The organism is Amycolatopsis sp. La24, from assembly GCF_029087445.1.
Taxonomy (GTDB): Bacteria; Actinomycetota; Actinomycetes; order Mycobacteriales; family Pseudonocardiaceae; genus Amycolatopsis; species Amycolatopsis nivea.
Window position 1 is genome coordinate 1 of the sequence record NZ_JARACH010000056.1, and the last position, 56,844, is coordinate 56,844.

Genomic DNA, 56,844 nt, shown 5'->3' on the forward strand with positions numbered 1-56,844 from the left:
CGGGGCGGGGCGGGGCGGGGCGGGGCGGGGACGAGCATCTGCCAACCAGCCCGGCTGCCAGCCTCGCGCGAAGCGGCATGCGCGCCTGGGCCACCGCGCACTCGCCGCGCGGCAATGCCTGCACTACCCCACGAGCCCGTGCAGCTTCCGCCATCGCACGACCCTCTGCGCCCTCACCATCGCATGATCTCGTGCAGCAAAGGCACTCCCGCGTCACACACCGCAGTGGGACAAGCACCAACTGCCATCCTTCCCCGAGATCTACCGATCTCCGGGCATTTCTGGCAAAGTCCCGTTCCGCCCGTGCGGACGTGTGGAGGTTGCCCGATGGCCGGTTCGACGACCGAAGGCATTGCCCGGCATCGGTTGCCGGTGCGGAAGTTGTTCGCTGCCAGTGCGGGCAATGCGCTCGAGTGGTTCGACTGGACGATCTACGCGACCTTCAGCATCTACTTCGCCGGCGCGTTCTTCCCTCCTGGCAACGAAACGCTCGCGCTGATCAACACGTTCGCCACTTACGCGCTCGCGTTCTTCTTCCGGCCGCTCGGCGGTGTGCTGCTCGGGCGGTTCGCCGACGTGCACGGGCGCAAGCCCGCCATGATTCTCACTATTTCGCTGATGGCGGGCGGGTCGGTCGCGATCGGGCTGCTGCCCACGTTCGCGCAGGTCGGGTGGCTGGCTCCGATTCTCCTCCTGCTCGCGCGGATCGCTCAGGGGCTTTCGCTCGGCGGCGAGGTTTCCAACGCTTCCGCGTACCTCGGCGAGGTCGCGCCCAAGGAACGCCGGGGGCGCTACTCCTCGTTCTTTTACATCTCCACCGGGTCCGCGGTCCTCATCGCCACCGTGCTCGGGTTCGTGCTCGCCCGCACGATGGACAAGGCGCACCTCAGCTCGTTCGGCTGGCGGATTCCGTTCCTGCTCGGCGGGGTGCTCGGGCTGGTCGGGCTGTGGTTGCGCCGCAGTCTCGCGGAAACCGAGCTGTACCACGAGAAAAAGGAGACCGCGCGACGCGTTGAGCGGCCGTTGCTCACCACGATCACTCAGCATCCGAAGGCGGTCGGGCAGCTCATCGGGTTCTCGATGCTCTCGACGCTGTGCTACTACACCTTCTTCAGCGCCCTCACGTCCTTCGCCGTCAAGGGGCGCGGCGCGAACGCCGTCGACACCTTCCTCGCGCTTTCCATCGCGACCGCGCTCTTCGTCGTCCTCCAGTATCCGATGGGAGCCCTCGCGGACCGGTACGGGCGGCGGCCTCAGCTGCTGGTCTGGTCCGGCGCGACGGCGCTCGTGATCGTCCCGCTCTCCTACCTCGTGCGGCCCGGGTTCGGGAATCTGCTCATCGTGTTCTGCGTCGGCCTCGGGCTCTACACCGCGATGACCTCGCTCGCCCCGGCGATCATGAGCGAGCTCTTCCCCACCGAACTCCGCGGGCTCGGCATCGGCGCCTGGTACAACCTGACCGTCGCCGTGTTCGGCGGGACCGCGCCGCTCGTGCTCAGCGCGCTGTCCGCGGCTGGTGCTGCCACTGCCTTCTTCTGGTACGTCGCTGTCGGGGCGGCGATCGCGTTCTTCGTGATCCTCCGGATGCCGGAAACGAAGGGCAGTGAACTGCGGTAAAACCCGCTCGCGCGCGGTCGGTAGGCTTCAACGATCGACTACGCGAAGGAGGGACACCGTGCGCAAGCCCGAGGTTAGTGAGGAACTGGCCCGACGCGTGGTGGCAGCGCTCCGCCGCGCGTTCGACGTCGACCTCGACCCGTCCGCGGCGCTCATCGCGGTGTCCACTCGCGACGGTGTCGACTACCAGTGCAACCTGGCGATGAGCCTCGGCAAACGGCTCGGCAAACCCCCGCGCGAGGTCGCGGCCGGGATCGTCGAGAACCTGGAGCTGGACGGGGTCGCCGACCGGCCGGAGATCGCCGGGCCGGGATTCCTGAACTTCGTGCTGCGCCGGGAATGGCTTGAGCAGCGCGTCGCCGAGCAGGCTCGCGACGACCGGCTCGGGGTGGCCGAAGCCGAGCAGCCGCGCCGGGTCGCGCTCGACTACAGCAGTCCCAACGTCGCCAAGGAAATGCACGTCGGGCATCTGCGTTCCACGGTGCTCGGCGACGCGATCAGCAGGCTGCTGCGCTTCGTCGGGCACGAGGTGCTGCCGCACAACCATCTCGGCGACTGGGGCACGCCGTTCGGCATGCTCATCGAGCATCATCTGGACGAACCGTCCGGCGACCGCAGCGACCTCAACGCGTTCTACCAGGCCGCGCGCCGGAAGTTCGACGCCGACGAGGCGTTCGCGACCCGCTCCCGCGAGCGGGTGGTGAAACTCCAGGGCGGCGACCCGGACACGCTCGCTTTCTGGCAGGAACTCGTCGACGAATCGACACGGCACTTCAACGCGGCCTACCGCAAGCTCGGCATCACGCTCACCGACGACGACATCTACGGCGAGAGCTTCTACAACCCGTACCTGGGCGAAGTCGTCGACGAACTCGAGGCCGACGGCCTCACCGAGATCAGCGACGGCGCGGTCTGCGTGTTCCCGGAAGGCTTCACCAACCGCGAGGGCGACCGTCTCCCGCTAATCGTCCGCAAGCGCGACGGCGGCTACGGCTACGCGGCCACCGACCTCGCCACCATCCGGTATTGGACCGCCGAACGCGGCGCGACCGACCTGCTGTACGTCGTCGGCACCCCGCAGGCGCAGCACTTCGCGATGATCTTCGCGGTGGCCCGTGCGGCCGGCTGGCTCGACGGCGTGCACGCCGAGCACATCGGGTTCGGCTCGATCCTCGGCGCGGACGGCAAGGTGATGCGCACCCGCGCCGGCGAGACGATCAAGCTCTCCAGCCTGCTCGACGAAGCGGTGGCGCAGGCCGCGGAAGTCGTTGCCGAGCGCAGTGAGCTCAGCAAGGAAGAGCAGCAGGAAGTCGCGCGCGCAGTCGGGATCGGCGCGGTGAAGTACGCCGACCTTTCCAGCGACCGCGAACGCGACTACGTGTTCGACTGGGACCGCATGCTCGCCAAGGACGGCAACACGTCCGTCTACCTGCAGTACGCGCACGCGCGGATCGAGTCGATCCTCGCGAAAGCCGGAGAGCCTGCCGAGGACGCGCCGATCCTGCTTCAGGAGCCTGCGGAACGCGCGCTCGCGCTGACGCTGCTGCGGTTCAGCGAAGCGATCAGCGCGGCGACGTCCGCGTACGCGCCGCACAAGCTGTGTACGTACCTGTACGACACGGCGGTCACCTTCTCGCGCTTCTACGAACAGTGCCCGGTGCTGATCGCGGAAACGCCAGAGCTGCGCGCTTCGCGGGTACAGCTGGCCACGCTCACGTCGCGCACACTCGTGCAGGGCTTGGCGTTGCTCGGCATCGAGGCCCCGCGCCGCCTCTAGCACACCGTCCGAGCTAGCCGGACTGTCCGATGTGGACGAGCGCCAGCAACGTATCGGCGACCTCGTCCACGGCTTTCCCCCGCGCGGCGGACGGCAGTTCACCGCACCACGTCGGCGCCTGGCTCATCGCGGCGTGCATGCACTGCAGCACGGTGTCGACGCTGGTGACGGTGAACTCGCCGCTCGCCACGCCCTCCTCGATCAGCGCGCGGAAAAGCGCGTCGTGGCGGAGGCGGAGTTCCTTGATGCGCTCGCGTTGCGCGCTCGGCCACTCGCGCGGCATCAAGAACAGCCGCAGCGCCGCCGGATAGTCGTTGACCGCGATCGTGACGTGTTCGTGGATCAGCGCGCGCAGCCGGGCTTCCGGCGTGCCCTCGGTGCGGTCGAGCAACTGCTCCAGCCGGGCCGTCCACTCGTCGCCGAGCGTCTCGATCGCCGCTGTGCCCAGCTCGTCCTTGCTGGAGAAGTAGTAGTACAGCGAGCCCTTCGTGACGTCCAGGCGCTCGGCGACGTGCTCCAGGCTCACCGCGTCGTAGCCGCGTTCGCCGAACAGTTCGGCCGCCGCCGTCAGGATCTCCTGGATCCGCTTGCCCCGCTTGCGCCGCACGCGCTCGGACGGCGGTTTCACCGCGCCCATCCTGCTCCTCCCGGTTTTCCGCTGTCCCGGAAGCCTACCGGTTGACTGTAAGTTCAACTCTTGACTCGACAGTCAAATTTTGTCACCGTGGTCAGACGACAGACGGGAGCGAACGATGGAGTTCGAGGACATCCGGTACGAGATCGACGGTCCGGCCGCGGTCGTCACGATCGACCGGCCGGAGCGCTACAACGCCTTCCGCGGGCGGACGGTCGACGAGCTGATCAAGGCGTTCCGCTTGGCGTGGGCGGACAAGCACGTGCAGGCGGTGATCCTCACCGGCGCCGGCGAGAAAGCGTTCTGCACCGGCGGCGACGTCAAACAGCGCGCGGAGACCGGCGACTACGGCCCGACCGAGAGCGGCATGTTCGAGATCGGCAACCTGCACAAGCTCATCCGCGACATCCCGAAGCCGGTGATCGCCGCGGTCAACGGCGTCGCGGTCGGCGGCGGGCACGTGCTGCACGTCCTGTGCGACGTCACGATCGCCAGCGAGACCGCGCGGTTCGGCCAGGCCGGTCCGCGGGTCGGGTCGTTCGACGCCGGGTTCGGCTCGGCTTATCTCGCTCGGGTCGTCGGCGAGAAGAAGGCGCGCGAGATCTGGTTCTTCTGCCGCCAGTACGACGCGGCCGAGGCGGAGCGGATGGGTCTGGTCAACGCCGTCGTCCCGCCGGGCGAACTGCTCAAGACCGCCAAGGCGTGGGCCGGCGAAGCCGCCGAGAAAAGCCCGACCGCACTGCGCTTTCTCAAGCAGTCCTTCAACGCGGACACCGACCACCAGGCCGGACTGTCCAATTTGGCCATGTCCGCGCTCGACCTGTTCACTGCCTCGCCGGAAGGCTTGGAGGGTGCGCAAGCGTTTGCGGAGAAGCGCAAGCCGGACTTCGTCTCGCACGTGAACTGGCACTGACCATGGACTTCACCTTCACCGGCGACGAGGACGCTTACCGGCACGAGCTGCGCCGGTTCGCAACGAAAGTCCTTGCACCGCATTACCAATCCGACGACAAGGCGGCGAAGCTGCGACCCCAGCTCGTCGCGGACCTGGCCTCGATGGGCCTGACTGGCTTGCGCATCCCGGAACGGCACGGCGGCCAGGAGGCCAGCGCGATTGTCGCCGGGATGGCGGCCGAAGAGGTCGCGCGCGGCGACTTCAACGCGGCTTACCTGATCATCGTCAGCGCGCTGGTCAGCGACATCCTCACCCGCAACGCGACCGAGGAGCAGCAGGCCGCGTGGCTGCCGCCGATCGCGTCCGGCGAGGTCGTGCCTGCGTTCTGCATCACCGAACCCGGACACGGCACCGACGCCGCGAAGCTGGAGATGAAGGCCGAACCGGACGGCGACGGCTGGCGGCTCACCGGCGAGAAAACGTCGATCACCTTGGGCATGTCCGCCGACGTCGCGCTCGTGCTCGCCCGCACCGGCGGCCCGGGCGCTCGCGGCGTCAGTGCGTTCTGGGTCGAACTGGACGACGCGTACGTCTCGCGGGCAGCGTTCGACGACCTCGGCAGCCGGGCGATCGGCCGCGCTTCCCTGCACTTCGACGGGCTGCCCGTCCCGAAGGAAGCGTTGGTCGGCGGAGAAGGCCAGGGGTTCGTCTCCGTGATGCAAGGTTTCGACTACTCGCGCGCGATCATCGGGCTCGCCTGCCTTGGCGCAGCGCAGGTTTCGCTCGACGAGGCGTTGCAGTGGTCTCGCGACCGCGAAGCGTTCGGCAGTCCGATCGGCACCTTTCAGGGCGTCGCGTTCCCGCTCGCTGAGCAGGCGACGTACCTGCGCGGCGCCCGGCACGTCTGTTACGAGGCGTTGTGGCGCAAGGACAACGACGCCGAGCACAGCACCGAGGCCGCGATGGCGAAGTTCTGGGCGCCGAAGCTCGCCGCCGAGACCATCCACCAGTGCCTGCTGACGTTCGGGCACCTCGGGTACTCCAGCGAAAGCCCGGTCGGTCAACGGCTTCGCGACGTGATCGGCCTCGAAATCGGCGACGGCACCGCGCAGGTGTCGAAGCTCGTCATCGCGCGCAACCTGCTCGGCCGCGCCTACGCACCCTAAGGAGAGCACCATGCTCAAGGACAAAGTCGTCATCGTGACCGGCGCGGGCCAGGGCATCGGCCGAGGTATCGCCGAGAAGCTGGCCGCCGAGGGCGCGACCGTCGTGGTCAGCGACATCAACGAGACCACCGCGAAGGAAACCGCGGCCGCGATCGGCGGGATCGGCGTGAAGACCGACGTCACCTCCCCCGAATCCGTCGCCGGCGCGGTCGAGCAGGTTCGCGCGCAGTTCGGCCGGATCGACGTGCTGGTCAACAACGCCGGCTGGGACAAGGCGGGTCCGTTCGTCGAGTCCGACCGCGCCGATTGGGACCGCGTCGTGCAGATCAATCTCTACGGCGTGCTCAACACCTGCCGGGAAGTGCTGCCGGTGATGGTCGAGCAGGGTTTCGGGTCCGTGGTCAACATCGCCTCGGACGCCGGTCGCGTCGGCTCGTCGGGCGAGGCGGTGTACTCGGCGGCGAAGGGCGGCATCATCGCGTTCACGAAGTCGATCGCCCGGGAACTGGCGCGCAGCACGGTCAACGCCAACGTCGTCTGCCCTGGTCCCGCGGACACCGAACTGTTCGCCTCGCTCGGCGGCGACAACCCGAAGCTGCGCGAAGCACTGACGAAAGCCATCCCGTTCCGGCGGCTCGCGCAGCCGTCCGACATCGCGAACGTGGTCGCCTTCCTGGCCTCCGACGAGGCCGCCTACGTCACCGGCCAGACCGTCAGCGTCAGCGGCGGCCTCACCATGAGCTGACCCGGAGCCCGCCATGTTCGCGACGATCCTCGACGACGAGACGATCGAAGCCCACACCCGCGCCGGGTACTGGGCGAACCGCACCATCACCGACTATCTCGACGACGCCGCGGCGGCCGCGCCGGACAAGACCGCGTTCGTCGATTCGCAGCGCAGCGTCACGTTCGGCCAGCTCAAACAGGAGGTCGACCGGTGCGCGCTCGGGCTGCTGGAACTGGGCGTCCGGCCTGGCGACGTCGTGTCCTTCCAGCTGCCGAACCGGATCGAGTGGATCGTCGTGCACTACGCGGCGAGCCGGATCGGCGCGGTCAGCAATCCGCTCATCCCGATCTACCGGGACCGCGAGGTCGGCTTCATGGTGGCGCTCGCGAAGTCGAAAATCCTGGTGGTGCCGCGGGAATTCCGCGGTTTCGACTATCCGGCGATGGCGGAGCGGCTCCGTCCGCGGTGGCCGGACCTGGAGCACGTGCTGGTGGTCGGGTCGTCCTGGGACGAGTTCGCCGCGACCCCTTGGGAAGAGCGGCACGAGCTGCCGTCGTGGCGGCCTGATCCCAACGACGTCACCCTGCTGATCTTCACCTCCGGCACCACCGGCGAGCCCAAGGGCGTGATGCACACGCACAACACGGCCGTCGCCGCGAACAACCCGCTCCCCGACCGGCTCGGCATCACCTCCGACAGCGTCCTGCACATGGCGTCGACGCTCGCGCATCTCACCGGTTTCCTTTACGGCGCGAGGCTCGGCGTGCAGAACGGCGCGACCTGCGTGCTGCAAGACGTGTGGGATGCCGCGCGGTTCGTGGAACTGGTCGCCGAGCACGGCATCACCTACACCTCGGCCGCCACGCCGTTCCTGCACGACCTGCTGTCCGCGCCGAATCTCGCCGACCACGATCTCAGTTCCCTGCAACGGTTCTGCTGCATGGGCGCACCGATCCCCCGCGCGCTCGTACGGCAGGCGCGGCAGAAACTGCCCGGTCTCGTCGTGCTCGGCGGCTGGGGGCAGAGCGAAGACGCGCTGGTCACGCTCGGCATCCCGGGCGATCCGGACGACAAGCTGATCGACACCGACGGTTATCCGTGGCCCGGAATGCGGATCCGGACCGTCGACGCGGACGGGGCCGAACTGCCGCCGGGCGCGGAGGGCCGCCTGCAGGTCGCCGGGCCGTTCCTGTTCGTCGGCTACGCCGAACGGCTCGAACTGGCCCGCGAGAGTTTCACCGGCGAGTGGTTCGACACCGGCGACCTCGCGACCATCGACGCCGACGGCTACCTCCGCATCGCCGGCCGCACCAAGGACGTGATCATCCGCGGCGGCGAGAACATCCCGGTCGCGTATGTGGAGAACGTCCTTTACGAACATCCGGACGTCGAAGCGGTCGCGGTGGTCGCGGTCCCCGATCCGCGGCTTCAGGAACGCGCGTGCGCCTGTCTCGTGCTGAAACCCGGCGCGCACCTGGATCTGGAGAAGCTGCGCGGTTTTCTCGCCGAAAAGGGCGTCGCCAAGCAGTACTGGCCGGAGCGCGTGGAACTGTTTCCGGAACTCCCGCGGACTGCCAGCGGCAAGATCCAGAAGTTCCAGCTCCGGTCGCTGGTGGACAAGCAGAGCGGGACCGGTCCCCGGCCGGGTCAGTAGCTTCGGGCGCGAGAGAGGGGAGGATCTCGTGTCCCGCAACGATCCCGACTACGCCCGTGCCCTCGCGTTGCTGGAGGAAGCACGGTCCCGGCTGCACGGCCCGATCCGCCGCGAACGACGGCGGCTGCGGTGGGAGCGCTGGTGCAGGCGGCCGTACTACCGCTTCGAACCGGACGGCAAGAAGCCGCAGCTCGTGCATCTCGCCGGACTTCGGGTCACTCCGCTGTGGACGATCGCGGGCACCGGGGTTTCCGACGTCGACGTGCGGTATCCGGTGTCCGCCCGCCGCCGGTTCACGATCGGGTGGCGCTGGCTCGTGCGACACGACTACGACGAGTACCGGATACCGATCTCGCTGGTCGCCGACGCGAACGGCCGGGCTGTGCTGATCGCGCCGGGCGGCCGGACGTTCACCGCCGACAAAGCCGGCTGGCAAACCCTGGCTGCCCTTCTGTACACGGAGTACGCCATGCCACCGGGCGGACGCTGGTACGGCGCGGGCTGACGTCAGCCGCGCAGTTTCCGTCGCAGCGAGAGGGCCGCTCCCAGCGCGGTCATCGACGCGCGTGTCATCCCGCGGCTGAACCGGCTTTCCGTCACGAACTGCTTAGCGCTGCGGAGCGAACCACGCACTTGCGGGTACGCGCACTTCCGCATCTGCCGCTCGTAATCGGCGACCGCAGCGGTCACGTCGCCGCCATGGGAAAGGTTGCGGCACAACACTTGTGCATCGCGCAGAGCGATGTTCGCGCCGATGCCGCGGAACGGCGTCATGCTGTGCACGGCGTCACCGAGCAGGGTGACCGGGCCGGTCTCCCAGTCGCGAACCGGCACCGACGTGCGGATCAGCAGCATGCTCACCGTGCCGTCCGGCGAATCCCGCACCAGCCGGCTGAACGCCGGATGCCAGTCGCGGATCCGGTCCAGGATCAGCGAACGGAGGACGGGACCGTCCAGTTCGGCGAGATCGGCCGGGAAGCGATCGGCTTTCGCGCCGTAGGACCACATCACGTAGCTGCTGGTGTTGTCGAACAGCACCGGGTCGACGACCGCGGTCTCGTCGTTGACCGAAGCCGCTGGAAACTCGTGCGGCGCGGTGAACATCCCGCAGCCGGGCGGGGGCAACACGAGCGTCGGGGCCGTCGCGAGTTGCCGCGGAAGCTGCGTGCGAGCCGCTTCGGTCAGCGGGAATTTGCCGATGACAGTCCGGATTCCGGTATCCACGCGCTTCGCGTGCGGCAACAGCTGCGCACGGACCCGGGAGCTCGCACCGTCCGCACCGACGACCAGGTCCGCCTCGGCGGTCGTGCCATCCGCGAAGTGCAGGCCGACGCCCTTCGAATCGGTCTCGTAGCGCACGAATTCCTTGTCGTACCAGAGGATTCCGTCCAATCCGGACGACAGGACCTGGTGCATCGAAATCCGGCTGACCGAATGGTGCGCGGCGGTCGGGTCAGCGCTGGGCGGAGCGTCGAAGGCCGCCAACTCGCGCATCTTCTCGGTGACGAAGCCGAATGTGCCCTCGCTGACCCCCGTCGTGGCCAGGAACTGTTCCCACGCCGCAGGCGGGAGGCAATCATGCAGCGCGGCCGAGCCCATCGGCGCGATGTGCACGCGGTAACCCTGCAAGCGCTCGGTCCGGGTGCGGCTGCGCTCGTACACCGCCACCTCGACTCCGGCCCGCGACAGGCCGTGCGCGAGGCACAACCCGCCGGTGCCGCCGCCTACCACTGCGACCTTGATCTTTTTCACGGTCATCCCCTCTCGGTCGGTCTCCATAATCATCCTCGCGGATGATTGTGTCAACCTTCAGGATGATTAATGCGTCGGTTAGGCTGCCCAGGTGTCCGAGACCACCCCGCGCCGCGCGCCGCGCCCCGGCGAGCGCCAGCGCGATCCCGAGCGCACGAAGGCCCGCATTTTCGAGGCGGCCAAGGCCGAGTTCGGCAGCAAGGGGTACGCGGCCGCGCGGGTGAGCGACATCGCGCAGCGCGCGGGGGTGAACAAGCAGCTGATCTCGTACTACTTCGGCGGCAAGGAAGGCCTGTACGCGGAGGTGGCGAGCGAACCGTTCACCGGGTTCTCCGCGATGACGACGCCGGACCGCCCGCTCGCGGACGTGGTCGCGGATTTCGCCAGGAGCGGGCTCTCCGACCAGGACCAGGCGCGGTTGTTCCTGCGGGAGAACATGGCTGAGGGCGCCCCGAGCGAGGCGGGGGCGGAGTCGCAACGCGAGTTCCTGCAGGGGCAGCTCAAGTACATGCGGGCGCGGCAGGAGGCGGGCGACTTCCCGTCCGATGTGGACCCTCGGACGCTGCTGCTGATGCTGATGGCGGCAGCGAGCGCGCCGACGTCGCTCCCCCGGATCGCCGAGGCGCTCACCGGGGAGGATCCGTCGTCAGAGTCCTTTGTGGAGCATTACGCGGAGCAGCTCGCTCGCGTGGCTCGGCATCTCTCGGGGTCTTAGCGGCGCAACGGCACGAGGTCGTCCGCGTGCACAACCTCCCGGCGATGCTCCACCGGGACGTCCGCCGAATCCACCAGATCGACCACGTCACCGGCCTCAAAATCGCCGTCCAAACCAATGATTCCCGCCGCCAGCAGTGACCGGCGGCGCAGGATCGCTCGCACGGCGCCGCGGTCGTCCTTCGTACAGAACCAGCCCGCGCAGCTCAGTGCCTCTCGGGGTCTTAGCGGCGCAACGGCACGAGGTCGTCCGCGTGCACGACCTCCCGGCGATGCTCCACCGGAACCTCATGACTCGACCGGCCGATCAACGCAGGCAACTCCCCCGCGTCGAACCCGACCACGCCACGCGCCACCGGGACGTCCGCCGAATCCACCAGATCGACCACGTCACCGGCCTCGAAATCGCCGTCCAAACCGGTGATTCCCGCGGCCAGCAGCGACCGGCGGCGCAAGATCGCGCGCACGGCGCCGTCGTCCAGGCGGAGGCGGCCGGAGGTGTCTGCGGCGTACCCGAGCCAGAAGCGGCGGGCCGACAGGCGGGTGTCGGCGGGCGCGAACGCGGTGCCCACGTTCGCCTCGCGCAGGGCGTCTCCGGCGTCGGCGGCGGCGGCCAGCAGGACTGGGATTCCGGCGCCGGCCGCGGTGCGTGCGGCGGAAAGTTTCGAGACCATGCCGCCGGTGCCGAGGCCCGAGGATGACATGCCGACCGCGATGCCCTCCACATCGGACTCGCCGCGCACCTCGGTGATCTTGCGGGTCGCGCCGTCGCGCGGGTCGCCGTCGTACAGACCGTCCACATCGGACAGCAGGACCAGCGCGTCGGCGCCGACTAGGTGCGCCACGAGGGCAGCGAGCCGGTCGTTGTCGCCGAAGCGGATCTCTTGCGTGGCAACGGTGTCGTTCTCGTTCACGACCGGCACCGCGCCGAGCGCGAGCAGCCGGGAGAATGTGCGCTGTGCGTTGCGGTAGTGCGAGCGGCGGACGACATCGTCGGAAGTGAGCAGCACCTGGCCGACGGTCAGGGAGTAGCGGCCGAACGACTCCGCGTACGCGTGCGCCAGCGCGAGCTGTCCGACACTCGCCGCGGCCTGCTGGGTGGCCAGGTCGCGCGGGCGCTTGCCCAGCTTCAACGGCGCGAGCCCGGCGCCGATCGCGCCCGAGGACACGAGCACGATCTGCGCGTCGCGGGCCACGCGGTCCGCGATGGCGTCCACCAGGGCGTCGAGCCGGGCAACGTCAAGTCCGCTGCCCGCGGTCGTCAGTGCCGAAGAACCGACCTTGACGACCAGCCGGCGGGCTTCCGCGATCTCCTGGCGCGTGCCGCTCACCGGTCGCGCTCCGCCTGCTCCTCGTCGTCCCACACGTCGTCCAGTTCGGCATCGATGGACGGGGTGGTCTCCTCTTCGACCAGGTCCTCGCCCTCGCCGGTGCCGTCACGGCGGATCCGGCGGGCTTCCTTGCGGTCGGACGCGCTGACGCGGTCGGTGCGCTCCAGCCGGACGTCCGTGCCGCGGCCGGACAGATGCACCGCGACGCCCGGGGTGGAGGGCTGCCATTCGAACTGGATGTCGCCGATGGTGACCGGGCTGCCCGGGCGGGCGCCGTTCTTCGCCAGCGCTTCCTCGACGCCGAGCCGGTTGAGCCGGTCCGCCAGGTAGCCGACGGCCTCGTCGTTGGCGAAGTTCGTCTGCCGGATCCACCGCTCCGGGCGCGCACCGCGGACGATGAACCCGCCCTCTTCCTCCGGGTCGCGTTCGACGGTGAACCCGCTGTCGTCGATCGCGAGCGGGTGCAGCACGATCTTCTCCGGCTCCAGCACCGGCTGCGCTTCGCGATAGGTCTCGACGACCTCCGCCAGCGCGAAGGTCAGCTCCTTCAGGCCCTTGCGCGACGCGGTCGAGACCTCGAACACGCGCAGCCCGCGCGCCTCCAGGTCGGGACGCACGAACTCGGCCAGCTCGGCCGCTTCCGGGATGTCGATCTTGTTCAGCACCACCACGCGCGGGCGTTCCTCGAGCTTGCCGCCCAGCCCCGGCGTGTAGCGGGCCAGCTCCTCCTCGAGAGCGTCCACATCGGACAGCGGATCGCGGCCCGGCTCCAGCGTCGCGCAGTCGACCACGTGCACCAGCACGGCGCAGCGTTCGATGTGGCGCAGGAAGTCCAGGCCGAGCCCGCGGCCCTCGGACGCGCCCGGGATCAGGCCCGGCACGTCGGCCATCGTGAAGACCGACGACCCGGCGGTGATGACGCCGAGGTTCGGCACGAGCGTGGTGAACGGGTAGTCGGCGATCTTCGGCTTCGCCGCGGACAGCACGGAAATCAGCGACGACTTGCCCGCGGACGGGAACCCGAGCAGGCCGACGTCAGCGACCGACCGCAGCTCCAGCACGAGGTTCCGGCTCTCGCCGGGCTCGCCGAGCAGCGCGAACCCCGGCGCCTTGCGGGCCTTCGACGCGAGCGCGGCGTTGCCGAGCCCGCCGCGGCCGCCCTGCGCGGCGATGAACCGGGTGCCGGGGCTGGTGAGGTCCGCGACGAGTTCGCCGTCCTCGGTGAACACGACGGTGCCCGGCGGGACCTTCATCTCCAGGCCCTCGCCGGCGGCGCCGTTGCGGTTGCTGCCCATGCCCATTTTGCCGTTGCCGGCGCGGGCGTGCGGGCGGAAATGGAAGTCGAGGAGGGTGTGCACGTTGGCGTCGACGACGAGGGTGACGTCACCGCCGTTGCCGCCGTTGCCTCCGTCCGGGCCGCCGAGCGGCTTGAACTTTTCGCGGTGCACCGAGGCACAGCCGTTTCCCCCGTCCCCGGCGGTCAGATGGATGACCGCGCGGTCCACGAACCGGGACGCCATGGTTCTGCCTCACTTCACTCGCAAAACGACAAAAACGGTGCGGACCACGCTGGGTCTGCCAGCGGCCGCACCGTGGGGGTCCGGGGGGCTCGGCCCCCGGGTAACACAAGCGAGCGACGTGGTCCGCGTATTCCGCGGACACACGTCGCCCAAAAGCTCGCGCCGAGACCGAGAATCAGGCCTCGACTGGCACGATGTTGACCGTCTTGCGGCCGCGCTTCGAGCCGAACTCGACCGCACCGGCGGCGAGCGCGAACAGCGTGTCGTCGCCGCCACGGCCGACGTTCACGCCCGGGTGGAACTTGGTGCCCCGCTGGCGGATCAGGATCTCGCCCGCGTTCACCTCCTGGCCGCCGAAGCGCTTCACGCCCAGTCGCTGGGCGTTCGAATCACGACCGTTGCGGGAGCTGGACGCACCCTTCTTGTGAGCCATCGCTCATGCCCCTTCTTGAAAGCTTCAGTCCCGAAGATCCGAAGAACTACTTGGAGATGCCGGTGACCTCGACGCGGGTCAGCTTCTGCCGGTGACCCTGGCGCTTGTGGTAGCCGGTCTTGTTCTTGAACTTGTGGATCCGGATCTTCGGACCCTTGGTCTGCTCGACGACCTTGCCGATGACCGAGACCTTCGCCAACGCGTCGGCGTCCGTGGTGACCTCGCCACCGTCCACGAACAGCACGGCGGGGAAGGTGTGCTCGGTGCCCGGCTCGCCCTCGAGCTTCTCGACCTCGACGACGTCGCCGACGGCCACCTTGTACTGCTTGCCGCCGGTCTTGACGATCGCGTACGCCGACACGGATGTCTCCTGCATTACTCGACAATGGGTTAGGGGGCTGGCGCGGCCGGCCCGCCCGAAGACGGTCCAGGTGCTCGCGCAGCAACTCATGCTTGCGATGAGCCGTACTACAGGTTACGGGAGGCCCCGGGCACTGCTGCACCCGGGGTACCCGTGGTGGATCAACTCTGGTCCGAAGCCTTCACCGGCGGCCCTGCCGGGCGCGAAGCGGCGCGGCGCGGACGGCGCCGGGTGCTGCGCACGGCCGGGGCCGGGACGTCGACCTCGGGTTCTTCGCTGGAGTCCGCTTCCGCGGCCTCCTTCGGGGCTTCCGCCTCCGGCGCGGCCTGGCTGGCCGCGGGCTCCGGCTGCTTCGCTTCCGGCTGCTGGACGGCGGCCGGGGCCTCCGTCTTGTCCTCGGCCTTGTCCGGCGCGGCGGCCTGCTCGACCGGCTGCTTGGCCGTCTCCTGGTCCTTCGCTTCGGCCTCTGGAGCGTGGTGCTCGTGCTTCGCCTTGGACGCGTTGGCCATGGCCTGCACCGCCGACACCACGGATTCGCGCTGCACCGGAGTCGGCGCCGGGGCGGCCTGCTCCGGCTTGGGCTCGGAGTGCTGCTCCTCGCCCTTGCCGCGGCCGCGGTTGCGCCGCGAGCTCTTGGTGTCGCCGCCGCCGTGGCTGTGGCCGTTGTGCCCGTTGCCGCCGTTGTGGCCGTTCCCGTTGCCTCCGCCGCCGGTGCGCTGCGGTTCGGTGGACACGACGACGCCGCGGCCCTTGCAGTGCTCGCACGGTGTGGAGAACGCCTCGAGCAGCCCGGTGCCGATCTTCTTGCGCGTCATCTGCACCAGGCCGAGCGACGTGACCTCGGCCACCTGGTGCCGCGTGCGGTCCCGGCCGAGGCATTCGGTGAGCCTGCGCAGCACCAGCTCGCGGTTGGACTCGAGCACCATGTCGATGAAGTCGATGACGATGATGCCGCCGATGTCCCGCAGCCGCAGCTGGCGGACGATCTCCTCCGCCGACTCCAGGTTGTTGCGGGTCACCGTCTCCTCGAGGTTGCCGCCCGAGCCGGTGAACTTGCCGGTGTTGACGTCGATGACGGTCATCGCCTCGGTGCGGTCGATGACCAGGTAGCCGCCCGAGGGCAGCCAGACCTTGCGGTCGAGCGCCTTGGTGATCTGCTCGTCGATCCGGTGGTCGGCGAACGCGTCGCCGGTGCCGGTGTAGCGCTTGAGCCGGTCGGCGAGGTCGGGCGCGACGTGCTGGACGTAGTCGTTGATCGTGTCCCAGGACCGGCTGCCCTGGACCTCCAGCTTGACGAAGTCCTCGGTGAAGAGGTCCCGCACGACCTTGACCAGCAGGTCCGGCTCTTCGTAGAGCATGGTCGGCGCGCTGCCCTTCTTGCCGGAAGCGGCCGCCGCCTTGTCCTTGATGACGTCCCACTGCGCCTTGAGCCGGTCGACGTCGCGGCCCAGCTCCTCCTCGCCGATGCCCTCCGACGCGGTGCGGATGATGACGCCCGCGTCCTCCGGGACGATCCGCTTGAGGATGTCCTTGAGCCTGCGCCGCTCGTTCTCCGGCAGCTTGCGGGAGATGCCGGTGGCCCCGCCCGCGGGGACGTAGACGAGGAAGCGGCCGGGCAGCGAGATCTGCGTGGTGAGCCGGGCGCCCTTGTGCCCGACCGGGTCCTTGGTGACCTGCACCAGGACGCTGTCGCCGGTGGAGAGCGCCTGCTCGATCTTGCGCGCCTTGCCTTCCAGCCCGGCCGAGTCCCAGTCGACCTCGCCGGCGTAGAGCACGGCGTTGCGGCCGCGGCCGATGTCGATGAACGCGGCCTCCATGCTGGGCAGCACGTTCTGGACGCGGCCGAGGTAGACGTTGCCGACGATCGAGCCGGTGCCCGACGACGTCAGGAAGTGCTCGACCAGGACCCCGTCCTCGAGCACGGCGATCTGCGTGGAGTCGCCCTTCTCGGCGACGACCATGGTGCGCTCGACCGACTCGCGGCGGGCGAGGAACTCGGCCTCGGACAGGATCGGGGCGCGGCGGCGGCCCGCCTCGCGGCCGTCGCGGCGGCGCTGGCGCTTGGCCTCCAGCCGCGTGGAGCCGCGGACGCTGCGCACCTCGTCGCGCGCCGGGCGCTCGGCCTCGGCGGCCTTGGCCTGGCGGACGTGCGTGACGGTGTTCGGCGGGTCGTCGGTGCCGGTCGTCTCGGACCCGTCGTCGTCCCCGCCCTTGCGACGGCGGCGACGGCGGCGGCGCTTGCTGCCGCCGTCGGACTCGGCGTCGTCGTCGGACTCCGCCTCGGCGTCGCCCGCCTCGTCCGGCTTTTCGGTCTTGTCCTTGGTGTCCTTGGCGTCTTTGCCGCCGTCTTTGGCACCTTTGTCCTGCTGGTCTTCGGAGGTTTCGTCCTCGTTCTCGGACTGGGCCTCGTCGCCGCCCTTGCCCCGGCCGCGGCCGCGGCGTCCGCGACGGCGCCGGCGACGGCCGCTCGCGTCGTCGCCGTCCTCGTCGGAACGCTCGTCGCGGGCTTCGCCGGAGGTGTCTTCCTCAGCGGTTTCGGCGGTGCGGTCGGGGCGCTCGGCCTGCGCCGGAGCCTCGCCGACGCCGAACAGCGGCTCGGGCTTGCTCCGCGTCTGCTGCGCGGGCTCGGGCGGCAGGAAGACCGGCGAGGGCGCGGCGAAGACCGGCACGTGCACCGGGCCGCGGGCCGGGGTGGCCTGCTCGGTTTCCTGCTGGTCGGCCGGGATCGCGGGCGCGACGGCGCGGCGCGAGCGACGGGTCCGGGTGCGCTTCTCGCCCGATTCCTGAGCGGCTTCCGGCTCGGCGGATTCGGCCGAGAACGGGCGGGCCGACCAGCCGGGGGCGGCGGCGCTGGCTTCCGAGGCGGCTTCCGGAGCGGTGCTCTGCTCAGCGGCGGTTTCCGGCGCGGGGGTTTCCGAGGCGGTGCCCGCTGCCTGCGCGGCGGTCTCCGGCGCGGTGCCCGTCGCGTCCGCGGCGGTTTCCCGCGCGGTGCCAGCTGCCTGCGCGGCACCTTCCGGCGCGGTGCCCGTCGCCTGCGCGGCGGCGGCTTCCGGGGCGGCGGATTCGCTCGGAGCAGCGCCCTGGTCGGCGGCTTCGGAGGACGCGGGGGCCGGTGCGGCGGAGTCGTCCTGCGCGGCAGCACCCTGGGTGGCTTCCGGGGTCTCGTTCTCCTGCGAAACGCCGCCCTGGGCGGCGGCGTCCGAAGCAGCGGCCGTCTGGGCGGCATCGCCGCCCTGGGCGTCCGCGGTCGCCTGGTCGCTGGCCTGCTCGGCGGCGTCGCCGGTCTCGCCCGAGGCCTCCGCGTCGAGGATGACCGCGACGCGGTGCGCGACCTCCTTGGTCACGCTCGACTGGGCGCTGCGGGGGCTCTCCCCCAGCTCGGCGAGCTTGCCGAGCAGGTCGCGGCTGCTCAGGCCGAGCAGCTTCGCCAGCGCGTGCACGCGGATGCGCGGCGGCAGCTCGCCCAGCCTGCTGGTCGTGGGTGCGACGGTATTCCCGCCGGTCTGATCGGCGGGTGTGTCCGCGTTCGACATATGTCTCCTCCGCCCCCGGGCGCGTCAGCCGGTTCGCACCGGTGGTGACGCGGCCGCGCAGGGGCCCTTTCTGTTCCGTGCCCGCCGTGGTGGTGACCAGCGGCGGGAATCCTGCTGGCAGCCGTGCGGTCCGCCGGGTCGGCGGCCGCTCGGTTCCTGGTCTGCTCGGCGGGGTGCCGGCCTGCTCGCGACCCCCGGGCCACCCGCCACGACATCGACCTTGGCCCGGCCTCCCGGGGGCGACGCGCGTGGTGCCGGTCCGGCACTCCTCCGGGCCGCTCACGACGCGAGCGGGATGCCCGTCGGCGCAGCGGCCAACGCGAGTATCCCACACCCGGGGGGACACCCGGTGTAGTCGGTGTCCCGCGCCAGGCGCCCGGGCGTGCCGCGATCATGCGCCCGGGCTAACTTCCGCGCTTCGCTTGTCGCGCCGGGCCCGGGGTGGTTAGCGTGCGGGCTCGGGCGCTCGCGCGGGGCGCCCGGCACAACCCTGCGCGCGGTGGGAGGTCCGGTGTCTGTGCTGGCGCGGCCGCTGCGGGCGGCCGTGTGCTCCCTCCTGGTCCTCGCCGGCTGCGCGGCGGTCTCCCCGGCCGCCGTCGCGAGCCCCGGATGCGCCTCGGGCGGGCGGGCGGTGCGCTACGTCGTCGCGTTCGACCGCGGGACCCCGGAATCTTCCGCCCGCCAGCAGGCGAGCGCGGGCTGCGGGCAGCTCGTCGGCTACTACCCGCAGATTTCCGTGGCGGTCGTCACGTCAGCCGATCGGGCGTTCGCGGACCGTCTCGGCCCGGAGCGGGCGTTCAGCGCGCAAGCCACCCGGACAGCCGCCGAACAGCCAGGTGCCGCCGCCCAGCCCGCTCGAGCCACACTCCCGCTCAGCGACCCGGCGCGAGTGCCCGCGGCGGACCTCTCCTCGCAGCAATGGGACATGAACCTGATCGGTGCCCCGGCCGCGCACCAGGTCACCGAAGGCAGTCGCTCAGTGGTCGTCGGCGTCCTGGACTCCGGCGTCGACCCGAAACACCCCGACCTCGCCGCAGCGATCGACCCGGACGATTCGGCGGGTTGTCTCACCGGCGTCCCGGACCCGAGCCCGGCCGCGTGGCAGCCGACGACCTCCGCGCACGGCACGCACGTCGCGGGCATCATCGCCGCGGCCGACGACCGCAAGGGCATCACCGGCGTCGCGCCGGGCGTGCGGATCGCGTCGGTGAAGGTGATCGACGACCGCGGTTACGCCGATCCCGAGGCGGCGGTCTGCGGGATCATGTGGTCGGCGGCGCGGCATCTGCCGATCGCCAACAGCAGCTGGTTCGTGAACCCGTGGTCGCTGTCCTGCGTGCGCGGCAACGACCGCGGCGTGGTGCACGAGGTGCTGGCGCGAGCCGTGGAGTACGCGACTTCCCAAGGCACGCTGAACGTCGCCGCCGCGACCAACGAGGCGGTCGACCTCACTCCGTCGGGCCGCTCGGGTTCGCCGTCCGCCGCCGGGAAGTGCGAGGCGCTGCCGGCCGGGCTGCGGGACGTGGTGACGGCGTCGGCGATCAGCCCGGACCGGGTGAAGTCGGGCTACAGCTCGTACGGGCTCGGTGTGGTCGATGTCACGGCCCCGGGCGGCGACGACGACCGCTGCGTGGTTTCGACCGTTCCGGGCGGTTACGCGCCGATGTGCGGGACGTCGATGGCCGCGCCGCACGTCGCCGGGGTGCTGGCGCTGCTCAAATCGGTGCATCCCACGTGGACGGCCGCCGAGCTGCGCCGTGCGCTGGACTCCCGCGCGACGTCCATGCCGTGCCCGGACGACTACGACCTCACCGGCGACGGCGCCCAGGACGCCTACTGCTCCGGCTACGACGGATACAACGGCTTCTACGGCCATGGTCTAGTCGACGCCCGGACCGCGGTGGCGCCCGCGCAGAACGGACTGCCCAGCCCGGCCCGCTGAGCCGCGTTCAGCGTTCGGTATTCAGGTAAGCAGCAGTTTCGCGATCCTCCTTGTCGCGCCCCAGATCCCGATCGCGGCGAGCACCAGCAGGTACGCCAGATTGCCGAGCATGCTCCAGGAGAAGATGCCGGTCGCGAGCCCGCGCATCAGCTCGATCCCGTGGTAGAGCGGGAAGCAGCGGACCGCCCACTGCAGCGCCTCCGGGTAGACCGTGATCGGGAAGAACGTGGTGGAGAACAGGAACATCGGCATCAGGACGAGCTGGATGTAGTCGAATTGCGACGTCGACTTCAGGAAGCTGACCAGCGCGATGCTGATGGCCGCGAACGCGAACGACACGAGCAGCGCGGCGGGCAGGAGCAGCAGCGCCCACCACGACGTGAGCAGCCCCATGACGCCGGTGACCGCCAGGAACGCGACCGAATACAGGCCGCCGCGCATCATCGCCCACGCGATCTCGCCGAGCGCGACGTCGAGCGGGCCGACCGGGGTCGCCAGCATCGCGTCGTACGTCTTGGCGTAGCGCAGTTTGAAGAACAGGTTGTACGTGCACTCGAAGACCGCGCCGTTCATCGCCGACGACGCCAGCAGCGCGGGCGCGACGAACGCGACATAGCTCATCGGCTGCCCGTCCGGCCCCGGCACGGTGGTGACCAGTTTGCCGAAGCCGACCTGGAACGCGAGCAGGTAGAACAACGGCTCGAGCGCGCCGGACGCGAGCATCGTCCACGACCGTCCGTAGACGGTGAGCGCGCGTTCGATCAACGCGGTGGCGCGGCCGCTGTACATGCCCGCGGGCAGGACGCGGAGCAGAATTCCGCGCCGCTGCGGGAGAATCGGGGCGCTCTGCAGGTCGGTCATCACGCCACCAGCCGTCGGTAGAAGCCGCGGTGCGCGATCGTCCAGCCGATCGCCACCAGTGCTGCCAGATACGCAAGGTGCCCGAGCACCGGGAGCAGCTCCCGCCCGCCGAGCGTGGCGGCGCGGGAAAGCTCGGTGCCGTGCCACAGCGGGGAGATCCAGGCGAGCCAGCGCAGGTACAGCGGCAGCTGGGTGATCGGGAAGAACGTGCCGGAGAACAGGGTCATCGGGATGACGACGAACCGGAAGATCAGCCCGAACCGCTGTCCCTCGTCGAAGGTCCACGCCGCCAGCCCGGCGATCAGCGATCCGCACGCGAGCCCGGTGAGGACGCCGACGAGGACCACCAGCAGCGCCCCCGCGTTGTCCCAGGCGCCGAACAACCACGCGATGAGGGCGTAGACCGTGCCGGAAAGGGCGAGCCGCAGCATGGTCCAGATCTGGTGCCCGCCGAGGACCTGGCCCGGGGACACCGGCGTCGCGGTGACCGCCAGATAGTCCTTCTGCCATTTGAATCCGCTGAGGACCGGATAACTCGATTCGCTGACGCCTTGCTGCGCCGCGCCGGCGACGAGCAGCGCCGGGGCGACGTACACCAGGTACGACACCCCGCCGGTCGCCGGACCGGCTTTGACCTGCGATCCGAACCCGAGCCCCATCGCGGCGAGGAACAGCACCGGTTGCAGGCCGGTGGAGTAGAGCGTGCTGAGCCAGTGCCTGCGGTACCAGGTCCAGTAGCCCTCGACTCGCAGCCAGGCGCCGTGGAACCGGCCGACGACGCGGCCGGTGGCTGGAATGGTCATCAGTCCACCAACGTCCGGCCGGTGAGGCGGAGGAAGACGTCCTCCAGGGAACTGCGCCGGACCAGGCTCGACAACGGGCGCAGGCCGCGTTCGTGCGCGCGCTCGAGGGTGGCCTCGCCGGTCATCGTGTAGAGCAGCACGCGGTCCGGGAGGACCTCGACGCGCTCGGCCAGCCCGTCCAGCCGGTCGGCCGCGTCCTGCTGCTCCCCCGGCGCGAACCGGAGCTCGACCACTTCCCGGGTGGAATGCCGCGCGATCAGGTCGGCGGGCGAGCCTTCCGCGGCGATCCGGCCGCCGTCCATGACTACAAGCCGGTCGCAGAGCTGTTCCGCTTCGTCCATGTAATGGGTGGTGACGATGAGCGTGGTGCCGCGGGCCTTGAGCCGGAAAAGCCGGTCCCACAACAGATGCCGTGCCTGCGGATCGAGCCCGGTGGTCGGTTCGTCGAGCAGCAGCAATTCCGGATCGTTCACCAGCGACCGGGCGATGGTGAGCCGCCGCTTCATGCCGCCGGACAGGGAATCGACCGGTTTCTCGGCACGGTCGGACAGCTGCGCGAACTCCATCAGCTCGACCGCCTTCCGCCGCACGTGGGCGCGGGAAAGGCCGAAATAGCGGCCGTAGACGTGCAGGTTCTGCCGGACGGTGAGCTCCACGTCGAGGTTGTCCTCCTGCGGCACCACGCCCAGGCGCGCGCGGATCCGCGGCCCGTCCGCGTTGGGGTCCATGCCGAGGACGCGCAGATCGCCGTCGCTGCGCGGGGACACGCACGCGATCATCCGCATCGTCGACGACTTCCCCGCGCCGTTGGGCCCGAGGAAGCCGAACGCCTCCCCTCGCCGCACCTCGACGTCGATGCCGCGGACTGCCTCGAATTCTCCGAACCGTTTGACCAGCGCCTTCGCTTGCACGAGGGCTGGTTCCGATGCCGACTCTCCCACGAGGAACGACAGTAGAGGGAGGCACCGACAATTCTCGACCGGTTTCCCCGCCGCGGGTACGGAATCCGGGTGGATCTCCGGCCGGGAACAGGGAAACGACGAGCCCGCGGCCCAGCGAAAAGGCGGGGCGGCCCGAAGACCGCCCCGCCCCTCAAAAACTCAGCGCACCGTCAACGACACCGACCGGGACACCCCGTTCACCGTCACCGAGATCTCCGCCGTCCCCGGGCGCAGCCCCCGCACCGTCCCGGTGGCCGGGTCGAACGACACCACGTCCCACGGCGCGGGCGGCCAGCTGCCGATGTGCACCCCGCGACCGCCCCAAGCCGCGCTCACCGGGTACGCCACCGGAATCGACCGGCCCTCCTGCGTCACCGCGGCGATCACCTTTCCGGTGCCGCCCCACGAAAGAGTGCCCGGGCCGGTCACCGTCAGCGCGTCGACGTTCGGGCGCGTTTCGAAGCGCACCGGCTGGCCGCGGTCCGAGGGGTCCACTCGCACCAGGGTCCAGCCGACGAAGCCGCCGTCGCCGGGGGCCGCGGCGGGGGTCTTGCCCGAGTTGCCGTTCACCAGGTACGGCACGCCGTCCGTGCGCGACAGGCCGAACACTCCCGCGTGCGAAGCCAGCGAGGCGGCCGGTTTTCCGGACTTCTCCTCGAAACCGGTCAGCCACGTCTGCAGCAGCGCGGCCTCCTTCCGGTCGCCCAGCTGCGAATTTCCGGTCGGGCTCGGGTCCTTCACCGGATGGTGCATCGCGACGACCACACCCCGCACGGAACGGTCTTTCGCCGCGTTGTCGAGCGCGTCGCGCAGCATGTGCACCTGGTCGAATCCGCCCGCACGCAGCGAGCCGCGCGAGGAATCCATCAGGATCAGCCGCACGCCGTGGACGTCGACCACGCGGTGCGTTTCCCCGAACGCGTCCTGGAAGTTCTTCAGGCCGTTGCCGCCCTCGGCTTCGTGGTTGCCAGGCACGTAGTACCAGGGGACGCGGCCGTCCAGCTCTTCGGTGATGATTTTGCGGGCCAAGACGAAGTCCGGCGCGGTCCCGCGGTCCACGAAGTCGCCGTTGATCAGCACGAGATCCGGTTTCGCGGCAACCGCCTCGCGCAGTGCCCGGCGTGCTTGGGCGACGAGCGGGCCGTCCGGAGCGTCAGCGGTGAACTGGGCGTCGCTGACGACCGCGATCTTCAGGCCGCCCTTGCCGAGCATGCCGTTGGCGACCAGCGCCGGGTCCGGGACGGCCGGATCGTGCGGCACGGCCGTGGTCGGCGCGACCTCGAAGGTGAGGTCGTTGAACACCAGTCTGCCCTCGTACTGCTTGCCCGCCGCGGTTTCCACGGCATAGAACCGGGTGAGGCGCTGCCCGTCGGGCAATCCGGCGGGCACCGCGGCGGTCACGTACCGCCAGCCGGTCCAGTTCACGCTCAGCGCGAGGTCCACAATGGACGCGGTGTTGGCGCCGTCGCGGAGTTCCGCGCGGATCCAGGCGCCCTTGCCGTCTCCGTTGATCCACATGCCGATCTTCTGCGTGCCAGCTGGAACCGCGATCGGGTTGGCAGCGTTGACATACGCGGCGCGCGTGGCAGTCGTGCCGGTGAGGCGGTAGTCGAGTGCCAGGCCCTTGCCGCCGTTGCGTCCCTCTGCCGACGAAAGCGCAGCACCGACGACGGCCGGATACACCGTGGCGGACCAGCCTTCCGGACCAGCTAGCGGTGCCGCGACCTTGGCTTCGGTGCCCACCGACGCCGCCAGGTGCATGGTCTTCCCGCCCGCGTGCACGGTGATCGCGGTGGCCCCGGAAGCGGTCTTCGCGGTGACTGCGAAACCCTTGCCCGACGGCTCGATCTTCACCACGGCGGGGTCGTATTCGAGCTTCACGTCCGACGGTTCGATCCAGGTGCCGTAACCGTCCGCGTCGTAGCCGTAGACCTGGAACTCGCCGCGCGCCTCCGCGCCCGAAAGCGCGACCTGCTTCGTGCTCGCGCCGAGGCGCACCGGCTTGCCCAGCACGGTCAGCTTCGTGCGGCCGTTCACGAAGTTCTGGTGCGCGGTGACCGTCACGTCGGCTCGCGCGTCCGGGTGCAGGAAGTCGGGCTGCGCGGTGAAAACGTTCTTTGTGACCGTGCCGCGGAACGGGTTCGACGTGGTCCAGAACGGGCGCGACGCCACTGCGGCACCCGTCTCGTCGTGGCCGTTCGGCACGAGCGCGCGGCTCAGGCCGGACAGCACGCGGGTCGAGTTGTCGCCCTCCTGTGCGGGCGCGGGAGCGAAACCAGTCAGCCGTCCGCTCCCGGCCACCGTCGCGAAGCCGATGCCGTTGGGCACCAAGCGTTCCCCGCCGTCCGAAGGCGAGTTGCGCACCGACGGCGCAGCCTCTCCTTCGTTGCGCGCGAGCAGCGTCGAGGAGCCGCCACCGTCGAGGTTGATCGCGTCGTCGGCACCCAACCGCTTCAGCTGCCGGGCCATTTCCAGCTCGGTCATCCCGCGGCTGTCGGCCTGGCGGCCATCCACCGTGACGAGCCACATCCGCTTGCCGTCAGCGGAAAAGCCGACGCCGGTACGCGGCGCGAGGGTGACGTCGTCAAGCTGCTGGAGCTGTCCGTCCTTCAGCAGGGTTTTGTTCCCGCCGACCGCGACCGCGATCTTGCCCGCGTCGGTCCGCGGCGCGTACGAAACGCCCACGCGATCACCGACGTGCAACGCCGACAACGCGTCCGCACCAGCTTCGCGACCGAGCAGCAGCGTGCTTCCCGCCGGGATCGGGCCGTCCGCGGGCTTCGGACGCACCTGCGTCACCACACCATCGCGGACCTCGACCTCGATGACCTTCTGCGCGCCGGCGACCGACGTCGCGCGCGCCGAAGCGCCCCAGAGCGGCGTGTAGACGCCGAGCGCGTCCTTGCCGAGCACCGGGCTGTTGAAGTTCGTGGCGGGGACAGCTCGGCCGTCCGGCAGCGTGACCGACGCTTCGAGGAAGATGTCGGCGAGCTTCGCGCGTCCCTCCGCGGTGATCGCCGCGGTGGTGTTGTGGCCGGACGCGGGCGCGTTGTGCAGCTCGCCGTTGTCGATGCCGACGCCGAGCGGCGCGCCGGAGGCGTTGATGTCGAAGAAATCGCCGTTGACGCCCGCGACCGCACCGGCGCGAGCGACCTGCTGAGACAGCGGGGTGCGCGCGGAAACGGTGCCCGGGCTGAGGTAAGTCGGCTTCAGGACCTTGCTGGTGAGGTCGACGCTCAGCGCGTCGCCGCGGATCCAGCCCTTCGGGTCGAAGCGGTCGAACTGAGTGAGGTTCAGACCAGGAGCCACCGCGTTGGTGGAGCTGCTGGTCTCGAGGCCGTCGTCGGCGGCGGGCGCCGCGGCGATCGCCGGGGCCTCCCGGGCCGAGGAGAAGGCGGAGGCGCTCTCGACCGGCGGCGGGCCGAGCGGAGCGGAGAGCGGGTCGGCATGCGCAGGTGTGGCCAGCGTCAGCACGAGCAGGGCGCTGAGCAGCACGGATCTTGATCTTTTCACCAGGTACCCCACGATCGCGAAAATGGCTCAGGTCAGCCAAATCCATCGGCGCGACCGCCGGAAGGCCCTGCGGTGAACGGGACCTGAATGGCGCAGGATTATCCGCTCAGGGGGTCATGCGCGCGGCGAGAAACTCCTTCGCGACAGCCTCGTCGCCGTCGATCTCCGGCTGCGCATCGGTGCGCTTCCACAGCGACACCAGCAAATCCTGCGCCGGCGCCGCGACCGTGGCCAGCGCTTCGCCCTCGCCCAGCTCGGGCGGTTCGCCGGGCACAACGGTCCACGAGTGCCCGGTGTCGGTGGTGCGCAACGTGATCGGCGCGGCCAGCGGAACCTCGTGCTTCCAGCGCGCGACGCGCGGCAGCATCGTGCCCAGCACCTCGAAGACGCCGTCCGCGGCGATCAGCGGATCAAGCCGGGTCGTTGCGCCGCGTGCGCCGAACAAGTCGACCAAATGCACGGAAGTTTCGTGCACCTGACGGCGGAACCAGAACGCCTTCGTCTTCTCCGCGGCGCCGAAAACCCAGCACGCGTCGGCGGGATCGGCCGCGTCGAGCGCGTCCAGCAGCTCGGCCGCGCTCTCGGCGTACCAGGGCGCGAGGTCGCCGCTCGGCGTGACGTCGAATTCCTGCTTGCTCAGCTCTCCGGTGCGGACGATGCCGGCGGCCCACCGGTGCACGTTGCCCAGATGCGCGACGAGGTCGCGCTTGGTCCAGTCGCCGCAGTACGGGACCGGGTTGTCCAGGTCGCCCTCGGCTTCCGCGGCGAAGGCCTCGGTGAGCGAGCGCAGGTGCGGCAGGTAATCGCGCGGCGGCAGCGGCAGGGCAGTCACCGGTGGAGGTTAGCCGATGCGCCGAGTCCCCGGCAGCGGATTAAGCGGCCGGAAACACGAACGCCGGGCCGGGACCGCAGTCCCTGCCCGGCGTCCGCGAGGATCAGTGCCGGTTCAGTGCCGGTTCAGCCGGATCACAGGTCCGGGAACCACAGCTTCAGCTCGCGCTCGGCCGACTCCGGCGAGTCCGAGCCGTGCACCAGGTTGTACTGGGTCTCCAGCGCGAAGTCGCCGCGCAGGGTCCCCGGGGTGGCCTTCTCGACCGGGTCGGTGCCGCCGGCGAGCTGGCGGAACGCGGCGATCGCGCGCGGGCCCTCGACGGCCAGCGCGACGAGCGGGCCGGACGTGATGAACTCCAGCAGGTCGCCGAAGAACGGGCGCTCCTTGTGCTCCGCGTAGTGCTCCTCGGCGACGGAGCGCTCGACGGTGCGCAGTTCCAGCGCGGCCAGCTTCAGGCCCTTGCGCTCGATGCGCGAAACGACCTCGCCGACGAGGCCGCGCGCGACGCCATCGGGCTTGACGAGGACCAGCGTGCGTTCAGTCACGACGGTATTTCTCCTTGTGCGGATTCGTGTTATTCGGCGCTGAGCCTATCCGACGCGCCTGCCGGGCCGGTCAGCGCCGCTGCGGCTGCAGCGTCTTGGACCACAGCGAGGCCCCGGTCGCGTCGCGCAGGTCGACCGTCAGCGCCCCGCTCGCACCGTCCACATTCACCTCGCCGAAGTGCTGGAACCCTTGCACCGGCGAGGAATTCTGCGTCTGCGGCGCGTGCACGAAGACCGCTTCCGGGCCGAACGTCGGGTCGAGCTTGTTCGGGCCGAAGGCGCCGGCGTTGAGCGGGCCGGAGACGAATTCCCAGAACGGGTCGAAGTCCTGGAACGCGGCGCGCTCGGGCGAATAATGGTGCGCGGCGGTGTAGTGCACGTCGGCGGTCAGCCACACGACATTGCGCACGCGGTGGCGCGAGATCTGGTTCAGCACCCAGGCCAGTTCGGTCTCGCGGCCGCCGGGCGCGCCGGGCAGGCCGTTGGCGACCGCCTCGATGTCCTTGCCGTCCGGCACGACGAGGCCGATCGGCATGTCCGCCTGGACGATCTTCCAGGTCGCGGTGCTGCGCCGGAGCCCGTCGGCCAGCCAGCGGGCCTGCGCGTCGCCGAGGATGTGGCCGGCCTTGGTCTGGTCCGAGGTGTTGGCGTCGCGGTAGGTGCGCATGTCGAGCACGAACACCTCGACCCGGCTGCCGTAGCGGAAGCTCCGGTAGACCCGGCCGTCGACGGCCTGGCGGCGGTCGATCGGATGCCATTCGTGGAACGCCTGGAACGCGCGCTGGGCGAGCACATCGGCGCGTTTTTCGGTGTATTCGGGGCGGTCGTTGAGGATTTCGCCCGGATACCAGTTGTTGACGACCTCGTGGTCGTCCCACTGGACGTAGGCGGGCACCTCGGCGGCGAACCGGCGGAAATTGGCGTCGAGCCGGTTGTAGGCGTGCTGGCCGCGGTATTCGTCGAGGGTTTCGGCGACCTTCGACTTCTCCGGCGTCACGATGTTGTGCCAGGTGCCTGCGCCGCTGGGGAGCGTGACGGTTTCGGTGAGCGGGCCGTCGGCGTACACCGTGTCGCCGCTGTGCAGGAAAAGGTCCGGGCGGCGGTCGGCCATCGCGGAGAAGATCGTCATGCCGCCGAGTCCTGGGTTGATGCCGTAGTTCTGGCCGACGACGTCGCCGCTCCACAGGATCCGCGTGTTCGCGCGGCCGACCGGCGCGGTGGCGAACCGGCCGGCGACCGGCTCGCTCGCACCGCGGCCGTCGAGGTCCACGGCGGTGACGCGGTAGTGGTATTCGGTGCCCGGGGCCAGCCCGGCGACGCGCACCTTGCCGGTGCCGCCGGTGGCGGGCGTGACGAACGGGCCGGGCACCCGGCGGGCGTGCCGGAACGACGGGTCGCGCGCGACCTCGACCATCAGCCGCGCCGGCCGGTCGGCCCGCGACCACACGATGCCGGAGCCGGTGGTCACGTCCCCGGACGCGACGCCGTGGGCGAGCACCGGACGGTCGCGGCGGACGAGCGGGGCGGACGAGGCGGAGCCGGGCAGCAGCAGCCCGCCTGCCGCGGCGAGCGCGGGGACGGCGATCCCGGCTTTGAGCACCGAGCGCCGGGAAGGGGTCGTTTCGGTCATGGCGGCCGTTCTATCCGGCGACCACGGCCAAGCGGCCAACTCGGGCTGGCCGCCGGGTGAACGGCTCACCCGGCAGGAGGAAGCTCACAGCCGGCCGTCACGCTCGGTGTGCTTCCCGAACCATCTCGTGCTCGCACTCGCTCGGTCCGGACAGCGGACGCTCCACGAACCCGTGCCGTTCGTACAGCGCCATGGCGTGCTCGTTGCCGCCCGCGACGCGCAACGCCAGCTCGCCCGCCCCGCGCCCTTCGCTCCAGCGCACGACGGCCCGGACGAGCGCGTCCCCGACTCCCCTGCCGCGCGCCGGCGGGGCGACCCACATCGACAGCAGCTCGGCTTTGTCGCCGCGTTCGGAAAGGTGCCCGCTGACCATCCCGGCCGGAACGCCGTCGAGGTCGGCCAGGACGTTGAGCGACACGTCGCGCAGCCGGGCCCGCCAGCGCGGTTCGGCGTCGCCTTCGCCTTGCCAGTCCGCGAGTGCCGAGCTGAACGCCCCCGGGTCCTCGCGCAGCGCCGCCAGCCGGAGGTCGCGCCACTCCGCCCAGTTCTCCACGCTCAGCTCGCGCACCACGATCACACTTGCACCGTCGCCGTGGCGGCCCGGCCGTTACATCGGAATAGGGTGAAACCATGCGCATCGACCGGCTCGACCACCTCGTCCTCACCGTCGCCGACCTCGGTGCGACGGTCGATTTCTACACACGCGTCCTCGGCATGACCGAGGTGACGTTCGGGGCCGGCCGCAAGGCGCTGGTGTTCGGCGCCAGCAAGATCAACCTGCACGAGGCCGGGCACGAGTTCGAGCCGAAGGCGGACCGGCCGACGCCGGGCAGCGCGGACCTGTGCCTGATCACGGCCGATTCGCTGGAACAGGTCGTCGAGGACCTCGCGACGCACGGGGTGCCGGTCGAGGAGGGCCCGGTCGACCGCACGGGCGCGACCGGGCCGATCCGCAGCGTGTACTTCCGCGACCCGGACCGGAACCTGATCGAGGTCAGCGTCTACCGCTGAGCCGCACCTCGCGCGAGTGCGGCGGCACAGAGCGCGGGGCTCAAGCCTGCGGCTGCTGCTGGCTCGGCAACGTGCCCGCCGCCATCCGGCGCGCGACGTCGCGGCGCAGCCACAGGAACCACACGAACGCGGCCAGGAAGATGACGCCGATGATCGCGATCGCGGGCTGGGTGATCCCGATCCCGATGATCGCCAGTTGCAGCAGCAGGATCACCGGCACCGCCCAGACGTGCTTGAGCATCCCGCACAGCACGATCAGCACCACGGCCAGTGCGATGACCGTCCAGCCGGTGAAGCTGGTGATGCCGCCGCCGAGCTTGGCGACCACCGGCAGCGCGAGCGCGACGGTGATCGCTTCCATGATCAGCGTGCCCGCCATGACGCCGCGGAAGCCCTTCATCGGGTCCTTCGCGGGCGGCTTCACCGGCGTATCGGGCGTTTGCGGGGTTTCGCTCATGCCGGCTCCTTCCCGAACAGCGTCCGCGCGTCGCCCGCGGTGACCACGGAGCCGGTCACCAGCACGCCGCCGCCCGCGAGCGGTTCCTCCGGGTCGTCGTTCTGCTCCACGAGGCCGATCGCGGTCTCGATCGCGGTCTCCAAGTCGGGTTCGGCGAGCACGCGGTCCTCGCCGAAGATCGACGCGGCCAGTTCCGCCAGGTCCTCGACCGGCAGCGACCGCGGCGACGAACTGCGCGTGACCACGACGTCGGAGACCACCGGCTCCAGCGCGTCGAGGATGCCGCGCGCGTCCTTGTCGGACAGCACGCCGACGACCGCGACGAGCCGGCGGAAGTTGAACTCGTCGGTGATCGTCGTGGCGAGCGCCCGCGCGCCCATCGGGTTGTGCGCCGCGTCGACCAGCACCGCCGGGGCGGCCCGCACGCGTTCGAGCCTGCCCGGGTTCTCGACCTCGGCGAACGCCTCGCGCACCGCCTCGACCACGAGCTGCTTGTCTTTGCCCGCCCCGAAAAACGCCTCGACCGCGGCCAGCGCGAGGGCCGCGTTCGCCGCCTGGTGCGCGCCGTGCAGCGGCAGGAAGATCTCGTCGTAGACGCCGCCGAGGCCCTGCAGCTTCAGCATTTGCCCGCCGACCGCGACCTCGCGTTCGAGCACGCCGAACTCGCTGCCCGCGCGCGCCACCGCGGCGTCGACCTCGACCGTGCGCTTCAGCAGGACGTTCAGCACCTCGGGGTCCTGCTCGCCGATCACCGCGACCGACCCGGGCTTGATGATCCCGGCCTTCTCCGCGGCCGCGTCGACCGCCGTCGGGCCGAGGTATTCGGTGTGGTCCAGCCCGATCGGCGTGATGACGGCGACCTGGGCGTCGGCGACGTTCGTCGCGTCCCACGCGCCGCCCATGCCCGCCTCGAGCACCGCGGCCTCGACCGGCGCGTCGGAGAACGCCGCGAACGCCATCCCGGTGAGCACCTCGAACTTGCTCATCGGCACCCCGTCCTCGCTCGCGCCGTCCACCATCGCCACGTACGGCGCGATGTCCTGGTACAGCTCGGCGTAGCGGGCGGCGGAGATCGGCCGTCCGTCGAGAGCGATCCGCTCGGTGACCAGCTGCAGGTGCGGGCTCGTGTAGCGGCCCGAACGCAGACCCATCCGGGTCAGCAGCGAATCGACCATCCGCGCGACCGAGCCCTTGCCGTTCGTGCCCGCGACGTGCACCACCGGGTAGCCGTGGTTGGGCTCGCCGAGCAGCGTCATCAGCGCCTGGATCCGGGCGAGCGACGGTTCGAGCTTCGTTTCCGGCCAGCGCTGGTTCAGCTCGGCCTCGGCGGCCATCAGGTCGCGGCGGGCCTCCGGGCCGTTCTCGTCGCCGAACTCGGCGGGCGCGCCCTCGTCGTCGAGTTCGTGCAGCTCAGTGCCCTCTTCGACGGACAGGTCCGGGACCGGGCCGAGCGCCAGGTTGTCGCCGAGCTGGCCGATGCCGCCGATCCCGCCGCGCGCACCGCCGCCGACGGTGTAGGCCGCGTCCGGCGCGTCGAGGTCCGGCTCCAGCTCGTTCCCGGGATCGTCCTCGTCGTCGCTGTGCGCGAGCGCGCCCAGTTCGTCGACCCCCGCGAAACTGTCCGGATCGGCGAGATCCGGCCGCCGGGTCTCCTCGGGCTCCTCACCGCGCGGCACTCGTGCACTCCTTGAAGTCGCTGTCCCGGCGCGGTCGCGCGACCGGGAAGACCAGGCGAAAGGTTCGGCCTGGCACACCGTCGAGCGTACCCGGGGCCGCCGCGCGCCCAGCGCCCCCGGGGCTTCGGCGTGATCGCGCCCGCGGGGATCCGTGGCAAGGTCGGGCGCATGCCCTTCGACCACAACCACCACTACCACCCGGCCCTGCTCCGCCTCCTGCCGCCGGGCCCCGGCCGCGCCCTGGACGTCGGCTGCGGCGACGGCCGGTTCGCCCGCAAGCTGGCCGCCGCCGGCATGACCGTCGAAGGCATCGACACGTCGGCGGAAATGATCACCCGCGCGATGTCCGCCGGTTCGCCAGGACCAGGCACCGCGGAGTACCGCCGTGCAGACGTGACGACCGACCCCCTGGAACCCGAGGCGTACGCGTACATCTCCTGCCTGGCCTCCCTGCACCACGTCCCGTTCGAAACCGTCACGAGACTGCGCGACGCCCTCGCCCCCGGCGGCGTCCTCGCCGTCCTCGGCTGCGCCCGCCCGAGCCACCCCGGCGACTACGCCCGCGAACTCGTCGCCGTCCCCGCGAACCTCGCGGCCAGGCTGATCGTCTTCGCCGGCGACCGCCTCAACGGCGGCCCGGACCCGGTCGCCAAGGCCCCGGTGCACATGGAATTCCCGCCCTTGACCGACGTCCGCCGCGACGCCGCCCGCCTGCTTCCCGGCAGCACGGTCCGCCCGCTGGTCTTCTGGCGGTACCTGCTGACCTGGCGGAAACCCGCAGATCACCCAGCAGCCGGGTGAAAAGCCGCCCCGACCACCCGATCGGCGGAGAGCGCTCGCGCCCCGCGTGCCGAAAGGTAAAGCGGGTCGACCGCTAGGGAGGACGGGTTCCGCATGCGCACCATCCGAATCGTGCTGGCCGCGATCGCGGCCATCGCACTGCTTCTGTCGACGGCAGCGGCCGCGAGCGCCGCGCCCCGGCACTACCGTCATTACGTCGCCTTGGGCGACTCGTACACGTCGGGCCCGCTCATCCCGCTGCCCAGGCTGGATCCGTTCGGCTGCTTCCGCTCGACGTCCAACTACCCGTCGATGGTCGCGGACTCCCTGGACGTGGACCGCTTCACCGACGTCAGCTGCGGCGGCGCGAACACCTCGCACATGACCGCCCCGCAAAGCGTGCCGCTGGGCCAGAACGCCCCGCAGTTCTCCGCACTGCGCCCCGACACCGACCTGGTGACGGTCGGCATCGGCGGCAACGATTCGGGCCTGTTCGGCAAACTGGTGGACACCTGCCCGACCCTGCGCGCCTCGGACCCGACCGGAAACCCGTGCCAGAAGCACTTCACCGTCGACGGCGTGGACACGATCAAGGCGCTGCTCCCGAAGACGCAAGCAGCCATCCAGCAAGTACTGGCCGGAATCCACGCCCGCTCGCCGCACGCGAAGGTGCTGGCCATCGGCTACCCGCGCATCGCCCCCGCAGAAGGCTATTGCCCGAACGTCCTGCCCTTCGCGAACGGCGACTACGCCTGGCTCTCGAGCGTGGAAGAAGCCCTGAACGCAGCAGTGAGCAACGCAGTAGAAGCGGACGGCCAATCGTCCTATGTGGACACCTACACGCCGTCCTTCGGCCACGACGCCTGCCAAGCCCCCGGCGTCGCCTGGATCAACGGCAAAGACCTGAACCTGCTGGCCGCCGCCCCCTACCACCCGCTCTACGCGGGAATGGAAGGCGAAGCAAAGGTAATCCGCCAACAACTCCGCTAAAACCGAGTGAGGGGAACCCTGAGGGAATCTGATTCCCTCAGGGTTCCCCTCACGGCTCTAAACCGGCACCGACGCACCCAACTCGAGGTGCACCCACACCACCCCCGCACCCCGATACGAAGCCAAAATGCGGACGGCGGGTGCTTGTCAAGGCATCTTTCCCGCCTTGACAAGCACCCGCCGTCCGTCATCACAATCAGCTTCGGGGTGCCCCACGCAACCACCCGTGCGCAATGTCGCCGCCAGGCGACGAGCCACCCGAGACCTCAGGCCCCAGGCAACGCAGCCAACCGAGCCTCAATCCGCCCAATATCAGCCACCGCAGTCTCCCGCCGCACCTTGATCTTCTCGATCACATGCTCAGGCGCCTTGGCGATAAACGCCTCATTCCCCAACTTCCCCTCAGTCTGCGCCAATTCCTTCCGCGCAGCCCCAAGATCCTTCTCCAACCGCTTCCGCTCAGCCGCAACATCAATGGTCCCGGAAGTATCCAACTCCACAGTCACCACGCCACCAGCGAGCGCAACCTCCAACGAAGCACTCACCGAGAACCCGTCCTCAGGCTCAGTAAGCCGCACCAACGACCGAATCGCCCCGGAATGCCCCTCCGGGAACGCCTCCCCGGAAAGCCGAGCCGCAACCTTCTGCCCCGGCTTCAACCCCTGGTCAGCCCGGAACCGCCGAATCTCGGTGATCAGCTTCTGCACGTCAGCGACCCGCGCATCAGCAACCGGATCCGCATACCCCTCAACCGCCGAAGGCCAAGCCGCGATCACCAACGACTCGCCACCCGTCAGGGCAGTCCACAGCTTCTCCGTGACAAACGGAACGAACGGGTGCAGCAAGCGAAGCACAGTGTCCAGCACATGCCCGAGCACCTTCCGCGTAGCCTCGACCCGCGCGGAATCCCCTTGGTACAGCTGAACCTTCGCCAGCTCCAAGTACCAGTCACACAGCTCGTTCCACGTGAACTGGTACAGGGCATTGGCGACCTTGGCGAACTGGAAGTCCTCGAACAACCCGTCCACTTCGGACACCAACGCCGCCAGCCGCCCGAGAATCCACCGATCCGACTCGGTCAGCTCGGCAGCAGGCGGCAACGACCCCTCGACCGTCGCCCCGTTCATCATCGCGAACTTGCTGGCATTCCACAGCTTCGTGCAGAAGTTCCGCGACCCGGCAGCCCACTCGTCGGCCAGCGCCATGTCCGCACCCGGGTTGGCCCCGCGAGCAAGCGTGAACCGGGTGGCGTCCGCCCCGTAAGCGTCCATCCACTCCAGTGGGTCGATGACGTTCCCGCGCGACTTCGACATCTTCTTGCCGTTGGCGTCGCGGATCAGCCCGTGCAGGTAGACGTGGTCGAACGGCTGCCGCCCGTCCATCTCCTGCACGCCGAACATCATCATCCGGACGACCCAGAAGAACAGGATGTCGTACCCGGTCGACAGCACGCTGGTCGGATAGAACTTCGCCAGGTCCGCGGTCTCCTCCGGCCAGCCCATGGTCGACATCGGCCACAGCCCCGACGAGAACCACGTGTCGAGCACGTCCGGATCCTGCGTCCAGCCCTCGCCCGACGGCGGCTGCTCGTCCGGCCCCACGCACACGACCTCGCCGTCCGGCCCGTACCAGACCGGGATCCGGTGCCCCCACCACAGCTGACGGGAGATCGTCCAGTCGTGCATGTTGTCGACCCAGTCGAAGTACCGCTTCTCCAGCTCGGCCGGGTGGATCTTCGTCCGCCCGTCGCGCACCGCGTCGCCCGCGGCCTGCGCCAGCTCGGCGACCTTGACCCACCACTGCAGCGACAGCCGCGGCTCCACGACCGTGTCGCAGCGGGAGCAGTGCCCGACCGCGTGCACGTACGGCCGCTTCTCCGCGACGATCCGGCCCTGCTCGCGCAGCGCGGCGACCACCGCGGGACGCGCCTCGAACCGGTCGAGGCCCTCGAACGGACCGGGCACGGTGACCTCGGCGCGCTCGTTCATGACGGTCAGCATCGGCAGGTCGTGGCGGCGGCCGATCTCGAAGTCGTTCGGGTCGTGCGCCGGGGTCACCTTGACCGCGCCGGTGCCGAACTCCGGGTCGACGTGCCGGTCGGCGACCACCGGGATCTTCCGGCCGGTCAGCGGCAGTTCGATCTCGGTGCCGACCAGGTGCGTGTACCGCTCGTCGTCCGGGTGGACGGCCACCGCGGTGTCGCCGAGCATCGTCTCCGCGCGGGTGGTGGCCACGACGATCGAGGCGTCGCCGTCGCCGTAGCGGATCGACACGAGTTCGCCGTCGTCGTCGCTGTGGTCGACCTCGATGTCCGACAGCGCCGTCTGGCAGCGCGGGCACCAGTTGATGATCCGCTCGGCGCGGTAGATGAGGCCGGCGTCGTAGAAGTTCTTGAACACCGTCTGGACGGCCTTGGACAGGTTCTCGTCCATGGTGAAGCGCTCGCGCGACCAGTCGACGCCGTCGCCGAGCCGCTTCATCTGGCCGAGGATCTTGCCGCCGTACTCGGCCTTCCACTCCCAGACCCGCTCGACGAACTTCTCGCGGCCCAGGTCGTGGCGCGAGAGGCCCTCGCCGGCCAGCTGGCGCTCGACGACGTTCTGCGTCGCGATGCCCGCGTGGTCCATGCCCGGCAGCCAGAGCACCTCGTAGCCCTGCATCCGGCGGCGGCGGCTCATCGCGTCCATCAGGGTGTGGTTGAGCGCGTGGCCCATGTGCAGGCTGCCGGTGACGTTCGGCGGCGGCAGTACGATCGAGAACGGCGGCTTCTCCGACGAAGCGTCAGCCGTGAAGTACCCGGCCGCTACCCAGCGGTCGTACATCGGGGCTTCCTCGACGGCCGGGTCCCAGGCACCCGGAAGGTCGGTTTTCTGCTGCGGAGCGTTCTCGGTCACAATGGACAAGTCTACGAACCCGCCGCGGCGGGGTTACGCAGGGGGAAAGGCGGTGCGCCGATGACTCGGCCGGAGGATCCGGACGACCGGATGGAAACCCATCCGGACCTCATGGACCCGGAGTGGCGCAAGCACGCCCAGCGGGACGCGTGGCTCGGCGCCAAGAAGGACATGAAGAAGCGGCGCAAGCGCGAACGCCGCAACGCTCCGTCGCCCGTCTACGGCCGCGGCGGCGCGGCGCCCAGCCGGTTGCCCGGGATCGCGGCGATCGTCGGCCTGGTTCTGCTGCTCGCCGCGGCGATCGTGGTGCACCAGGTTCAGCCGATCGGGGTCAACGACGAGAAGATCGGGTACATCGTCGGACTGGGCTCCCCCGCCGCGACGAGCTCTCAGCCGCTCTAGCTCGAAGTCCGTGAAGGGCTCCTTCGGGGAATCAGATTCCCTGAAGGAGCCCTTCACGTCTTTCGGGCCGAGGATGCACAGCTTGGACTCAACAGGCTAGACTGTGCTTATGTCCGATGACCCGCCCGTCCCCCCGCGCGTCGCCGAGTCCGCGGGCTGGATCCGCGGCGTCGTCGGCCAGCTGCACCGCAGGCTGCGGCAGGTCGACAACGCCGAGATCCTCACGCCGACGCAGACCGCCGTGCTCAACCGGCTGCACCGCGAAGGTCCGGGTACCCAGGCCGAACTGGCGGCCGCGGAGCACGTCCGGCAGCAGTCCATGGCCGCGACGCTCGGCGTGCTCGACTCGCTCGGCTACCTGAACCGCACGCGCGACCCGGCCGACGGGAGGCGCGTCGTGATCTCGCTCTCCGATCTCGGCGCCAAGACCGTCATCGGCATCCGGCAGCACCGCGACGAATGGCTCGCCGCCGCGCTGACCGACGAACTGACCGAGGACGAACTCGAAACGGTCCGGCGCGCGCTGCCCTTGCTGCAGCGGATCGCCCAGCGCTGACCCCCTTAAACCCGAGGAGCACTGACGAACACCGCGACCGCCCCCGCGAAATCCCGTTTCGGCGCGCGCCTGGTGACCCCGCTGGTCGCGAGCGCCGTGCTCAATCCGATCAACTCCACGCTCATCGCCGTCGCGCTCGTCCCGATCGGACAGGCCTTCGGCGCCGGCCCGGGCCGCACGGCCTGGCTGATTTCCTCGTTGTACCTGGCCACCGCGGTCGGGCAACCGGTCGTCGGACTGCTCGTCGACCGCTACGGCGCGCGGCGCGTGCTGCTCGGCGGCGCTTCCGTCGTGATGGTGGCCGGGATCGCCGGGATGATCCCGATCTCGGTCGAATGGCTCACCGGCGTCCGTGCGGTGCTCGGCATCGGCACCTGCGCCGGGTTCCCGGCCGCGATGGCGGTCCTGCGCCGGCGCGCCGACGAAATCGGCGAAGGCGTTCCGGCGCGGGTGCTGTCCGTGCTGGCGATGTCGGCGCAGACGGTCATGGTGATCGGCCCGACGCTCGGCGGCGTGCTGATCGCGCTCTTCGGCTGGCCGGCGATCTTCGCGGTGAACCTGCCGCTCGCCGGAATTTCGCTCGTGCTGACCCTGTTGTGGGTGCCGAAGGACACTCCGGCGGAGAAGCCGGCCGAGCGGATCGACGTCGCCGGGATCGCGCTGTTTTCCGCCGCGCTGCTGGTGTTGCTGTGCTACCTGATGGAGCCGGGCATCGGCGATCTGTGGCTGCTGGCCGTGGCGATCGTGCTCGGCGGGCTCTTCGCGAGGGTCGAACTGCGCGCCCGGAAGCCGTTCATCGACCTGCGGATGCTCGCCGCGAACGGTCCGGTCCTGCGCACGTATTTGCGGCAGGCACTGAGTTTCCTGGCGATCTACACCATCATGTTCGGCTACGTGCAGTGGCTCGAGGAGGCGCGCGGGTTCGCCGAGTCCGCTGCCGGGCTGCTGCTCCTGCCGATGTCCGGGATCGCCGTGGGCGCGGCCGCGCTGTCCGGGAAGCCCACCGGCGTCCGGCTGCGGCTGCTGCTGGTCGGCGCCGCGCTCCTGGCCGGATCCGTCGCGCTGCTGTTCGTCAACGACGGCACCGCGCTGATCTGGCTGCTCGTGCTCGCCGCGCTGTTCGGCCTGGCCCAGGGGCTCACCAGCGTCGCCAACCAGACGACGCTCTACCGCGAAACCCCGGCCGAGACGATGGGCACCGCGAGCGGGCTCTTCCGGACCGCGCAATACCTCGGCGCGATAGTCGCGGCCACGGTCATCGCCCAGTGCTATGGCGGGCACGCCGACTCCGGAGGGCTGCACCGGCTGGCCGTCGTGCTGATCGTGACCAGCGGGTTGCTGCTGATCGTGACCGCGGCGGACCGCGCGCTGCTGCGGGCCGAACGCCGCGAACGGGACCGGCGGGAGGCGGTGTGACCACCCCCGTCTTGGGTTCCGCGCCGCGAAGGCGGACGATGTACCCATGACTCGCGAAGCTCCGACTGGTGACGTGGACGAAGCCCGCCTCGAAGTGGGCAAGCCGAAAGGCTGGGCGGCCGGAATCCCGGGAGTCGCGGTTTCGCTCGCGCGCGGGGTGGAGCAGATGGGCCCGGTCCGCACCGCGCGCACGCTGCGGCTGCTGAACCAGCGGGACGGCTTCGACTGCCCGGGCTGCGCGTGGCCCGAGCCGCGGCAGGTCGACGGCGAGAAGCGCAAGATGGCGGAGTTCTGCGAAAACGGCGCGAAGGCGGTCGCCGAGGAGGCGACGAAACGCCGCGTCGGCCGGGAGTTCTTCGCCGCGCATCCGGTGTCCGAACTGAACGAGCGCACCGACTACTGGCTCGGGCAGCAGGGCCGGCTCACCGAGCCGATGGTGTTGCGGGAGGGCGGTTCGCACTACGAGCCGATCTCCTGGGACGACGCGTTCGGCCTGATCGCCGACGAGCTGCGCGGTCTGTCGAGCCCGGACGAGGCGATCTTTTACACGTCCGGCCGCACCAGCAACGAGGCCGCGTTCGTGTACCAGCTGCTGGTCCGCGCGTACGGCACGAACAACCTGCCGGACTGCTCGAACATGTGCCACGAATCGTCCGGCGCGGCGCTGTCGGCGACCACCGGCATCGGCAAGGGTTCGGTGTCGCTGGCTGACATCCACCAGGCCGACCTGATCGTGGTCGTCGGGCAGAACCCGGGCACGAACCACCCGCGGATGCTGTCCGCGCTGGAGCAGGCGAAGGGGCACGGCGCGAAGGTCATCGCGGTCAACCCGCTGCCCGAGGCCGGGCTGATGCGCTTCAAGAACCCGCAGAACGTGCGCGGCGTGGTCGGCAAGGGCACGCCGCTGGCCGACGAGTTCGCGCAGATCCGGCTCGGCGGCGACCTCGCGCTGTTCCAGGCGGTCGGGCATCTGCTGCTGCAGTGGGAGGACGCCGCGCCCGGGTCCATTGTGGACCGCGAGTTCGTCGAGAAGTCCACGCACGGCTTCGAGGACTGGGCCAAGCAGCTGCGCGAGATCGACTGGCCGGAAACCGAGAAGGCGACCGGCCTCGAACGCGCGCAGATCGAGCACATCGCGCGGATGATCGCGACGTCCGAGCGCACGATCTACTGCTGGGCGATGGGATTGACCCAGCACAAGCACGCGGTGCCGACGATCGCCGAGGTCGTGAACCTGGCGCTGGTGCGCGGGATGATCGGCAAGCCGGGCGCGGGGCTGTGCCCAGTGCGCGGCCACTCGAACGTGCAAGGCGACCGCACCATGGGCGTGTGGGAGAAGATGCCCGAGCCGTTCATGGACGCCCTCGACCGCGAGTTCGGCATCACCGTGCCGCGCAATCACGGCTGGGACACCGTCGACTCGATCCGCGCGATGCTCGACGGACGCGGCAAGGTGTTCTTCGCGATGGGCGGCAACTTCGCTTCCGCCACCCCGGATTCGGACCGGACCGCGGAGGCGCTGCGGGCGTGCTCGCTGACCGTGCACGTGTCGACGAAGCTCAACCGCTCGCACGTCGTGCCCGGCCGCACCGCGCTGATCCTGCCGACGCTCGGCCGCACCGAACGCGACGAGCAGGAATCCGGCCGCCAGTTCGTGACGGTCGAGGACTCGATGTCGCAGGTCCACGCCTCGCGCGGCCGCCTGGCTCCGGCGAGCGACGAACTGCTGTCCGAGGTCGCCATCGTCTGCCGCCTTGCGGAGAAGCTGCTCGGTGCCGACCACTCGGTGCCGTGGCGGTCGTTCGAGAAGAACTACGACCTGATCCGCGACCGTATCGCCGCGGTGGTGCCGGGCTGTCACGACTACAACCGCCGCGTCCGCGAACCGGACGGTTTCGTGCTGCCGCACGCGCCGCGCGACTCGCGGGAGTTCACTGGCACGGCGACCGGCAAGGGCACGTTCACCGTGTCGGAGCTGGAGTATCCCGAGGTTCCCGAGGGCCGGTTGCTGCTGCAGACGCTGCGCAGCCACGACCAGTACAACACGACGATTTACGGCCTGTCCGACCGCTACCGCGGCATCGAGGACGGCCGCCGGGTCGTGTTCGTGCACCCGGACGACCTGGCCGCGCTGGGGGTCGCGGACGGGGAGATCGTGGATCTGGTCTCGGAATGGCGAGACGGGGATCGGCGGGCGCCCAGCTTCCGAGCGGTGGCTTACCCGACGGCGCGGGGGTGTGCGGCGGCGTACTTCCCGGAGGCGAATGCGTTGGTGCCGCTGGATTCTGTGGCGGAGAAGTCGAATACGCCGGTTTCGAAGGCCGTGGTGATTCGGCTGGAGCCGCACCACCACGCGTGACCTGCTCGTGAGCGGCGATCCCGGTCAGCACCGCGATCGCCGCTCACGACGCACGGCGCGCCCCGCTTCCGCGCGGTCGCGGATCCGACGGATCGCCGGTGTGCAGCGGCGGGCTTCCCGAGGCGAATGCGTTGCTGCCGCTCGATTCCGTGATGGAAAGCCTGGCCTCGAAGGCCGTGGCGATCCGGCTGGAACCGCACCACCACGCGCGACCTCCGCCGACGCGACCGTCGGTGTCTCCCCGAAGCGAGCGCGGTGGCACCACCTGACTCCGCGATCTCGTGCGTGGCGATGCCGATTAGAACCGGCATCACCACGCACGAGGCGTCAGTCGATGCAGTTGTCACCGTCTGACGTGACGGGCGGCGGCTGGTCGCTTTTCACCGGCACACCAGCCGCGGATCCGCCGTCCGACACCCCCGGTCCTGAGTAGACCTTCCCGAGCACCACCTGGATGTGCCCTGCCGGAACGTCCGCTGATTCCTTTGTGGACAGTCCGCCCAGCTCTTTCGCCACCTCCGCGCCCTCGGCGGCGAGCGCGGCCGGGTAGCGCACGATCGACGTCCGCTGCGACGGGGCGTTGCCCGCGGCGGTCGCGGCGAATCCCTTGCCCTTCAACACATCCGCGACGCGTGCGGCCAGGCCGGAGGATCCGCCGGCGTTGGAGATCTCCACCGCTGCCTTCGGTGCGGCGGGCGGCGCGGACGACGACGGGGCGGCGCCGACCAACCCGGCCGCAAACGCTTTCACCTGCGCCGGGTCCACCTGCACCGCGGTCGCCGTCGGATGGGACTTGTCGTAGCGGTAGTCCGGGTTCACCACCGGGACCGTCGTGAACTGGATGCCGCCGCCGGACACCCCGCGCATTTTGCTGACGAAGTCCAGGATGTCCCAGGACTGGTCCAGCACCACCGAGTTCTTCACCGCGTCGATGAGGTCGCTCAGCTTGCCCGGGTCGGCGAGCGTCCCGGCCGAGAGCACCTGGTGCGCCATCGCGGCGAGGAACACCTGCTGCCGCCGCATCCGGCCGAAGTCGGTGCCGGGCAGGTTGTCGCGCTGCCGCACGAAGGCGAGCGCGGCGCCGCCGGAAAGCCGCTGTTTGCCTGCCGGGAAGTCCGCGCCCGAGTTCTCGTCCTTGGTGGCGTGCTTCAAGCACACCTCGACCCCGCCGACGGCCTTGCTGATCTCGGAGAAGCTCAGCAGGTTGACCTCGGCGTAGTGGTCGATGGTGACGCCGGTGAGGTCCTCGACCGCCTGCCGCGTCGCCTTGCGCGCCGCGGTCATCGACTCCTGCTCGATCTTGTCCTTGTCCGTCTCCCCTGCCGCGCGCAGTTTCGCGGCTTCGGCGGCCTTGCCCCGGCCGAACGCGGCGTTGATCTTGCCCTTTCCGCCGGGCATCGAGACGTACGAGTCGCGCGGGATGGAGAACGCCTTGACCTCCTGCTGCCCGTCCGGGATCCGCAGCACGATCAACGTGTCGGTGAGGTCGTCGCCGTTCGCGCCGGCGCGCAGTTCTTCCAGCACGCTCTTCGGCAGCATCTGCCCGTCCGGGCCTTTGCGCGAGTCCCGGCCGACCATCAGGATGTCCAGCGCGCCGTCGGCGTGCTTCTGCCCCTCGTCCACCGATCCGCCGCCGCCGATGACGTCGCTGCGGGTGATGTCGTCGAGCGCGCTCAGGGTCGAGAACCCGTAAGCCGTGCCGGCGAACACCACCGTCGACAGCGCCCCGGCGATAACTTTTCCTGCGATCCGCACGCCCCTCTGGACGTCTGGCCGCCCCGAAATGCTGCATTCGTGATTCAGCTCACAACTCAGCGCAGGTGCGAGGCTCCGTTCAGGTCGAGGATCGAACCGGACGCCCACGGCGTCTCCGACGAGGCCAGGAACACCACCGCTTCGGCGATCTCCTCCGGTTCGGCGACCCGGCCGAACGGGCTCTGCTCGCGTACCTCGTCGGTGACCCGGTCCGCGACGCGCTCGGTCGCGGTGAAGCCCGGAGCCACCGAGGTGACCGAAATCCCGTGCGGCGCCAGCTGGACCGCCAGCGATTGGCCGAACGCATGCAGCGCGGCTTTGCTCGCCCCGTACGGCAGGTATTCGGGCTCGCCGCGGAACGCCCCGCGCGATCCGATGTTCACGATCCGGCCGGGCACGCCGCGGGCGATGAGGTGGCGTGCGACGTGGAACGACACGTTGGCCGCGCCGTAGAGGTTGACGTCGAGCGTGCGCCGCCACGCGTCCTGCCAGTCCGCATAGGACATTTCGGCGATCGGCGTGCGAGTGGCCGGGGTGGTGCCGACCGCGGCGTTGTTGACCAGCACGTCGACCCCGCCGAGCTGTTCCTCGGCCACGTCCGCGATCCACTGCGCCGCGTCGGGGTTGCCGAGGTCGCCGGACACGAGGACATGCCCGGAACCGGGCAGCGCCTCGAGCGTTTCGCGCGCGGCCTCCCGGTTGGATCCACAGTGGACAGCGACCCGGTCGCCCCGGGTGGCGAAGGCGACGGCGATGGCGCGGCCGATCCCGCGCGAGGCTCCGGTGACGAGGACGTTCATTTCGCGAACAACTGCGTCTCGTCGCGGAAAGCCTTGAACTCCAGCGCGTTCCCGGCCGGATCGTGCAGGAACATCGTCCACTGCTCCCCCGGTTCCCCGGCGAACCGCTGGTACGGCTCGATCACGAACGCGGTGCCCGCCGCGCGCAGCCGTCCGGCCAGGTCGTGGAACGTGTCGACCTCGAGCACCAGCCCGAAGTGCGGCACCGGCACGTCGTGCCCGTCGACCGGATTGCGGCCCGCTTCCGCGCGGGCTCCCGGGACCACGTGCGTGACGACCTGGTGGCCGTGGAAGTTCCAGTCGACCCACGCGTCCGCCGAGCGGCCCTCGGCCAGCCCGAGCACACCGCCGTAGAACTCGCGGGCTTTCGGCAGATCGTCGACCGGTATGGCCAGGTGGAAGGCGGGACGGACGGCCATGAGGCACTCCTTCGGCGCGGGGATCGGTCTCTCCACGTTGACTGGCGGATGTTCGAATGTCAACATTAGGACGTGGAAGTCACCCCCCTGAGGAAGGCGGCGCGCCGCGGGCTCGCCGACGAGGCTGCCGACCGGGTGCGCGAAGCGATCTTCGCCGGCCATTTCCGGCCTGGCGCGCCGTTGCGCGAGGTCGAACTGGCCGCGTCGCTGGACATCAGCCGCGGTTCAGTCCGCGAGGGCATCTCCCAGCTCGCCCGGGAGGGCCTGGTCCGGTGCGGCTGGCATCGCCCGACCACGGTGGTCGACGTGACCGCCGAGGACGTCACCGAGGTCTATTCGGTCCGCGCCGCCCTCGACCGGCTGGCCGCCGTCACCGCGCGCGCCAACGCGACCGAGACGGATCTCGCCGCCTTGGACGCGCTGGTCGCCGACCTGGCGAAGGCGGTGCGGATCAAGGCCCCCGGACCGCAGTTGCTGGCACTGGACATTGCGTTCCACGACCGCGTGTACGCCGCCGCGGGCAACGGCCGCCTCACCGAGGCGTGGCACGCGGTGCGGTCGCAGGTGTTTCTGTTTCAGCTGCAACGGGTTTCGCTCGGCCATGAGCATTACCGGGCCCGGGTGGTCGCCGAGCATCGCGAACTGGCGGAACTGATTCGCAGCGGCGACCGGGAGCGGTTGGCCCAAGTGGCCGAGGCGCACGTCCATTCAGCCCAGGAAAGCCTGCTCGCCGGACTGTGACCCGCCAGCCTGGTTCGGGGCGCGGCGGGCGGCAGGCCCGAGGAACACGCGGAACGCCGGGTGCGGGTCATCGTCTCGGCGCTCGCCCTGAGATATCCGGCCTCCCCGCGTTTCTCCCCCGGACCACCCCGGAATCTCCACAACTCCCGGGCAGGCTGGGCCGGTGGACCTCACCAGCAGTCCGAACCGGACCAGCCAAGCCGTTCTCGGTGCACTGCACGCCGTCTTCGCGCTCGTGGCCGTGGTCGCCGCGCTCAGCCTGTGCCTCGCGGCGGCCTTCACCGAATCCCCGCTCAACGTGGTGTACATCATCGGCGTCTTCTGCCGTCTGTACGGGATCTTTGTCTTCCCGCTCGCCGCCGTGACCGGGGCGGTCGCGAACCGTTACGTTCCCCGGCCGTACGCCAGCGTCGTCATCTGGACCACCATGCCGGTGGCCGCGGTGCTCTTCCCGCAGATCACCCTGCTCACGGGATGGCCGTCGCTGGAGTAGCTTTCGCCCGCGCGAGCGCCTCTTCGATCTTCTTGTTGCTCGTCATGCTCATCGTCACCAAAGTCATCGACACGAGCACCCCAGCCGCCGCCACGTAAGGCACTCGCACTCCGGCCGTCGCGGCGAGCCAGCCGCCCAGTGCGGCGCCCGCCGGTGCGGCCGAAGCCGAGACCAGGCGCGAAGCCGCGGCGACCCGGCCCATCAGCCGCGCGGGCACCACGACCTGGCGCAGCGAACCGCCGAGCACCATGGTCGTCGCCATCGCGCAGCCGCACAGCGCGAACATCGCCCCGGCGAGCCACGGATCCCGGGCGAGACCGAAGACCAGGACCGCGCCGCCCTCGATCACCGCGGTGACGGTGAGCGCGGTGCCGGTGCCCAGCCATTTCTCCAGCGGCCCGGCGAGCACCATCGCTCCCACCAGTCCTCCGGCGGCTTCCACCGCGAGTAAGAAGCCGTAGCCAGCCGAATCGAGCCCCAGCGCGTCCTTCGCGAACACCACCAGAACCGCGCCGAACGCACCGAAGGCCAGGTTCCCGACCGCGGGCCGCAAAGCGAGGCCGAGCAGCAGCCGATCCTTGACCACGTAAGCGAAACCCTCCTTCGAGTCCGCCCACACCGACCGGCCCGGCGTGCGCTCCGGCACCGGTGCCGGCGGCAGCGTCCGGATCAGCACCGCGCTGGCCACGTACGTCAGCGCGTTCACCGCGAACGGCAGCGTTCTCCCTACGGTGAAAAGGAAACTCCCGACCGGCGGCCCGGCGAACTGCCCGGCCGCGGTGGACGCTCCGCGCAGATAGCCGTTGGCGCGGCGAAGCAAGGTCTGGTCCCGCGCCAGCAAATCCGGCAGGTACGCCTGCGCGGCGGTGTCGAAGAACAGCGTGCCGGTGCCGAGCAGGAACGCGACCACGAACAGGACCGGAATGCTGAGCCAGCCGAACACGCCGGCGGCCACCGTCGCCGCCAGCAACACTGCCCGGGCCAGGTCCGCGAGCCACATCGTGCGCCGCCGGTCCCAGCGGTCGACCAGTGCGCCGGCGAACAGCCCGGCCACCGGATACGGGGCGAGCACCGCCACCGTCACCAGGCTGACCACCAGCGGATCGCTGTCCAGCAGCAGCGCGAGCAGGGGCAGCGCCGCGGTATACGCGCCGTCGCCAAGGGAACTGACCGTCGCGGCGGTCCACAAGCGACTGAACGCGGGAGGCATTTTCGTCTTGGTCATCGGGCCGCTCCGGGGCCCGGGCGGAAGAACGCGACCGCGACCGTGGCGGCGGCCTCGTCGGCGTCGCGCGCGTCCCGCAGCTCGTCGAGCAGCCCGGCCAGCCTGCGCTCGAACTCCTCGAACTGCGTCTCGCTGATCCGCGTGTGCTGCAGCCGGACGAACCGGTGCGAGCCCTCGGGCGCGGTCGAGAGGTCGTCGAGCGCGTGCTGCAGCAGCACGTCCCGCTGGCCCGCCGCGGGTTCGGGCAGCTCGATGCTCTTGCCGACGTGCGCGTAGTAGCGCTCCAGCACGCCGCGCACCTTCCGCGTGCGCACCACGTGCACGATCCCGGCCCGTTCCAGCACCCGCATGTGGTAGCTGGAACTGCCTTTCGCGATCCCCAGCTGGTCGGCGACCTGCGTGATCGTCGCGGGCCCGTCGCGCAGCACCGCGAGCACGCGGTGCCGCACGACGTTGCTCACGGCGCGCAGCTGGTCGGTCGTTTCGACATGGACAGTGTCGTGCGGCGGGACGTAGCCCGCTTGGTCATCCCCAGTCACGAGGCTAATGGTCAACGACTCTTGACCATTTGTCCAGAGCTTATTTCCGGGCAGTGCCGGTCAGCGGTACTCAGCCGCCGAACAGCCCGACCACCTTCCGGATCAGCTCGACCACGCCGTAGCCGAACGGGGCGAGCACCCACAGCCACGCGATCACCAGCAGAACGGTCCGGCCGCTGGAACGGCCCTCGGCACTCGTCATCACGCCTCGCTCCCCACCGCGGTCTGCCCGGCCGGTTCGTGGAACTTCTCCTTCACCGGGCGCACGCATTCGTTCGCGACGAACCCGACCACCAGCAGGCCGATCATGATCCAGAACGACAGCTGGTAGAGGTCCGGCCCGGTCTTGCCCGCCGCCTTCTGGCTGTCCGCGATCCCGTCCACGATGAGCGGCCCGAGCACGCCCGCCGCCGACCACGCGGTCAGCAGCCTGCCGTGGATCGCGCCGACCTGATAGGTGCCGAACAGGTCCTTGAGGTACGCCGGGAGCGTCGAGAACCCGCCGCCGTAGAAGGACAGGATCAGCATCGCGCACAGCACGAACACGAGCTTCGACCCGTTCGTGGTCAACGCGATCACGAGGTACAGCAGCGCGCCGACGCCGAGGTAGAACCGGTAGATGTTCTTGCGCCCCACCAGATCCGAGGCGGACGACCAGACGAACCGGCCCAGCATGTTGGTCAGCGAGAGCAGCGCGACGAACCCGGCGGCGGACGCGGCGCCGACCGGCGCGGAGGTGCCCTTGAAGAAGTCGGTGATCATCGGCGCGGCCTTCTCCAGGATGCCGATGCCCGCGGTCACGTTGAGGCACAAGACAATCCAGAGACACCAGAACTGCGGCGTCTTCAGCGCGTTCGCCGCCGAGACGTTCGCCGTGGAGATCATCGGCTTGGCCGCGGCCTGCTTCACCGCGCCCGCCGGACGCCAGTCGTCGGCCGGGACGCGGACGATCAGCACGCCCATCGTCATGAACACCGCGTACACGATCCCGTGGATCAGGAACGCCGTCGCGATGTCGCCGGTCGTGGGCGCGGTGCCGAGCATCGCCGACGACCACGGCGACGCGATCAGCGCGCCGCCGCCGAAGCCCATGATCGCGATCCCGGTGGCCATGCCGGGCCGGTCCGGGAACCACTTGATCAGCGTCGACACCGGCGAGATGTAGCCGATGCCGAGGCCGATCCCGCCGACCCCGCCGTAGCCGGCCACCACGAGCCAGAACTGCCCGGTCGCGACGCCGAGGGCAGCGAGCAGGAACCCAGCGGAGAAGCACACTGTGGCGACGGTCATGGCCCAGCGCGGACCGTTTTTCTCCACCAGGGTGCCGCCGAACGCGGCGGACAGCCCCAGCATCACGATGCCGAGCTGGAACGGCAGCCCGGACTGCGTGCCGGACAGTCCGAGGGTCTTCTCCAGCGGCGTCTTGAAGACGCTCCACGCGTAGGCTTGGCCGATCGACAGGTGGATGGACAGCGCAGCGGGCGGCACGAGCCAGCGGGTCCAGCCGGGCGGTGCGACGATGCGGGAACGGGCAAGGAAGCCGGGGACAGCCATCGGCGGTCTCCTCCCAACAGTGACGAGGTGCTGGGAATGGTTTACCAGATCCTCGGCGTTGCGCCGGATGACTGTCGAATGACTTGAGAATGTCTTGTCGATGACAACAAAATTCGACGCCGAAGACGACAACCGGGACGAGTGGAGCAGGCGATGGGCAGAGTGACGGTGCGACGGCCGGTACGGCGGATCTCCGCGGCCGGCGAACGGCGCAGGCCGGACTCGCTGGCCGCCGAAGAACCGCTTGAGCTGCGGGTCGGCGGCAAGGCGCTGGCGGTGACAATGCGCACGCCCGGCCACGACGTCGAACTCGCGCACGGCTTCCTGCTCTCGGAGGGCGTGCTGGGATCCCGCGAGGACGTGGCCGTGGCGCGCTACTGCGACGGCGTCGACGACCAAGGCCGCAATACCTACAACGTGCTCGACATCGCACTCGCCGAAGGAGTAGCTCCGCCGGACACCGGCGTCGAGCGGAACTTCTACACCACCTCGTCGTGCGGCGTCTGCGGCAAGGCCGCGCTCGACGCGGTGAAGCTGCGCAGCCGGTTCTCCCCCGGCGCGTCGGAGTTCGCGGTGAAGACCGACGTGCTCTCGCAGATGCCGGATCGGTTGCGGGAGAAGCAAAAGGTGTTCTCGTCCACCGGCGGCCTGCACGCCGCCGGACTGTTCACTTCGGACGGTGAGCTCGTCGTCGTGCGCGAGGACGTCGGACGGCACAACGCGGTGGACAAGGTGCTCGGCTGGGCCCTGCAGGCGGGCCGGATCCCGGCGCCCGATCTGGGGCTGCTGGTCTCCGGCCGCGCCTCGTTCGAGCTCGTGCAGAAGGCCGCGATGGCAGGCATCGGGCTGCTCGCCGCGGTGTCCGCGCCGTCGTCGCTCGCGGTCGAGCTGGCCGAGGAGAACGGCATGACGCTCATCGGTTTCCTGCGCGGCGACAGCATGAACCTCTACACCGGGGACCAGCGTCTGCTCACCTGATCACGCTTCGGCGGGCACCCAGTTGCCGTGGAAGCCGTGCGGGACGCGGTCCGGCAGGTGGACCGCGGCGACGGTTTCGAGGGTGCCCGCGTCGAGCAGGACGAGATCGCTGCGCGCCTCGGCCGCGTCGTACACGTAGCCCATCAGCACGCCTTCGTCCTCGCCCGCGTCCGCACGGGACGGAACGAACACGAACTCCCCCGGTTCGCGGCCGGGACCGAAGCGGTGTGCGTCGACCGAACCCTTGCGCAGGTCGTGTTTGTACACCGCGCCGACGCTGCGCGACCGGTCGTCGAGCGCCGTCGCGTAGCCGTACCGGTGCGGCAGGCCGACCAGCCGCTCGTCCACCCGCGGGAACTCCTGGCCGTGGTCGTCGATCCGTTCCTCGACGACCTTCCCGAGCGTGAGGTCGACGGTCCACCGGTCGAGCGTCGGCTCGCCCTCCGCCGGGCCGTGCAGCGCGCGGTCGAACATCTTCGGGTGCCGGACCACGTCGAGCACGATCCGGTCGTCCTCGTCGTAGGCGTTGAGCGGATGGAAGACGTAGCACTGGCCGACGTCGAACCAGCGGACGTCGCCGTTGTCCCCCTCGCGCGGCATCACGCCGATGCGCGCCGGGTAGTCCGGATTCCACCGGTACGGCAAGGAACTCACGCCGCGGCCGGTGCGCGCGGTCAGCGGGTCGGGCACGTCGACCGGCACCGGGGCCTGGTCCGGATCGAAGGTGACCGGCAGGTCGTAGAACACGACATACCGTTCGGTGAGCGAGAAATCGTGCATCATCGGCGCCCCGGTGACCTCGATGTCGACCGTCCGCCGCGCCCGTCCGTCGGTGCCGACCACCGAATACTGCACCCGATTCCCGAGCCCGAATTGGTACGAGACGGCGTGCAGCTCACCCGTTCGCGGGTCGCGCTTCGGGTGTGCGGTGTACCCGGAGAGGGTGCCGCCGAAGTCGCAGACGCCCAGGGTGTCCAGCTCCTCGCTGAGCTCCCACTGCGGCAGCCCGCCCTCGACCAGCGCGATCGTGCGCCCGGCGTGCCCGATGACGTTGGTGTTGGCCCCGCCCTCGTCGGTGCCGACGCGGCGGCTGCGGTACCACTCGGCCCGGCCGTCGCGAAGGCGTACGCCGTGCACCATGCCGCGACCGAGGAACCAGTGGTGCGTTTCGGGATCCGGGTCGGCCGCGTTCGGCCCGTTCCGGAGGTAGCGGCCGTCGAGGTAGTCAGGCAGCTGGCCGGTGACCGTCAGCCGGGTGCTCGTGTACTCGCGCTCGACCGGCGCGAAGTTGCCTTCGAGGAAGTGATTCGCCATGACCCGCTCCGTCCATAACGTGGTTATGGACACCGGTATAACAGAGTTATGGAATACTGGCAAGCATGAGCGAGCGGACTCGGGGCGAACACGCGCGGACGCAACTGGTCGAGGCGGCGATCCGGCTGCTGGCCGACGGCGGCGCGGAAGCACTGCAGGCCCGCAAGCTGGCGGCCGAGATCGGCGCGTCCACAATGGCCGTCTACACGCACTTCGGCGGGATGTCCGCGCTCATCGAAGCCGTTGCGCGAGAAGGGTTCCGGCGGCTGATCGCGAACATGGCGACGGTCGAGCGCACCGACGACCCGGTCGCCGATCTGTACCAGCTGGCGCTCGCCTACCGCCGCACCGCGGTCGAGCACCCGGAGTTGTTCGCTCTCATGTTCCGCGAGGCGGGCGCGCACGGACAGCCGGTCGGCGAGCTGATGAAGGCCAAGGAGGACAGCGAGGCGGCGTCGTCATTCCGCGGCATGGTCGCCGCCGTCGGCCGCACCATCGACTCCGGACGGCTCCAAGGCGACCCGCTCACCGTCGCCGCACAGGTGTGGAGCGCGGTGCACGGCTATGTCACCCTCGAGTTGCTGGGCCACTTCGGCCGGGGCGACCACGGGGTGACCGAGGTGCTCGCGCCACTCTGCGTGACGCTGGTCGTCGGGCTCGGAGACCGCCCTGCCGCCGCCCGGGCGTCCGTGGGGCTGGTCACAACAACCGAGTGAAGATCTTCCGAAGGCAACGTTTCGTCCCTTCCTCACGTCTTACGCTATATGGGTGAGGGGGATCGGGTGACCGAGGAGACTGAGGGCCGAAGGCGGGTGAGCCGCCGGTCCATGCTGATCGCGGGCGCTTCGGGCCTCGGCATCGCCGGGCTCGCGGTGGGGAGCGCGACCGGCGTCGTGCCGTTCAACCAGGCCATGCAGCGGGCGCTGGGCGTCACGTCGTCGACACCGGTGACGCAGCTGGGCAGCATGCGGGTGGAACGCGTCTATTCGCACGCCCGCGGCCGGGAAGTGGACCTCGTTTTCCTGCTGCCGAGCAAGAAGCCGCCGGCCGGTCTGCCGATGTCGCTGATGCTGCACGGCCTGCACGGTTCCGCCCGCTCCGCTGCGCCGAGCGGGCTGCTGAAGCAGTTGGGCAGCGACGTCGCCCGCAAAGCCGTGCCGGCGTACGGTTTCGTCGCGGTCGACGGCGGCGACAACTACTGGCACCAGGTCCGCCCCGGCGACGACCCGATGGCGATGCTGCTGGAAGAAGTCCCGCAGTGGCTGCGCGCCCGCGGCTTCGGCGGCACGGACGGCCAGCCGTTCGCGTGCGCCGGAGTGTCGATGGGCGGTTTCGGAGCGCTCCTGTACGCCCGCCGCCGAGCCGAACGCCGCCAACCGCCCACCGCGGTCGCCGCGATCGCTCCGGCGCTGATCACGTCGTGGCCGGAAATGGCGAAACGCCGCATTTTCACCGGGCTGAACGACTGGACGTCGCTGGATCCGCTGCGCCACCAGTCAGCGTTGCAGGGCATCCCGACGGCGGTTTACTGCGGCACGGAGGATCCGTTCATCACCGGAGTGCGGCGGTATATCGCGGAAACGCACCCGACGATCGGGTATACGGCGCACGGGAAGCACAGCGACACGTTCTTCCGCACTACGGTGCCGAGCATGGTGGGGTTCTTGGGGAAGCATCTGCGGCAGAAGGCGTGATCCTTCTCAGCGGAGAATCCCCAGTTCGAGGAACAGTTCCGGCGACACTGGCCCGTACGCGACGTTCAGCGTGTCCAGCCGGTAGTGCCACTCCCCCGCGGCAGACACCGAACAAGCGGTAATTCACCTGCCACCGCAGCCATTCCCCGCAGGCCAGGTGGTGCGCCGGAGGGCGACGCCAGCGGCGAGGGTTCCCGTGCGGCCTTGTTTCCAGCTTCACCCGCAGGCGATCGGGGCCGCATTGCGGCGAGCCGCCTCCGCACCGCCGCGGGATTTCTTCGTCCACGAGGTGCACACCCACTGCACGACCGCATCCACCGCGCCATCCTCCACCGTGGAGGACGCCTACCGCGAAGAAATTACGAGACCCAGCGGGCCACGACGGACATCACCCAGAACCCCACCATCGCCGCCAGTGCCATCAGCAGCGACCACCGCAGCTGTTGTGCCCGCGTCTCCGACGAGCGCAGGCGGCGCAGGAACAGCCACGACACCGCGAACAGCGGGATCGGCAGCAGCGGCAGCGCCGACAGCCGGGTGCCGACCGCCACCAGGCAGACCAGCGTGAACAGTGCGAGCATGATCTCGGACGCGCGGATCAGCCACGGGAAGCGCGTCAGCACGGACGCGGCGACCCGTTCGCTCAGCTCGACAATGCCGACCGGAGCGGCGGAAGGCTCGGCCTCGGCGGGTACCGCTTCGCCGGGGTCGGCAGTGTCGTCCCCCCGGGGTGCGGTCAGCGGCACGGTTGTCATCCTGTCCATTATCGCGCCCGCCGCCGACACCCGGACAGCCGACTCCTGCTAACGCCCGGCGGCCGCCGGGTCAGGCCGACTTCTCGCCGCGCTCGCTGCGGGTGCGGCGCGACGGCTGGCGAGCCACGATCGTGGGGTTGACGTTCTCCCGCACGGTCTGCTCGGTGATCACGACCTTCGCCACGTCCTCGCGGCTCGGAATGTCGTACATGACCGGCTGGAGGACTTCCTCCATGATCGCGCGCAGGCCGCGGGCGCCGGTGCCGCGGAGCACGGCCTGGTCGGCGATCGCCTCGAGCGCGGTCTTGGTGAACTCCAGCTCGACGTTGTCCATCTCGAAGAGCTTCTTGTACTGCTTCACCAGCGCGTTGCGCGGCTGCGTCAGGATCGAGACGAGCGATTCCTTGTCCAGGTGGTTCACCGTCGCCACGACCGGGAGCCGGCCGATGAACTCCGGGATCAGCCCGAACTTGATCAGGTCCTCCGGCATGGTGTCGGAGAACACGTCGCTGCCCTCGATCTCGGCCTTGGTGCGGATCTCCGCGCCGAACCCGAGGCCGCGCTTGCCGACCCGCTCGTTGATGATCTTTTCCAGCCCGGCGAACGCGCCCGCGACGATGAACAGCACGTTCGTGGTGTCGATCTGGATGAATTCCTGGTGCGGATGCTTGCGCCCGCCCTGGGGCGGCACCGACGCGGTGGTGCCCTCGAGGATCTTCAGCAGCGCCTGCTGCACGCCCTCGCCGGACACGTCGCGGGTGATCGACGGGTTCTCGCTCTTGCGGGCGATCTTGTCGACCTCGTCGATGTAGATGATGCCGGTCTCGGCGCGCTTGACGTCGTAGTCGGCCGCCTGGATCAGCTTCAGCAGGATGTTCTCGACGTCCTCGCCGACGTAGCCCGCCTCGGTGAGCGCGGTGGCGTCGGCGATCGCGAACGGCACGTTCAGCAGCTTCGCCAGCGTCTGCGCGAGGTAGGTCTTGCCGCAGCCGGTGGGGCCGAGCATCAGGATGTTCGATTTGGCGAGCTCGACCGGCTCGTCCTTGGAGTCCTTCGGCCCGGACTTGTCGTCGGCCTGGATCCGCTTGTAGTGGTTGTACACCGCGACCGCGAGCGTCTTCTTCGCGTCGTCCTGGCCGATGATGTACTGCTCGAGGAACTCGTGGATGTCGGCGGGCTTCGGCAGCTCGTCGAGCTTCACGTCGCCGGCTTCGGCCAGCTCCTCTTCGATGATCTCGTTGCAGAGGTCGATGCACTCATCGCAGATGTAGACCCCTGGCCCGGCAATGAGCTTCTTCACCTGCTTCTGGCTCTTGCCGCAGAAAGAACACTTCAGCAGGTCGCCGCCGTCACCGATCCGTGCCATGGCCGTTGACCTCGTCCCCTCCGGTGCGCGGGGCGCACCTGCACTACTTCCTGGCGGCCCCGGGACTGCCAGGCGTTCCCGGGACCAACACGCATTGCCATCGACGGTACCCGTCCGAAGGCGCGGTCGGGAACACCCGACCCCTTCGGGCTCGTCGACGACCGACAGTAGACCAGCGGACCGGTGCGCGTCGCGGATTCGCCGCGCACCGGCCCGTCGCGGTCAGTTCGCCGAGGCCTTCCGGTACGGGAGCACCTCGTCGATCAGGCCGTAGGCCTTGGCCTCTTCGGCGGTGAGGATCTTGTCCCGCTCGATGTCGGCCTTGATCTCGTCCGGTTCCTTGTTCGTGTGCTTCGCCAGGATGACCTCCATCTGGCGGCGCACGCGCTGGATCTCGTTGGCCTGGATCTCCAGGTCCGAGACCTGCCCGTAGGTGCCCTCGGTGGCGGGCTGGTGGATCAGCACGCGCGCGTTCGGCAGCGCCATGCGCTTGCCCGGCGTGCCCGCCGCCAGCAGCACCGCGGCGGCCGAGGCGGCCTGGCCGAGGCACACGGTCGAGATGTCCGGGCGGATGTACTGCATGGTGTCGTAGATCGCCATCAGCGACGTGAACGACCCGCCCGGGCTGTTGATGTAGATGCTGATGTCGCGGTCCGGGTCCTCGTGCTCGAGGTGCAGCAGCTGGGCCATCACGTCGTTGGCCGACGCGTCGTCCACCTGCACGCCGAGGAAGATCGTCCGCTCCTCGTACAGCTTGTTGTACGGGTTGGACTCCTTCACGCCGTAGCTGGTGCGCTCGACGTAGGACGGGAGGATGTACCGCGACTGAGGAGTCTGCGGAGCCCGGAAGTCACCCGGGAGCCGGAAGTTGCTCATGATGCTCTCCTGTGTGGTGCTTCGGGGCTCAGTTGCTCGAGGTCAGGCCGCTGTCGCGGGTCAGCACGTGGTCGACGAAGCCGTAGTCCTTCGCCTCCTGCGCGGTGAACCAGCGGTCGCGGTCGCCGTCCTTGATGATCTGCTCGGTGGTCTGGCCGGTCTGCTCGGCGGTGATCTTCGCGAGCTCCTGCTTCCACTTGTTGAACAGGTCCGCCTGGATCGCGATGTCGGAGGCGGTGCCGCCGACGCCCGCGGACGGCTGGTGCATCAGGATGCGCGCGTGCGGGAGCGCGTAGCGCTTGCCGGGGGTGCCCGAGGAGAGCAGGAACTGCCCCATCGAGGCCGCCATGCCCATCGCGTAGGTCGCCACGTCCGGGCGGATCAGCTGCATGGTGTCGTAGATCGCGAACCCGGCGGTCACCGAGCCGCCCGGCGAGTTGATGTAGAACCGGATGTCCGATTCGGCGTCGTCCGCGTCGAGCAGCAGGAGCTGCGCGGTGAGCCGGTTGGCGACCTCGTCGTTGACCTCGGAGCCGAGAACGACGATGCGCTCCTGGAGCAACCGCTCGAACACCGAGTCGGTGAGGTTGAGCCCCGCGGTGCCGGTCCGCCC

51 protein-coding genes and 1 pseudogene (1 of these 52 only partly in view) are annotated in these 56,844 nt (G+C 69.9%); 21 read left to right on the top strand and 31 right to left on the bottom strand.

Going from position 1 to position 56,844, the window contains the following annotated elements:
• The first annotated feature begins 327 nt into the window (after positions 1–327).
• Positions 328–1,617 (top strand): MFS transporter, encoded by a 1,290-nt coding sequence (locus tag PUT80_RS35650; protein ID WP_275294776.1) that lies wholly within the window; start codon positions 328–330, stop codon positions 1,615–1,617.
• A gap of 58 nt (positions 1,618–1,675) precedes the next feature.
• The gene (argS, locus tag PUT80_RS35655) at positions 1,676–3,394 is read left to right on the top strand and encodes an arginine--tRNA ligase (RefSeq protein WP_037813727.1); all 1,719 of its coding nucleotides are present in this window, start codon (positions 1,676–1,678) and stop codon (positions 3,392–3,394) included.
• 13 nt (positions 3,395–3,407) lie between these two features.
• Here argS and PUT80_RS35660 read toward each other — a convergent pair whose 3' ends face one another.
• Positions 3,408–4,031 carry a TetR/AcrR family transcriptional regulator gene (locus PUT80_RS35660; RefSeq protein WP_037813729.1) on the bottom strand — a complete coding sequence of 208 codons (624 nt, stop codon included), beginning with the start codon at positions 4,029–4,031 and terminating at the stop codon, positions 3,408–3,410.
• A 115-nt stretch (positions 4,032–4,146) separates the two neighbouring features.
• Here PUT80_RS35660 and PUT80_RS35665 point away from each other — a divergent pair, with 115 nt between their 5' ends.
• Genes PUT80_RS35665 through PUT80_RS35685 form a run of 5 tightly spaced genes read left to right on the top strand, consistent with a single transcriptional unit; the run spans position 4,147 to position 8,975 of the window.
• Positions 4,147–4,941, top strand: a complete 795-nt coding sequence (locus tag PUT80_RS35665; RefSeq protein WP_037813731.1) for an enoyl-CoA hydratase-related protein — start codon at positions 4,147–4,149, stop codon at positions 4,939–4,941.
• Between the two features lie 2 nt (positions 4,942–4,943).
• Positions 4,944–6,089, top strand: coding sequence for an acyl-CoA dehydrogenase family protein (locus PUT80_RS35670; protein ID WP_037813733.1), 1,146 nt, complete (start codon positions 4,944–4,946; stop codon positions 6,087–6,089).
• A gap of 10 nt (positions 6,090–6,099) precedes the next feature.
• Entirely contained in the window at positions 6,100–6,834 is a 735-nt protein-coding gene (locus PUT80_RS35675) for a 3-oxoacyl-ACP reductase family protein (protein ID WP_134732980.1), read from the top strand.
• 13 nt (positions 6,835–6,847) lie between these two features.
• Positions 6,848–8,470 carry an AMP-binding protein gene (locus tag PUT80_RS35680; RefSeq protein ID WP_275294777.1) on the top strand — a complete coding sequence of 541 codons (1,623 nt, stop codon included), beginning with the start codon at positions 6,848–6,850 and terminating at the stop codon, positions 8,468–8,470.
• 28 nt (positions 8,471–8,498) lie between these two features.
• Positions 8,499–8,975 (top strand): hypothetical protein, encoded by a 477-nt coding sequence (locus PUT80_RS35685; protein ID WP_037813741.1) that lies wholly within the window; start codon positions 8,499–8,501, stop codon positions 8,973–8,975.
• Between the two features lie 2 nt (positions 8,976–8,977).
• On the opposite strand, the gene PUT80_RS35690 is transcribed toward PUT80_RS35685, so the two are convergent.
• Positions 8,978–10,249 carry an FAD-dependent monooxygenase gene (locus PUT80_RS35690; protein WP_275294778.1) on the bottom strand — a complete coding sequence of 424 codons (1,272 nt, stop codon included), beginning with the start codon at positions 10,247–10,249 and terminating at the stop codon, positions 8,978–8,980.
• A gap of 64 nt (positions 10,250–10,313) precedes the next feature.
• On the opposite strand from PUT80_RS35690, the gene PUT80_RS35695 reads away from it, so the two are divergent.
• Positions 10,314–10,937, top strand: a complete 624-nt coding sequence (locus PUT80_RS35695; protein ID WP_275294779.1) for a TetR/AcrR family transcriptional regulator — start codon at positions 10,314–10,316, stop codon at positions 10,935–10,937.
• Here PUT80_RS35695 and PUT80_RS35700 read toward each other — a convergent pair.
• The 6 genes and pseudogenes from PUT80_RS35700 to PUT80_RS35725 form a co-directional block, all read right to left on the bottom strand.
• Positions 10,934–11,113 (bottom strand): annotated as a pseudogene (locus PUT80_RS35700) (PUA domain-containing protein); the annotation flags it as partial. The gene PUT80_RS35695 and the pseudogene PUT80_RS35700 sit on opposite strands and share 4 nt — an antisense overlap.
• Positions 11,114–11,160: 47 nt before the next feature.
• Positions 11,161–12,267, bottom strand: coding sequence for a glutamate 5-kinase (gene proB / locus PUT80_RS35705; protein WP_134732974.1), 1,107 nt, complete (start codon positions 12,265–12,267; stop codon positions 11,161–11,163).
• Positions 12,264–13,787 (bottom strand): GTPase ObgE, encoded by a 1,524-nt coding sequence (gene obgE / locus PUT80_RS35710; protein WP_275294780.1) that lies wholly within the window; start codon positions 13,785–13,787, stop codon positions 12,264–12,266. The genes proB and obgE overlap by 4 nt, the downstream gene beginning before the upstream one ends.
• A gap of 175 nt (positions 13,788–13,962) precedes the next feature.
• Positions 13,963–14,220: a 50S ribosomal protein L27 gene (gene rpmA / locus PUT80_RS35715; protein WP_009081082.1), complete on the bottom strand. Its 258-nt coding sequence runs from the start codon at positions 14,218–14,220 to the stop codon at positions 13,963–13,965.
• A 46-nt stretch (positions 14,221–14,266) separates the two neighbouring features.
• Positions 14,267–14,581, bottom strand: a complete 315-nt coding sequence (gene rplU / locus PUT80_RS35720; protein ID WP_037813760.1) for a 50S ribosomal protein L21 — start codon at positions 14,579–14,581, stop codon at positions 14,267–14,269.
• 161 nt (positions 14,582–14,742) lie between these two features.
• A complete protein-coding gene (locus tag PUT80_RS35725) occupies positions 14,743–18,114 on the bottom strand; it encodes a translation initiation factor IF-2 N-terminal domain-containing protein (RefSeq protein WP_275294781.1) in 3,372 nt (1,123 codons plus the stop codon).
• Between the two features lie 511 nt (positions 18,115–18,625).
• On the opposite strand from PUT80_RS35725, the gene PUT80_RS35730 reads away from it, so the two are divergent.
• Positions 18,626–20,056 (top strand): S8 family serine peptidase, encoded by a 1,431-nt coding sequence (locus PUT80_RS35730; protein WP_275294782.1) that lies wholly within the window; start codon positions 18,626–18,628, stop codon positions 20,054–20,056.
• 21 nt (positions 20,057–20,077) lie between these two features.
• Here PUT80_RS35730 and PUT80_RS35735 read toward each other — a convergent pair whose 3' ends face one another.
• The 8 genes from PUT80_RS35735 to PUT80_RS35770 form a co-directional block, all read right to left on the bottom strand.
• On the bottom strand, positions 20,078–20,917 hold the full coding sequence (locus PUT80_RS35735) for an ABC transporter permease (RefSeq protein WP_037814200.1): 840 nt from the start codon (positions 20,915–20,917) through the stop codon (positions 20,078–20,080).
• Complete coding sequence (locus PUT80_RS35740; protein WP_037813768.1) at positions 20,917–21,720, bottom strand: ABC transporter permease; 804 nt, start codon at positions 21,718–21,720, stop codon at positions 20,917–20,919. The genes PUT80_RS35735 and PUT80_RS35740 overlap by 1 nt, the downstream gene beginning before the upstream one ends.
• A complete protein-coding gene (locus tag PUT80_RS35745) occupies positions 21,720–22,661 on the bottom strand; it encodes an ABC transporter ATP-binding protein (protein WP_043837293.1) in 942 nt (313 codons plus the stop codon). The genes PUT80_RS35740 and PUT80_RS35745 overlap by 1 nt, the downstream gene beginning before the upstream one ends.
• 159 nt (positions 22,662–22,820) lie before the next feature.
• The gene (locus PUT80_RS35750) at positions 22,821–26,156 is read right to left on the bottom strand and encodes a phosphodiester glycosidase family protein (RefSeq protein ID WP_275294783.1); all 3,336 of its coding nucleotides are present in this window, start codon (positions 26,154–26,156) and stop codon (positions 22,821–22,823) included.
• A gap of 124 nt (positions 26,157–26,280) precedes the next feature.
• Positions 26,281–27,006, bottom strand: a complete 726-nt coding sequence (locus PUT80_RS35755) for a maleylpyruvate isomerase family mycothiol-dependent enzyme (protein ID WP_037813774.1) — start codon at positions 27,004–27,006, stop codon at positions 26,281–26,283.
• A gap of 134 nt (positions 27,007–27,140) precedes the next feature.
• Positions 27,141–27,551 (bottom strand): nucleoside-diphosphate kinase, encoded by a 411-nt coding sequence (gene ndk / locus PUT80_RS35760; RefSeq protein WP_020660996.1) that lies wholly within the window; start codon positions 27,549–27,551, stop codon positions 27,141–27,143.
• Between the two features lie 70 nt (positions 27,552–27,621).
• Positions 27,622–29,181, bottom strand: a complete 1,560-nt coding sequence (locus PUT80_RS35765) for an alkaline phosphatase D family protein (protein ID WP_037813777.1) — start codon at positions 29,179–29,181, stop codon at positions 27,622–27,624.
• Between the two features lie 97 nt (positions 29,182–29,278).
• On the bottom strand, positions 29,279–29,758 hold the full coding sequence (locus tag PUT80_RS35770; protein ID WP_275294784.1) for a GNAT family N-acetyltransferase: 480 nt from the start codon (positions 29,756–29,758) through the stop codon (positions 29,279–29,281).
• A 53-nt stretch (positions 29,759–29,811) separates the two neighbouring features.
• On the opposite strand from PUT80_RS35770, the gene PUT80_RS35775 reads away from it, so the two are divergent.
• Positions 29,812–30,192 (top strand): VOC family protein, encoded by a 381-nt coding sequence (locus PUT80_RS35775; RefSeq protein ID WP_134663052.1) that lies wholly within the window; start codon positions 29,812–29,814, stop codon positions 30,190–30,192.
• Between the two features lie 40 nt (positions 30,193–30,232).
• Here PUT80_RS35775 and PUT80_RS35780 read toward each other — a convergent pair whose 3' ends face one another.
• On the bottom strand, positions 30,233–30,649 hold the full coding sequence (locus PUT80_RS35780; protein WP_275294785.1) for a DUF4233 domain-containing protein: 417 nt from the start codon (positions 30,647–30,649) through the stop codon (positions 30,233–30,235).
• Positions 30,646–32,325, bottom strand: coding sequence for a folylpolyglutamate synthase/dihydrofolate synthase family protein (locus PUT80_RS35785; protein ID WP_275294786.1), 1,680 nt, complete (start codon positions 32,323–32,325; stop codon positions 30,646–30,648). The genes PUT80_RS35780 and PUT80_RS35785 overlap by 4 nt, the downstream gene beginning before the upstream one ends.
• A 168-nt stretch (positions 32,326–32,493) precedes the next feature.
• On the opposite strand from PUT80_RS35785, the gene PUT80_RS35790 reads away from it, so the two are divergent.
• Both PUT80_RS35790 and PUT80_RS35795 read left to right on the top strand, forming a co-directional pair.
• Positions 32,494–33,126 carry a class I SAM-dependent methyltransferase gene (locus PUT80_RS35790; protein ID WP_275294787.1) on the top strand — a complete coding sequence of 211 codons (633 nt, stop codon included), beginning with the start codon at positions 32,494–32,496 and terminating at the stop codon, positions 33,124–33,126.
• A 93-nt stretch (positions 33,127–33,219) separates the two neighbouring features.
• The gene (locus tag PUT80_RS35795; protein ID WP_037813795.1) at positions 33,220–34,095 is read left to right on the top strand and encodes an SGNH/GDSL hydrolase family protein; all 876 of its coding nucleotides are present in this window, start codon (positions 33,220–33,222) and stop codon (positions 34,093–34,095) included.
• 266 nt (positions 34,096–34,361) lie between these two features.
• Here the strand turns inward: PUT80_RS35795 and PUT80_RS35800 are convergent, their stop codons facing one another.
• Entirely contained in the window at positions 34,362–36,989 is a 2,628-nt protein-coding gene (locus PUT80_RS35800; RefSeq protein ID WP_275294788.1) for a valine--tRNA ligase, read from the bottom strand.
• A gap of 60 nt (positions 36,990–37,049) precedes the next feature.
• Here PUT80_RS35800 and PUT80_RS35805 point away from each other — a divergent pair, with 60 nt between their 5' ends.
• From PUT80_RS35805 to PUT80_RS35820, 4 genes are all read left to right on the top strand, one after another.
• Positions 37,050–37,391, top strand: a complete 342-nt coding sequence (locus PUT80_RS35805) for a hypothetical protein (protein WP_037813802.1) — start codon at positions 37,050–37,052, stop codon at positions 37,389–37,391.
• Positions 37,392–37,500: 109 nt separating this feature from the next.
• A complete protein-coding gene (locus PUT80_RS35810) occupies positions 37,501–37,947 on the top strand; it encodes a MarR family transcriptional regulator (protein WP_037364487.1) in 447 nt (148 codons plus the stop codon).
• Between the two features lie 72 nt (positions 37,948–38,019).
• Positions 38,020–39,363, top strand: coding sequence for an MFS transporter (locus PUT80_RS35815; protein WP_051728998.1), 1,344 nt, complete (start codon positions 38,020–38,022; stop codon positions 39,361–39,363).
• Positions 39,364–39,409: 46 nt separating this feature from the next.
• Positions 39,410–41,722, top strand: a complete 2,313-nt coding sequence (locus tag PUT80_RS35820; protein WP_238605137.1) for an FdhF/YdeP family oxidoreductase — start codon at positions 39,410–39,412, stop codon at positions 41,720–41,722.
• 327 nt (positions 41,723–42,049) lie between these two features.
• Here PUT80_RS35820 and PUT80_RS35825 read toward each other — a convergent pair whose 3' ends face one another.
• The 3 genes from PUT80_RS35825 to PUT80_RS35835 are packed head-to-tail and all read right to left on the bottom strand — an operon-like array spanning position 42,050 to position 44,696.
• Positions 42,050–43,477 carry an LCP family protein gene (locus PUT80_RS35825; protein ID WP_134663058.1) on the bottom strand — a complete coding sequence of 476 codons (1,428 nt, stop codon included), beginning with the start codon at positions 43,475–43,477 and terminating at the stop codon, positions 42,050–42,052.
• Positions 43,478–43,533: 56 nt separating this feature from the next.
• The gene (locus PUT80_RS35830; RefSeq protein ID WP_275294789.1) at positions 43,534–44,277 is read right to left on the bottom strand and encodes an SDR family oxidoreductase; all 744 of its coding nucleotides are present in this window, start codon (positions 44,275–44,277) and stop codon (positions 43,534–43,536) included.
• Positions 44,274–44,696, bottom strand: coding sequence for a VOC family protein (locus PUT80_RS35835; protein WP_275294790.1), 423 nt, complete (start codon positions 44,694–44,696; stop codon positions 44,274–44,276). Before PUT80_RS35835 ends, PUT80_RS35830 begins: the two co-directional genes overlap by 4 nt.
• Before the next feature lie 72 nt (positions 44,697–44,768).
• Here PUT80_RS35835 and PUT80_RS35840 point away from each other — a divergent pair, with 72 nt between their 5' ends.
• The gene (locus PUT80_RS35840) at positions 44,769–45,437 is read left to right on the top strand and encodes a GntR family transcriptional regulator (RefSeq protein WP_037813824.1); all 669 of its coding nucleotides are present in this window, start codon (positions 44,769–44,771) and stop codon (positions 45,435–45,437) included.
• A gap of 163 nt (positions 45,438–45,600) precedes the next feature.
• The gene (locus PUT80_RS35845) at positions 45,601–45,930 is read left to right on the top strand and encodes a hypothetical protein (RefSeq protein WP_043837263.1); all 330 of its coding nucleotides are present in this window, start codon (positions 45,601–45,603) and stop codon (positions 45,928–45,930) included.
• On the opposite strand, the gene PUT80_RS35850 is transcribed toward PUT80_RS35845, so the two are convergent.
• From PUT80_RS35850 to PUT80_RS35865, 4 genes are all read right to left on the bottom strand, one after another.
• Positions 45,905–47,155, bottom strand: a complete 1,251-nt coding sequence (locus tag PUT80_RS35850; RefSeq protein ID WP_275294791.1) for an MFS transporter — start codon at positions 47,153–47,155, stop codon at positions 45,905–45,907. The two genes, PUT80_RS35845 and PUT80_RS35850, sit on opposite strands and share 26 nt — an antisense overlap.
• The gene (locus PUT80_RS35855) at positions 47,152–47,694 is read right to left on the bottom strand and encodes a helix-turn-helix domain-containing protein (RefSeq protein ID WP_037813829.1); all 543 of its coding nucleotides are present in this window, start codon (positions 47,692–47,694) and stop codon (positions 47,152–47,154) included. The genes PUT80_RS35850 and PUT80_RS35855 overlap by 4 nt, the downstream gene beginning before the upstream one ends.
• A gap of 70 nt (positions 47,695–47,764) precedes the next feature.
• The gene (locus tag PUT80_RS35860; RefSeq protein WP_255443335.1) at positions 47,765–47,896 is read right to left on the bottom strand and encodes a hypothetical protein; all 132 of its coding nucleotides are present in this window, start codon (positions 47,894–47,896) and stop codon (positions 47,765–47,767) included.
• The gene (locus PUT80_RS35865; RefSeq protein WP_275294792.1) at positions 47,896–49,248 is read right to left on the bottom strand and encodes an OFA family MFS transporter; all 1,353 of its coding nucleotides are present in this window, start codon (positions 49,246–49,248) and stop codon (positions 47,896–47,898) included. Before PUT80_RS35865 ends, PUT80_RS35860 begins: the two co-directional genes overlap by 1 nt.
• A 153-nt stretch (positions 49,249–49,401) precedes the next feature.
• On the opposite strand from PUT80_RS35865, the gene fdhD reads away from it, so the two are divergent.
• Complete coding sequence (gene fdhD / locus PUT80_RS35870) at positions 49,402–50,226, top strand: formate dehydrogenase accessory sulfurtransferase FdhD (protein ID WP_037813836.1); 825 nt, start codon at positions 49,402–49,404, stop codon at positions 50,224–50,226.
• Here the strand turns inward: fdhD and PUT80_RS35875 are convergent, their stop codons facing one another.
• Positions 50,227–51,540 (bottom strand): carotenoid oxygenase family protein, encoded by a 1,314-nt coding sequence (locus tag PUT80_RS35875; protein ID WP_275294793.1) that lies wholly within the window; start codon positions 51,538–51,540, stop codon positions 50,227–50,229.
• 65 nt (positions 51,541–51,605) lie between these two features.
• Between PUT80_RS35875 and PUT80_RS35880 the strand changes: the two genes are divergently transcribed.
• Both PUT80_RS35880 and PUT80_RS35885 read left to right on the top strand, forming a co-directional pair.
• Positions 51,606–52,256 carry a TetR/AcrR family transcriptional regulator gene (locus PUT80_RS35880; RefSeq protein ID WP_275294794.1) on the top strand — a complete coding sequence of 217 codons (651 nt, stop codon included), beginning with the start codon at positions 51,606–51,608 and terminating at the stop codon, positions 52,254–52,256.
• Positions 52,257–52,304: 48 nt separating this feature from the next.
• The gene (locus tag PUT80_RS35885) at positions 52,305–53,234 is read left to right on the top strand and encodes an alpha/beta hydrolase-fold protein (RefSeq protein ID WP_275294795.1); all 930 of its coding nucleotides are present in this window, start codon (positions 52,305–52,307) and stop codon (positions 53,232–53,234) included.
• A 359-nt stretch (positions 53,235–53,593) separates the two neighbouring features.
• On the opposite strand, the gene PUT80_RS35890 is transcribed toward PUT80_RS35885, so the two are convergent.
• From PUT80_RS35890 to PUT80_RS35905, 4 genes are all read right to left on the bottom strand, one after another.
• A complete protein-coding gene (locus PUT80_RS35890) occupies positions 53,594–53,989 on the bottom strand; it encodes a hypothetical protein (RefSeq protein WP_275294796.1) in 396 nt (131 codons plus the stop codon).
• Between the two features lie 70 nt (positions 53,990–54,059).
• Positions 54,060–55,355 carry an ATP-dependent Clp protease ATP-binding subunit ClpX gene (gene clpX / locus PUT80_RS35895; protein ID WP_037813853.1) on the bottom strand — a complete coding sequence of 432 codons (1,296 nt, stop codon included), beginning with the start codon at positions 55,353–55,355 and terminating at the stop codon, positions 54,060–54,062.
• Positions 55,356–55,577: 222 nt separating this feature from the next.
• The gene (locus tag PUT80_RS35900) at positions 55,578–56,231 is read right to left on the bottom strand and encodes an ATP-dependent Clp protease proteolytic subunit (RefSeq protein ID WP_009081146.1); all 654 of its coding nucleotides are present in this window, start codon (positions 56,229–56,231) and stop codon (positions 55,578–55,580) included.
• Positions 56,232–56,259: 28 nt separating this feature from the next.
• Positions 56,260–56,844, bottom strand: partial view of an ATP-dependent Clp protease proteolytic subunit gene (locus tag PUT80_RS35905; RefSeq protein ID WP_037813861.1) — the 3' portion only. Its footprint extends 21 nt past the window's final position; 585 of the gene's 606 nt are visible here — the last part of the coding sequence; its start codon lies beyond the right edge, outside the window — the gene reads right to left on this strand; its stop codon occupies positions 56,260–56,262.

What these genes read in the sequence shown, in the direction of transcription:
- PUT80_RS35740 (WP_037813768.1), bottom strand. Translation starts at nt 21,720, where the DNA reads ATGACCATTCCAGCCACCGGCCGCGTCGTCGGCCGGTTCCACGGCGCC.
- PUT80_RS35880 (WP_275294794.1), top strand. Translation starts at nt 51,606, where the DNA reads ATGAGCGAGCGGACTCGGGGCGAACACGCGCGGACGCAACTGGTCGAG.
- PUT80_RS35780 (WP_275294785.1), bottom strand. Translation starts at nt 30,649, where the DNA reads ATGAGCGAAACCCCGCAAACGCCCGATACGCCGGTGAAGCCGCCCGCG.
- PUT80_RS35850 (WP_275294791.1), bottom strand. Translation starts at nt 47,155, where the DNA reads ATGACCAAGACGAAAATGCCTCCCGCGTTCAGTCGCTTGTGGACCGCC.
- PUT80_RS35775 (WP_134663052.1), top strand. Translation starts at nt 29,812, where the DNA reads ATGCGCATCGACCGGCTCGACCACCTCGTCCTCACCGTCGCCGACCTC.
- PUT80_RS35790 (WP_275294787.1), top strand. Translation starts at nt 32,494, where the DNA reads ATGCCCTTCGACCACAACCACCACTACCACCCGGCCCTGCTCCGCCTC.
- PUT80_RS35885 (WP_275294795.1), top strand. Translation starts at nt 52,305, where the DNA reads ATGGGTGAGGGGGATCGGGTGACCGAGGAGACTGAGGGCCGAAGGCGG.
- fdhD (WP_037813836.1), top strand. Translation starts at nt 49,402, where the DNA reads ATGGGCAGAGTGACGGTGCGACGGCCGGTACGGCGGATCTCCGCGGCC.
- rpmA (WP_009081082.1), bottom strand. Translation starts at nt 14,220, where the DNA reads ATGGCTCACAAGAAGGGTGCGTCCAGCTCCCGCAACGGTCGTGATTCG.
- PUT80_RS35810 (WP_037364487.1), top strand. Translation starts at nt 37,501, where the DNA reads ATGTCCGATGACCCGCCCGTCCCCCCGCGCGTCGCCGAGTCCGCGGGC.
- PUT80_RS35735 (WP_037814200.1), bottom strand. Translation starts at nt 20,917, where the DNA reads ATGACCGACCTGCAGAGCGCCCCGATTCTCCCGCAGCGGCGCGGAATT.
- PUT80_RS35805 (WP_037813802.1), top strand. Translation starts at nt 37,050, where the DNA reads ATGACTCGGCCGGAGGATCCGGACGACCGGATGGAAACCCATCCGGAC.
- PUT80_RS35835 (WP_275294790.1), bottom strand. Translation starts at nt 44,696, where the DNA reads ATGGCCGTCCGTCCCGCCTTCCACCTGGCCATACCGGTCGACGATCTG.
- PUT80_RS35675 (WP_134732980.1), top strand. Translation starts at nt 6,100, where the DNA reads ATGCTCAAGGACAAAGTCGTCATCGTGACCGGCGCGGGCCAGGGCATC.
- PUT80_RS35900 (WP_009081146.1), bottom strand. Translation starts at nt 56,231, where the DNA reads ATGAGCAACTTCCGGCTCCCGGGTGACTTCCGGGCTCCGCAGACTCCT.
- PUT80_RS35725 (WP_275294781.1), bottom strand. Translation starts at nt 18,114, where the DNA reads ATGTCGAACGCGGACACACCCGCCGATCAGACCGGCGGGAATACCGTC.
- clpX (WP_037813853.1), bottom strand. Translation starts at nt 55,355, where the DNA reads ATGGCACGGATCGGTGACGGCGGCGACCTGCTGAAGTGTTCTTTCTGC.
- PUT80_RS35660 (WP_037813729.1), bottom strand. Translation starts at nt 4,031, where the DNA reads ATGGGCGCGGTGAAACCGCCGTCCGAGCGCGTGCGGCGCAAGCGGGGC.
- PUT80_RS35680 (WP_275294777.1), top strand. Translation starts at nt 6,848, where the DNA reads ATGTTCGCGACGATCCTCGACGACGAGACGATCGAAGCCCACACCCGC.
- PUT80_RS35650 (WP_275294776.1), top strand. Translation starts at nt 328, where the DNA reads ATGGCCGGTTCGACGACCGAAGGCATTGCCCGGCATCGGTTGCCGGTG.
- PUT80_RS35670 (WP_037813733.1), top strand. Translation starts at nt 4,944, where the DNA reads ATGGACTTCACCTTCACCGGCGACGAGGACGCTTACCGGCACGAGCTG.
- PUT80_RS35820 (WP_238605137.1), top strand. Translation starts at nt 39,410, where the DNA reads ATGACTCGCGAAGCTCCGACTGGTGACGTGGACGAAGCCCGCCTCGAA.
- PUT80_RS35830 (WP_275294789.1), bottom strand. Translation starts at nt 44,277, where the DNA reads ATGAACGTCCTCGTCACCGGAGCCTCGCGCGGGATCGGCCGCGCCATC.
- PUT80_RS35665 (WP_037813731.1), top strand. Translation starts at nt 4,147, where the DNA reads ATGGAGTTCGAGGACATCCGGTACGAGATCGACGGTCCGGCCGCGGTC.
- PUT80_RS35875 (WP_275294793.1), bottom strand. Translation starts at nt 51,540, where the DNA reads ATGGCGAATCACTTCCTCGAAGGCAACTTCGCGCCGGTCGAGCGCGAG.
- PUT80_RS35860 (WP_255443335.1), bottom strand. Translation starts at nt 47,896, where the DNA reads ATGACGAGTGCCGAGGGCCGTTCCAGCGGCCGGACCGTTCTGCTGGTG.
- obgE (WP_275294780.1), bottom strand. Translation starts at nt 13,787, where the DNA reads ATGGCGTCCCGGTTCGTGGACCGCGCGGTCATCCATCTGACCGCCGGG.
- PUT80_RS35890 (WP_275294796.1), bottom strand. Translation starts at nt 53,989, where the DNA reads ATGACAACCGTGCCGCTGACCGCACCCCGGGGGGACGACACTGCCGAC.
- PUT80_RS35865 (WP_275294792.1), bottom strand. Translation starts at nt 49,248, where the DNA reads ATGGCTGTCCCCGGCTTCCTTGCCCGTTCCCGCATCGTCGCACCGCCC.
- PUT80_RS35690 (WP_275294778.1), bottom strand. Translation starts at nt 10,249, where the DNA reads ATGGAGACCGACCGAGAGGGGATGACCGTGAAAAAGATCAAGGTCGCA.
- PUT80_RS35795 (WP_037813795.1), top strand. Translation starts at nt 33,220, where the DNA reads ATGCGCACCATCCGAATCGTGCTGGCCGCGATCGCGGCCATCGCACTG.
- PUT80_RS35765 (WP_037813777.1), bottom strand. Translation starts at nt 29,181, where the DNA reads ATGACCGAAACGACCCCTTCCCGGCGCTCGGTGCTCAAAGCCGGGATC.